Here is a 57,671-nt window from a genome sequence, read left to right as displayed (position 1 = left end):
GTCAATTTTAATTTCTACTAATCCTCTGGCAGCATTTGTCATATAAAAACGATCGTAAGTTTTCAAATCAGAAATTGCAATATCTTTATAAACTAGAGTATGTTTTTTTGCAAATAAGTCTAAAAAAGTTCCCTTTAGGGCATATTGGGCTGGTGTTTCATAGTGTTCACCTTTTTTTGCCACAAAATTTCCGATTGATAATTCACTGACCAAACCATCTGTATGAAATAGAATATCTTGAAACCCTTCTTTTTTCGCTTCCAAGACTTCCTGACGAAAGACCTTTTGAAAATCTGGACCTGAAAGTTTAAAGTTAGACAAAGGGCTAGGTTTGTCACTAATAGGCGCCAGCTTAACTCGATAAGACTCATTTGAATGCGTCAACTGACGAGTCTCAGGAGTCAAGGAATCTCCATCAGTGCTGACACGTAAAACCCCGTCAGTAACTTTTTGAGCAATTATTCTCAATTTTTCTTCCAAATCTGGATGATGGTATTGTTTTTTCAAGCGATTGATATGACCCTCTAAATTTAACAATTCACCATTTTTGACAAGACCTGTTGTAAATAAAATACTTGGAACATCTTTCACACCAAAAATATCTAAAAAGGGTTTTGCTTTTAGTAAAATCTCAGCAAACTCTACTTCTGCTTCACTCTCAAAAGTGATTCCGCCGCCTACACCAAGCTGATAACGCTCACCATAATGAACTAATGTCCGAATCACGATGTTCATATCCAAATCCATTTCTCGGCTTAACCAACCTTGCATCCCTGTATAGATTCCTCTGGATTGTTTTTCAACTTCCTTAATAATTTCCATTGCTCGCTTTTTAGGTGTACCTGTGATTGAACCACCTGGAAACAAAGCCGTCATAAATTCGGAAAAAGTCAAATCTTCTTTAATTCTACTTTTTATTGAAGTCACCAATTGATGAACATGAGAAAAAGTTTCAATTTCTGCAAATTTAGGGACTGACAAAGAAAAAGGTTGACTAATTCGGGCAATATCATTGCGCAATAAATCCGTCACCATCAGTAACTCAGAGCGCTCTTTGCTACTGTCAGAAAGTGTTTTCTTTTGTAATCTATCAGCTACTGAATTTTCTCCTCTAGCAATTGTTCCTTTGATTGGTTTTGAAATTAATTCCCCATCATGAATGGACACAAAACGTTCTACTGAACTTGAAATCTGCGTCATTTTCCATTCAGGATATTGTAAAAATGATGAAAAAGGTGCAGGAATCTGTTTGGTTGTTTTCTTAAAAACATCAATAGGTTTTTGATCAGACCAAATTTCAAATTGTTGCGTCAAATTGGCAACATAAATATCGCCAGCCTTCAGATAATCTTGTAATTTCTTAATTGAAGCCATATATTCTTGCCTTGTTTGGTCAACAAAAACAGCCCCTATGCCCTTCGGAAAATCAGACTCAATCTCAATATCAACTTTAATTTCTTCAGATTCAGTCAGCCAATACTCGCCATCAGTTTGTTCAAATTGCACGACCCGTAACAGTTTGGTTTCATGGTCAAAAAGTAAAACTTCATCATAGGTTGCAAAACAAGCAGGCTCTTGCTCATAGCTTACAAAACCCATCAATTCTGGATAAAATGGCCAATTTTTAGGTCGTTCAACTAAGTCGTCTTTCAGCAAATCTACTGCTTCGGAAAAAGAAAGATTCCTTTTTTCACCATTTACAAGTAGTTCATTATGATATTTTGAAACCTTTTTATAAGGTTTATGAGCTAAAATACTGTAATGCTCATTTTCAGTCACTTGACTAGTATGTAAAAAAACAATTTCTTCATTTGGACGATAATATTTTAGAAAAATTTTCCAAATATCTACATTTTTTCTTATAAATTCTCTCAAAAAACTATACCTGCTTCAAAAAATTGTTTAACATTTCATGACCATAATCTGCCGCCAAACTTTCCGGATGAAATTGTAAAGCCCACAGTTTTAAATTTGGCTGATGAATGGCCTGAATAACCCCATCCTCGCTCAAAGCATCAATTACAAAATCATCAGGTAAATGATTAACAATTAATGAATGATAACGTGCAATTTTCAGGTCTTGAGGTAGCCCTTCAAAAATTCCTTGACCATTATGAGTAATTTTAGAAATTTTACCATGCATTGGCTTTTCACCAAGAACAACTGTTCCTCCAAAACACTCAGCAATAACTTGTTGTCCCAAGCAGATTCCCAAGATAGGAAGTTTTCCTGCATAAAGATTAACAACTTCCTGACTGAATACTGCTTCTTTTGGTGTTTTAGGGCCTGGAGAAATGATAATTGCATTATAAGACTCCTCAACGAAATCTGGGGAAAATTTGACTTTCTGGCTCAGTTCATTCTCCTCACTAACGACTGTTACCCTACAATCTAATTCCTCAAAATACTGTACCAGTAGATAAGTGAAGGAGTCATAATTATCAATCAAAAGTAATCTCATTTTAACCTCTCCTATTTGATTATATTAAAACGCTCACCCAAATTATAAGAGTGAGAAAATATATTTGAACGAAATATATTTCAAGACCGAGATTTTAATCTATAACTCAAATTTCCTATGTGACATCATTTGAAAAAAGGAGCTAAACATACCTAGATATGGTCCTAAAAATCCTTCGTGCGTATGTTCAAGAGGTAAAATACCAAAATATTATACACATAATTTCTAACTTTTCCTGTTCATATTGAGTTTTTTCTCTTCCTCTATTTTATCATAAATTTTACCAAAATCTCCTACAACATTGTCTTCAAATTTGGTAGAGAAAGTGGCTTTTTGAATCAATTCTGACACCGACTTTTAGGCGGGTACATTAGTATTTGTTAGCGCAAGTCTTTTTTATTTTTATGTCTAATCAAATGAAGAATCTGATACTCTTGGTTGAAATTCAACTCTATACTTCAGCTGGTGACAAACTATTACTGAAAAACCAGAATTATTTTTTTCAAACTGTATATTCCTTCAATACAATGCACTATCGAAGTAGCTCTTTTCTCCTTTTTTACATCTGTACCTATTTTTTTAGGGTCTGTTTTTTTATATTTATATCTTTTCATAACTATTTTAAAAAAACAAAAACCGCTCAACAGAGCGGTTTGTTAGTTTATAAAATTCTATATAAACTGATTTATGGAGGCGGCGGGAGTCGAACCCGCGTCCAAACACCTTGCTACATCAACGTCTACAACCATAGGACTTTCTCAAATCTAACTAAATACCAAAGCCAGTCTCAAACAGCAATATTTAGCGGGGCTTTAAATCTCTTTTGCTGCATCAAGCCACCACAGCAACGTATCTGACTAAAGGTTTAGGCCGTCAAATTGCCATCAGTGAGCAAATATCAGGCACGCATGGTGCTGTTTAGGCTGCCATTGCGTAAGTTTGTGTATTATTTTTAGCAGTTATATTTATCTGCGGATGATTATCCTGATCCCTCAGCAGTTGCAGTTCATGCGCGACAGTGCCTGTCGAATCCGTAACGCCCCCAAGTTTTGAGGTTGCTTTTTGGCACTCTTTCGAAAGTTAATTATAGCATATTTTCAGATTTCTGTCAGTTTTTGGGCTGGAGTAGTGGAGAATTTGCTGACGAATTTCAATTTTGCATGGTTTAAGTTAGAGAATTTACTGACGGAAAGCTTTTATCAAAATTCTTCTTCGTCAATTTGTTGGATTTCTTGTAATTTGCTGACCAATTGTTCGTCAGCGGCGTAAGTTTTCATCAAACTCTCAAGCATTTGATTACGGACAACATAATTGCTAAAAAGGTGCAATTTTTCTTCGTAACTTTCCAGAACTTTTTCGGTGCGCTTGATATTGTCGTAAACGGCTTGACGGCTGACATCAAACTCCTCGGCGATTTCAGCGAGACTGTAGTTATCGGCGTAATAAAGTTCAATATAATTCATCTGTTTGTCGGTCAGAAGGGTGGCATAAAATTCAAAAAGTGTATTCATGCGGTTGGTTTTTTCAATTTGCATAGTTTAATTATAGCATAAGTTTAACTTATTTTGAGGGGGGCTTACGGTAGAGATTTTGCTGACGGAAATTGGTTTGTCATGAAAATTTAGCATTTTTACTGACGGATGTCCCAATTTTGAGAATTTTCTTGATTCTAGCTTAAAAATTGTTTAGAAATCTAGCCAAAGCGGCTCGCATTTTGTTATAATAGGTGGTATGAAAAAAATTTTAATTGCTGATGATGATCGGTCTATTTTGACCCTTCTGTCTTACCATTTTCGGCAAAATGATTTTGAAGTGACGATTGTAGATGATGGTAAAAAAGCTTATGATAAAGCACGCAAAAATCCTTTTGATTTGATTTTGCTGGATTTGATGATGCCTGAATTTTCTGGTATTGAGGTCACGCAGATGCTCCGAAAAATGGGAAATTTCACACCGATTTTGATTTTGACGGCGCGTGATGATGATGAAATGAAACTGGTTGGTCTTGAGGCTGGTTCAGATGAATATTTAGATAAAACAACGCCGATGAAGGAAATTTTGGCGCGCTGTTCTGGATTGATTCGTCGCAGTCAGCTGTATAATCAACCGCTAAGCGATTCGGCCCTCCAAGAAGAGGTAATCGAGCGACCTGAGCCGCTCATCACTGAACATTTGGTGCTTGATTTTGACAAAAAAGAAATTTATTTTGATGGAAAAATCTTGGACTTAACCAAACGTGAATTTGAGATATTGGAGTTTTTGGCTCAACGTAAAGGCAATGTTGTCAGTCGTGAGCGTTTGCTGCAACATTTCTGGGGAATTTCTGATGTTGCCGAAACGCGTACAATTGATGTTCTCATTTCCAAAATAAGAAAAAAATTAGATAACCGCTATATCAAAACAAAACGAGGATTTGGCTACTATTTTGAAGAAAATGAAACTTAAAAATATCGTCCTGTTGACGATTCTTTATTGCATTGCAACGCTTGTTTTGGTGATTTTAGTCACCCAAAATATCCTGAGCAACGACACGAAGCGCGTTTTGGAAACCGCAGATAAGGTGCAACTTTTTTTGGAAAAACACCCGAATGGCGAACTTCCTACCAATTTTGAGCATCTGGCGGCTAGTACAAATAATGAGGAGACACGCAAAATTGGGCAGGGTGCGGCTTATGCGCGCAGTTTAACGTCTGAACGCATCACGATTACCAGTCCCCTTTTTGATGAGGGGCAGATTCGCGGTTATTTGCGAGTGAGTGAAGAGCGTACGCCTTCTTTCTTTGTGAATTTTTCCATTATCGCTTTTGCCCTTTTGTTTTATTTGGGAGTGGCGGTGCAGGTGGTGCGTGCGGCCCAGCGGAGCTATCTTTTCCGCGAGAATACCGTGGCTAAAATCAAAAATATTGAGCGCAGTCCCTTGACCCAAAGCTATCTAATCAATGAAGATGACGACAAAATCACAACGGAATTGAACAAATTGGGCGAAAGTATTCAGATGCAAGCCTTGTCGCACACCGAGAAAAAAGAAAATCTCTATGAATTTATTGAATTTTTCCAATTTCCGATTTTCATTTATAATTCCAAAGGGAAGATTCGGCGGACAAATGCTTCTTTCAAAAATGAATTTGCGGATACCGCAAACCTTGATGTTTTCAGTCCTTTTGCTGATTTCTTGAGTTTTTTGGTGGACAAAATGCTGAATCCTGATATTCAGGAAAAATTGTTTTATTTTGAAAAAATTGCCGCTTATTACCAAGTGCGCATCACGCCGTTGCCAGATTTAGACAGTCGATTTTTGGTGACGATGATGGATGTGACCAGCTATCGTCGAACTTTAGATGCCCACAATGCCTTTATTGCCAACATTTCTCACGAATTGAAGACCCCATTGACGTCAATCAGAGGATTTGCCGAGTTGCTGGAGGCTCAGCCTGTTTCTCCTGAAGAAACGAAGAATTTTGCGACAATCATTCACAAAGAAAGCAAACGTTTGATGAATTTGGTGCAAGATACCCTTCTTTTGACTAAGCAAAATCGGCAAATTGAGAAGAAAAATCTTGATCTCTCCGTGATGATTGAAAATATTCTCACAAGTTCAATGCCACAAATTTCTGAGAAAAATCTTGTCCTCACTCAGCAGGTTGAGAAAGTCAGTATGCGGACAAATGAGCGCATGATGCACAGTATTTTTGAAAATCTTATCGAAAATGCAATCAAATATACACCTGAAAAGGGACAGATTTTTGTCAGCTTGCAGGCTTGCCGTTCGCAAATTATTTTCAGCGTCTCAGATAATGGCCCTGGTTTGAGCGAAATCGAAAAAGAACGGATTTTTGATCGTTTTTATCGAGTGGACGAAAGTCGCAGCGAGACAGGAACTGGCTTGGGACTTGCGATTGTGGAGAAAAATGTCCAAGAATTGCAAGGAACCATTGACGTTGTGTCCATTTTGGGTAAAGGAACGACTTTTACTGTTACTTTTTAATGATTATTTTAGAGAAATCGCTGACGAAACCTAAGTCAGCGGTTTTTTTGTTGTAAAATGCTTTTTTTAATTACGTCAGTAATTTCTCTGCGCTTTCAGTGGTGCTTTGTCAAAATTCAGCTTGGTCATTAAAAATTTTTAAGTCCAAAGCATCGAAGTTGCGTTAAAATCAACTTATCAAAATTTGATTTGGAGAAAATTATGACTAAAAAAATTAGAACTTCTGGTGTTCCTCGTCCTCTCGTGCGCACCAATCAGGTCGTTATTTTGCTAAGTATCCTTCTTGCTGTATTCAGCCAGAACTTTTGGATTCTTCTTCTGCCCATTTTGGCGGGCATTGGCGGAATTTTCTTTGAACGCAATTTTGTCATTCTCCTTGCCAAAAAATTCCTTCGAAAAAAGCCGTCTGAGTACCTTCTTGAAGATCGGTCTGATCTGCGTTTTAACCAAATCATCGCCAGTAGCCTCTTAACTGCTAGTTTAGTGGCCGGTCTGAGCGGACATTTTATCTTGGCAATTGTCTTTGCTGCTTTCGTTTTTCTCGCAGCTGCTGTCGCTCTCAGTGGCTTCTGCGTGGGCTGTTGGCTACACTTTCAACTCAAACAATTTCAATATCGCCACAAAACAAAAAAAGGACTCAATTGAGCCCTTTTTCATTTTCGTCAGCATTTTTTCTATTTTTAAACACCAAATTTCACTTACGTCAGCATTTTCTCTGGCGGAAATCAACGTTCCAAGTAGAATTCGAACCGCTCACCGACATATTGTGAAAGCACGTATTCAAAAGCTCGTCCGTCTGCCAAATAAGACACCTGTGTCAGACCCAAAATAGCTGAGCCGACCCGTATTGCCAAATAATCCGCTACTTCAGTACTGACGCGTTTCGCCGATACGATTTGCTCACTTCGGGCAATTTCATACCCATGGTTTTCCAAGGTTTTAAAGAAATTGCTCGTAATTTCCTTTTTATTAAAATTTTTGACCAAATCATAAGGAATACTCGCGACCTCAAAACAAATCGGCAACTTGTCCGCATAACGAATCCGCTCCATCCGAATGATTGAATCTTTCTTACTGATGTTCAAGCGTTCGCACTCCACCTCGTTAGGTGCTGTCTTGATATAACTCAAAACCTCTGTGGACGGCACTTTACCTTGTGAAGTGATAATTTCAGTGAAAGACGTCGTTCCGCGCATTTTTTCTCGTACACGGCGGCTAGCGACATAAGTCCCCGACCCCACACGACGATCTAAAATACCTTCATCAACCAAAGCAGTAACTGCCTGTCTAGCTGTCATCCGGCTCACATTAAAACGCTCCGCCAAATCTCGCTCGCTCGGCAAGCGTTGCCCAATCTTCCAGACCTCTTTTTCAACCTCATCTTTGAGTGCATCATGAATAATAATATAATTTGGAACTGATTTTCTGACCATAACTTCTCCGCACTTTTCTCACAATCTATACCATTTCATTAATTATAGCACATTCTCCCCTATTTTCAGCAGAAAATAGGGGAGAAAATATTTCATCTTAAAATTACAAAAAAACTAGCATTTCTGCTAGTTAAAAGACAATTATTTTGAAGGAACAGTGATTTTTCCAGAGATGATGTCAGCTTTTGCAGTAGCGACAGCTGTTTTGATTTCTGGAGTAACGTTGTCAAGACCAAGGTCAACCCCACCGTTTTTGAGGTTGTAAGTAACAGTAGTTCCGCCAGGGAATTTACCATCTTTAGTCTTATCAGCGATATCTTGAACGACTTTACCAACTTCTTTGATTGTTGAAACAAGCACGAAGTTAGATTTTTTACCATCTTTAGAAGTGTAACCACCAAGGTATTTTTGGTCTTGGTCAACACCAATGAGCCAAACTTTGTCAGCTTCATTTTTAGTTGAGTTCAAGGCTTTTGCTTCAGAGAATGCACCTACACCTACACCACCAGCACATTGGTAAACGACATCATCACCAGCACCGTACATTGCAGAAGCAATTGTTTTACCTTTCGCAGCATCTGTAAATGATCCTGCATATTGCACATCAACTTTGATGTTTGGATTTACAGATTTAGCTCCAGCTTCGTAACCTTTTTCAAAACGTGTGATAACGTCTGATTGCATTCCGCCGATGAAACCAATTTTGTTGGTTTTAGTTGCTTTAGCCGCAGCAACCCCAGCAAGATAAGCACCTTCGTTATCAGCAAATGTTGCTGAAGCAACGTTCTTTTGATTTTCGATGATAGAGTCAATAATCACAAAGTTAGATTTTGGATTATTTTTAGCTGCTGAAGCTGTTGCATCTTGAAGTGAGAAACCAATACCAAACAAAAGTTTGTAGCCTTGTTGCTCAGCAGAGTTGAAATTTGTTGTGTAGTCTGATGCTGAGTTTGATTGGAAATAAGTGAAACCAGCACCTTTCTTGAGGTTATTTTCTTTACCCCATTTTTGAAGACCTTCCCAAGCCGATTGGTTGAATGAGCGGTCGTTAATCCCACCAGTATCAGTGATGATTGCTGCTTTGAGATCTGTTTTAGCTTTACCAGTTGATCCTCCAGCTGCGTCATGTGAGCGACATCCTGCAAGGACTGCGACTGATGCAAGTGCGATAGCACCAACTGCGAATACACGTTTTTTCATGGAAAGGGTTTCCTCCGAATATTTTTGTGGCTAAACTTTTTAGCTTAAGACCATTTTAAGATATATTGTTTCTTTTTGCAAGCGTTGTACCTAAAGGAAGGTATTTATTTTCCAAACGTTCGGAAATAGCTCCATTTTATAAAATTCTTAATTTTTTCAATCGGAATACAGGTCGTTTCCTCTTCTTTTCAGTAACTCTAGTTCCAATTTTTAGAAGGCTTCCATCTGTAAAAAAATAAATAAGCTCAATTACTGTAGCGCTTACTTTTTCACTATTTTATATACTGACCGAAGTCAGCACATAAAATTTTTAACCTAATTCAATTCCGTAAATGAATACGGCAAAAGCTCGCCTACAGAAGTTTCCATGACCTCATCATCTTTTGAAATCAAGAAAACAGGCATTTCAGCAGGACAAAACTCCGCAAGTACTTGTCGGCAAGCTCCACAAGGGCTAATCGGAGCCTTCGTTTCGCCAAAGATATAAAGCGCATCAAAATCCCTTATTCCCTCTGACACTGCCTTAAAAATCGCCGTGCGTTCCGCACAGTTCGTCAGACCAAAACTCGCATTTTCAATATTACAACCTTGGATAATCTGACCTGAAGTCGTATGAAAAGCAGCCCCCACTGGGAAATGAGAATAAGGCACATAAGCTCGACTTGCTGCTTGACGTGCTGCTGCAATCATTTCTTTAGTAGCTGGCATCCGAAGTAAGTCCTTCCATGATAGCCACACCAGCAGACACCCCTAAACGTGTTGCGCCAGCATCAATCATCGCTTGTGCTTCTGCCAAATTATGAACGCCACCAGAAGCTTTAACTCCCATATCAGGCCCTACTGTTTGACGCATCAATTTGACATCAGCCACTGTTGCACCACCTGTTGAAAAACCAGTTGATGTTTTAACAAAATCAACACCAACACGGACACAAGCTTCACAGGCTTTGACTTTTTCTTCATCAGTCAAAAGACTTGTTTCGATGATGACTTTGAGCAATTTATCAGCCTTGACTGCGTTAACAGCGGCAATGTCAGCTTCAACAAGATCCCAATCTCCAGCTTTAGCAGCACCAATGTTGATAACCATGTCAATCTCATCTGCTCCATTTTCAAGCGCATTTTTCGCTTCAAACGCTTTGACTTCTGAAGTATTTGCACCAAGAGGGAAACCAATGACTGTGCAGACTTTAACGTCTGTGTCTTTCAATTCTTCAGCCGCATAGCTCACCCAAGTTGGGTTGATACAAACACTCATGAAGTCATATTTTTTAGCTTCATCAATGATTTGTTGTACTTTTGACTTTGGTGCGTCAGCTTTAAGGATAGTGTGATCGATGTATTTGTTAATTTGCATTTTAAAATTCTTTCTATTTTTTTATTTTTAAATAAATCATCCCGACAAGTGCATAAACAATGGAGAAGATGACAATGAACGCAAGGAGTTGAATAAACCAAGCTTGGTTTTGCAAATATAATTTGCTAATTGCCCCAGATAAAGCAGCCAAAATCACTTGTAAGGCAATGATTGGCGTTGGAAGTTTTAAGTCTTCTTTCATTTTTATCTAACGATTTCTAAGATTTCTTTTTGATGAACTTGCTCGTCACTAATGACCAAATTATCCGTAAATTCACGAACCAGCTCTTCAGTAATGGCTTGATTGGAATAAAGCGTAGCGATTAAATCACCGACAGCAACAGCATCGCCAACCTTTTTAGCTAAGGTTACACCCGCTTCAAAGTCAATTTTATCTGCTTTTGTTGCGCGTCCAGCGCCAAGTTTCATGGCAACAATCCCAATACCTAATGCTTTTTCACAAGAAATGAAACCTGCTTTGTCAGCTCGAATTTCTAATGTATTTTTAACTTTCAAAGGAGCTGTCAAATTTTCAAAAGCGCTTGGGTCTCCGCCTTGAGCTTTGACCATTGCGACAAATTTTGCATAGGCTGCCCCATTATGTAGATGTTCAAGAATCTCAGGGATTGTCTTTTCAACCCCTGCCAATTGTAGCATAATTTGAGCTAATTCAGCAATAAATTCTTGAAAAGCCTGTGGTGCTTGTCCTTTCAAGGTCTGAACAGCTTCTGTGATTTCATTTCGATTACCAATCGCAAAACCAAGTGGTTGACTCATATTGGTGATGACTGCAACGGTTTCGCGACCAACAGAGCGTCCCAAATCAACCATTGTGCGAGCAAGGACGCGCGCATCTTCTACTGATTTCATGAAAGCTCCATCACCGACGGTCACATCAAGCAAGATGGCGTCTGAGCCCGCAGCAATTTTTTTGGACATGACTGAACTTGCAATCAGCGGGATGATATCAACAGTCGCCGTCACATCACGCAGGGCATAGAGGAGTTTATCCGCCTTGACGAGTTCATCAGATTGGCCAATAACCGCGATTCCTGTTTCCTTCACTTGCTCAATGAAACCTGCTTCTGTTTTTTCAATATTAAAGCCGGGGATGGATTCTAATTTATCCAGAGTCCCGCCGGTATGCCCGAGACCCCGCCCAGACATTTTAGCCACTGGAACGCCAAATGAAGCAACGAGTGGGGCTAAAATCAAGGTCACTTTATCCCCCACGCCGCCAGTAGAATGTTTATCCACTTTAACGCCAGCAATACTGCTCAGATCAAACTCTTTACCTGAGTGCACCATCGCCATGGTGAGCGCTGCTGTTTCTTCTGTCGTCATTCCTTTAAAATAAATCGCCATAGCCAGTGCTGACATTTGATAATCAGGTACTGCACCACTGACATAATTTTCAATAATCCAATTGATTTCAGGCTTGCTAAAAGCGCCGCCTTCTCGTTTTTTTTGGATGAGGTCAACCATACGATAGCTCATTTATAAAGCCTTTCTAAAAACAAAACTTGTTTTTGTTAATTTCATTTTTTTCTCATAAAATTGATGTGCTGCTGCTTTTTCTAAACCAGATGTCAAGACAAGCTGTTCACAGCCTTGTTTTTTTCCTTCGTTGGCCACCTCGTCTAAGAGTATTTTTCCAAGCCCTCGATGGCGTTTCGTAGCATCAACAACGAGTTCATAAACAAAAAGATGATGTCCTTCATAAAGATTGAGTTGTTCACTAAAGCCAGCATAAGCAAGAATTGTGCCATTTTCTTGGAAAACAAATGCTCGATAAGCTGGCATTTTTGTAGCGGTTTCACAAAATTTTTCCAAAGTTAACTGACTACGGAGTTGCTTGACGACCGGCCAAGCCTTTACTAATTCTTCGAGTTCAAGTTCTTCAATGGAACTTGTAGCTGAAACTGATTTTATTCTCCTCATTTTTTCCTCACTTTTTGTAGCTCCGTAAAATGAAGTAGCCCTTATCTTTGGCAATGATTTCACAATTTCCAAAAACTTCTTCCATTTTCTTTTGGGCCGAGGGAGCACCTTGTTTTTTCTGAATAACAATGGTCAAATGCCCTCCTGTATTCAGGTGGTCAAAAGCGCCTGTCAAAATGCCATGCACAACTTCTTTTCCTGCTCGAATAGGCGGGTTGGAAATGATGGCATCGTAGCTTTCGCTGATGTTTTCATAGCGGTCAGAACGTTTGATTTCAACAGGGCTTACCGCATTATTTTGAGCATTTTGCTGGCACAATTCTAAGGCCCGACCGTTGACATCAACCATGGTCACTGCTAAATCAAATTTTTTGGCCAGAGTCAGTCCCAAGGTTCCGTAGCCGCAGCCGACATCAAGTAAAGTTTTTGCCATTTCTGGCTCATAATTTTCTAATAAGACACGCGACCCGTAGTCAATTGCATTTTTAGAAAAAACACCGCGGTCGGTCAGGAAATGCATCGGCAAGTCCAAGAGTTCGACAGTCAATTTTTGCAAATCGTGTGCTAAATCACGATTGTCTTCATAATACATATTTGTTTTTACCATTAGGTTTATTTTAACACAAAACCCTTCTTTTCGCCCCGAAAAATTTTTCTGAATGTCTTTTTTCGAATGTAAACACTTACGTATTTCTCGCTAGGTCTGCTATCAATAGATTAAGCCGCTTACAAAAAGACGACTTCTTTTGCCTGCTTCGAGCAAAAATGTGGTAAAATATTTCTCATGAATGAATTCATCAATTTTGACGAAATTAGCCGTGAAACTTGGCAAAACCTTTATAAAACATCAATTGCGCCTTTGACGCATGATGAGCTTGAATCCATCCGCTCGCTCAACGACGAAATTAGCTTACAGGATGTTCAAGATGTCTATTTGCCGCTGGTTCACCTGCTGCGCCTCTACAAGAAGAACTTGGAAGATATGAGCTTTTCTAAGGGACTTTTCTTGCAAAAAATCGTGAAAACACCGCCTTTAATTATTGGAATTTCGGGTTCTGTGGCTGTTGGGAAATCAACGACGGCACGGCTCGTTCAGGTGCTTCTTTCACGTGCTTTTCCAAAGTTGACGGTTGATTTGGTCACGACGGATGGCTTTCTTTTTACAACAAAAGAACTGAAAGACCGCGGTATTCTTGATCGCAAAGGTTTTCCTGAAAGCTACGATATGGAGCGCTTGACCGATTTTCTCTACCATGTCAAGGAGGGCGAAAAATGTCAAGTTCCGATTTATTCGCACGAAACTTATGATATTTTGCCTGATCAAAATCAACTCATCGACAGCCCAGACATCCTCATCGTCGAAGGGATCAATGTGTTGCAAAATCCGCAAAATCAAATGCTTTACATCAGCGATTTTTACGATTTTTCAATCTACGTTGATGCTGACGAAAAATTGATTGAGAAATGGTATTTAGAACGATTTGACAGTCTCTTAAAGTTGGCAAAATCTGACGAAACAAATTTTTATCATCAATTTACAAAAATGCCTGCGGACAAAGTCGTTAATTTGGCCCGTGAAACTTGGGCGCGCGTCAATCGTGTCAATTTACGCGAATACATTGAGCCGACCCGCAACCGTGCCGAAGTTATTCTTCATAAATCAGAAAAACATTATATTGATAAAATTTATCTTAAAAAATTCTAAGAAAAAATGCTGACGAAAATTCCGTCAGCATTTTTTCTTGTTTCGTCAGTAGAATTTTTACTGACGCAAACGGTTAGAGATGCTCATCAGTGTCATCATTTGGAAAAATAAATTTTTTCAAAATCACCACACTTATAATCAGCAGCAGGATGGCGCTGGAAATCAACATGACGCCCATCAGATGCTCGTGATAAGTGAGTAAAAGTCGAATCAGTGATGTAATCCCCAAAGATAATAAAAAGATGAGAGAAACGTGTCCACGATTTCGTAAGGAGGTGATGATTAATGTTAAAAATTCAAAGAAGATAAAGAAGGATAAAATTCCTTTCAAACTATCATAGTAATTCCCACCCGTTTCAGGCTGCATCGCTAAAATAATCAACGAATAAATTTCGCGAAATAGAAGATAGACGATGACTAAACCGACAATAATCAAGGATAAAAAGCTGATTTTGGTTAAGAATTTTATCATTTTTTCTTCAATACAATTAAAGTAATCTTTCAAAAATAGTCCTCCTTTTATTTTTTTCTCATTTTTACTGATGAAACTTTTAATCCGATTCCGTCAGTAAATTATCTTTGATAGTGCTCGTCAAATTCATCAATTTCGATATAAATGTAACATTTTTTATCTGGTAAACTCCGCCGGATTTCTGCTTCAATCTGGTTGACAATCTCATAATCTTCTAAGACAAGTTCATTCACCAAATCAATTTTAGCAGCAATCAAAATCTCCGTAGGCCCCAGATGAACGGTTCTCACATTGATGACCCGCTCAATTTCTGAACGCTCAAAAGGCCGCAGAATCTTCACCAAATCACTATCTGTCACGCGCTCACCAACAATCAAACTGTAAAATTCACGTGTTAAGAAAATCGCAGCCGCCATCAACAAAAGACCAATCATAAGTCCACTGATGGCGTCAAACATTGGATTTCCAGTAATCATCGTCAGAGCCGTGCCCAAAAGTGCCAAAATTAAACCAATGATTGCACATAAATCCTCAGCGAAAATCACTAGAATTTCGCTATGTCGACTCTCATGCAAAAATTTAAAAATCGGCAATTTCTCTGTGTTCAACTCAGCAATTTCCTTGAACGCAACCCGTAAAGATGACCCTTCAATCAGCATCCCAATCAGCAAAATTCCAATCACAATCCACGGATTTTCCACCGAGTGCGCAGGATGCACCAACTTGTCGTAGGCCTCCATGACCCCGATCACACCACCCCCAAAAAAGAGAAAAGTCGCCACAATCATACTAAAAAAGTATTTCGCTCGTGCCTCGCCAAATTGGTGTAAATTGGAACTTGCTTGACGCGAGCGCCGATCACCAAACAATAGCAAAATCTGGTTCCCACAATCGACCACCGAGTGAATACTCTCATTAAGCATCGCAGCTGAGCCTGACAAACCAAAACCAATAAATTTACTGATTGCCACCAAAACATTCGCACCCAAAGCCGCAAGAACCGCAAACATTCCCGAGCTTTTCTTTTCTTCTGCCATAAATTAACTCATTTCCATTAAGATTTATCCCTATTATAGCAAAATTCTCCGCACTTTAAGCCTTACCACTATCCATTTTTTCAAGCAAAAATTCCGCCACGCTGACGGAATCTTTTTATTTCACTAAAAGCCAGAGAATTTACTGACGGAATTTATTTTTTACCGTAAACGTCAGAGAATTTGCTGACGAAAATAAATTCTCTCACTTCTTTTACAAATTTTTGCCATTTGACGCAATGACTTCCTTGTACCAATCAAATGATTTTTTCTTAGAACGCTTGCCAGTACCGACACCCTCATCGTCCAAATCAACATAGATGAAACCATAACGCTTACTCATCTCACCCGTTGAGGCCGAAACCAAGTCAATACAACCCCATGGCGTATAGCCCATGACATCCACACCATCAGCAATCGCTTCTTCCATTGCCTTAATATGTTTTCTCAGGTAATCAATCCGATAATCATCTTCGATTGTGCCATCTTCATTGACCTGATCAATGGCTCCCAAGCCATTTTCTACGATAAATAAAGGCACTTGATAGCGACCATACAAGTCGTTCAGAGCATAGCGCAGTCCATCAGGGTCAACAGCCCAACCCCATTCACTCTCTTGCAAGAAAGGATTTTTAACCCCGCCAAGCACCATATTACCACTAGCTTCGACCCCTTCACCTGTCTGAGATTCGACAGAAGACATATAGTAACTAAAGCCAATATAGTCCACCGTTCCCTCTTTCAAAAGTGCCAAATCCTCAGCCGTAATATCCAAATCCTCAGCTTTAACTCCATATTTTTCGTACAAACGATGAGTAAATGCTGGATAAGCCCCTCGAACCTGCACATCATTACAGAAATAATTAAATTCTTGAATACTTTGTTGAGTTGCAATTTGATTGACTGGATTTGCATCAAAAGAATAAGTCGTTGAATAAATACTCATGCAACCAATCTTCAAATCCTTATTCAAAGCATGACCAAATTTGACCGCTTGCGCGCTCGCCACAAATTGATTATGCCAAGCTTGGAAAATATTTTTACGCTCTTTACTGCCATTCAAAGGCGCCAAACCTTGACTAAGCCCTGGAATAAAAGTCGCTGAATTGATTTCATTAAAAGTCATCCAATATTTGACTTTATCTTGATAGCGTTTCAATAAAACCTGAGCAAAACGGCCATAAAACTCAATCAGAGCGCGATTCTTCCAGCCACCATACGCTGTGACCAAATGCAGAGGCATTTCATAGTGTGAAATCGTAATGACCGGTTCAATCTGATACTTCAAACACTCCTCGATCACCTGATCATAAAACTTCAGTCCCGCTTCATTAGGGGTCATTTCATCCCCATTTGGAAAAATCCGCGTCCAAGCCACTGAGAAACGATAAGCCTTAAAGCCCATTTCAGCAAACAAAGCAATATCTTCTTTGAAATGATGATAATGGTCAATCCCTTGATGATTAGGATAAGTATGGTGCTCCTTATCAATTGTCCAATCAAATGACTCTGAATCAAGGATTCCCAAGCGTTCTTTCCCACCAGGCATTACATCAGTGACCGAAAGCCCTTTTCCATCCACATCATAAGCACCTTCCAATTGATTTGCCGCTGTTGCTCCGCCCCACAAAAAATCTGTTTTAAATGTCATTTTTACACTCTCTTCTCTCTTAATTTTTTAATCATCATTTCTTTTTATACTGGATTTGCCACAAGTTCCGTCGTCTGAGCTCCAATAGCTGTCAAAAGCATTTCATCTTTTTTCACATAAGCTTTATCCGTCGCAAGCACATCCATATAATCTTGTGAATTAGTCACGATAATCGGCACCTGTGTACTATAACCTGCATTTTGGATGCTTTCAATATCAAATTTAATCAACAAATCACCTTTTTTGACCATTTGCCCTTGTTTGACAAAAGTCTCAAAGTATTGTCCCTCAAGTTGCACCGTATCAATACCGATATGCACCAATACCTCAGAACCCTGATCTGAAACCAGACCAATCGCGTGCTTCGTTGGGAATAAAATCATGACCATCCCATCAAAAGGGGCGCGTACTTCACCGATAGTAGGCTCAATTGCTACTCCTTTACCCATGATTTCCGCTGAAAAGGCAGCATCTTTCACTTCTGACAAAGGAATCACATGACCTTCAATTGGAGTGAAAATCACTTCTTTATTAGTCTTTTGTTTAGCAAAATTAACAGGTGTTGCCACTACATCTTCGCTCACTTCCACGATTTCATCTTCAAAACCTACGATGTAGGTTACGATAAATCCTGCAATAACCGCAATCCCTGCCAAAATCATCATCTTCACAGCACCAGAGACATCACCATCCAATGAGATATTTGAAGTGAAGCTGAAAATACCAAGTGCTCCCATTGTGTAAGCTTTAATTCCCATTCCCATTGCTACCGCAGCAAGAACACCACTGACCGCACAAGAAATCCAGAATGGACGTTTCTTAGGAAGGGTAATCCCGTAAATCGCAGGCTCCGTTACCCCAAACCAACCAGAGATAAAGGCTGGAATGGCCATTTCGCGAAGTTTTTTATCCTTCGTTTTCAACATCACCGCACCAACAGCACCCGTTTGAGCAAAAGAAGCTACCCCAGCTGCTGTTAAGAGTGCCGTAGGCTCTCCTTTGGCCAAAGAAATAATCGCAAAAGGAACAATTGCCCAGTGCAGTCCAAACATTACCAAGACTTGCCAAGCAAAACCAAGCACCAGTCCAAAGATAATCGGATTAAAGCCTTGTAAAGCCATCAATCCTTTACCCAACGCATCCGAAGCCACGTTCATCACTGGCCCAATCACCAAAAATCCAAGAGGAACAGAGATGATTGCTGTAAAGAATGGCACCAAGAAAAGTTTCACCACGTCAGGAATAATCTTTTTCAATTGTCGCTCTAGAAATGCTGCAAAAGCTGTAATCGCAATAATTGGCATCACAGTTGAGCCGTAACCTGCCGCAGGCACCGAAAACGGAATGCCAAACAAATCCAATCCACCACTTTTAGCAAATGTCGCAGTGATTGAACCATCTAGGAAACCAGGATAAACCAAAGCAGTCGCAATCATCATCCCTACAAAAGGTGACCCTCTAAATTTTTTCATCGCCGCAAAGCCTATGAAAATTGGTAAAAAGAGGAATAAACCATCGCCCATTGCATTAAGGACGGCATAAGTTGATGACGCCTGATAACCTTGCCCTAGTGAGAACGAAAGGATGGCATTCACCCCTTTGAGCATACCTGCTGCAGAAAGCGGTGCAAGAATCGGTTGGAAGATTCCAGAAATCATATCTACAAACTGGTCAAAGAGATTTCCTTTTTTCCCCGCATCTTCCTCTGAAGTCTCAAGGACGCCCAAAACGGCATCCACGTCTGCACGCACGTCAGGAACATGATTTCCAATCACGACTTGATACTGTCCGCCAGATTTCATGACCGTTACTACGCCATCCATCTTTTTCAACGCTTCCGTATTTGCCTTCTTCTCATCTCTGAGTTTAAAACGCAAGCGCGTGATACAGTTAATAACGGAAATGACATTTTCTTTGCCACCCACGTTTGCTACAATGTCTTTTGCAAGAGCTTCATATTTGCCCATTACAAACCTCCAAAATATAATATTTTTTAGAGGTCTCGCCAACCTAATGTCACGATCCAATTGTTACCAAAGTTAATTGACGCTGAGCGTCTGTTTTTAAAATCCAACTTAGATTTTAAGTTAAGTTTTTTGGATTTTCTCCAAAATTCGTGCTAAATGCACCGTCATATAAATCTGCTCACTTTGTGAAACTTGATAATTTTTCGTTTGTTTCAAAAAGTCGCTCACTTTCGACGTTCCAAGATAAGCCCTAGGATATTTACGAATAATCAAGGTAAATAAATCTTCATCAGCCACCTCATCTGTCACAGTCTGCGAAAACACTCGTTCTGTAAAAAATTTCAAATGAGTGATGAAGCGCTGGAAATAAGCATCCTGCTCATTAAAATTGACCTGCAAGGTGTACTTTAAAGTGGTCAAAATTTCTTCCATCAGTTTGGTCAACTCTGTGGCATATTCATGTCCGCTTCCCAAGGTTCCATTGACGATGTGCATCGCCAAAAATCCCGCCTCATCTTCTGGTAATGAGATAGAAAATTGTTGATTAACTTTCTCTAAAGTTGTCAGACAGATCTTAAATTCTTCAGGGAAGAAGCGCTTGATATCCCAAAGCAAGAAATTTTTAACCGCAATCTTTTTTTCTGCCCGCTTAATCGCAGCGTCCAAGTGATCGGCAAAAGCCACGAGGATTGTATCGGATATTTCCTTATTGAATGTCGTTTTCGCTTCAGCCAGCGTCACCATTGAAAGCTCAATAATACTTCCTGGAATCTCCGAGAGTAGCTCTGAAAAATTTTGCTGAGCAGAGGTAACTTTCAAGGCAAAGATTTTTTCAATCTTTTTGTCTTCGACACACTCGCCAGCTCTTTTCCCAAAACCCAAGCCCAAACCCATTAGAATGGTTTCTTCCTCATTATTATTTTTTGCAATGACGACGTTGTTGTTCAGAACTTTTTTGATCTTCACGCTTTACTCCATTTTTTCCAAAAAAATAGACCTTATCTCCCTATACAGACGTATATAGGGCACGATAAGGTCTAGCTTAACTTAATAATCACCATCCGTATTTGTGTAACCGTTTTATTTAATTTGATTATAGCATTTATGGAAAACGCTGTCAAGTCTTTTTTCTTTCTTTTTTTTATTTTTGTGAAGCGGCTTTGATAAAGGAGATAACCTCTGCTTTTTTACCCTCATGCAAATCACGAACAATCTTAGAGCCAACGATAACACCCGAAGAAACTTTATTGAAACGCTCAACATCCGCCAAATTAGACACCCCAAAACCAACACATACAGGGACTGTGCTCAGTCCTGACAGAACTTTCAAATGTTCATCAAGTGTATCTGAATAAGCATTCTCCTTACCGGTCACGCCATTGACTGCCACCGCATAAACAAAACCTTCGGCATTCTTAATCAACGCTTTTTGTCGTTCTAAACCTGTGGTCAAACTAACCAATTGAATCAAAGCCAAATCTTTTTCTGCCAAATAATCGGTGATGAAGTTTTGGGCTTCCATTGGCAAATCGGGTACAATCAACCCTTTAACTGCGGTGTCTGCCAAATCGGCTAAGAATTTTTCTGTCCCATATTGATAAACAGGATTCATATAGGTCATGATAATCAGCGGCACGGTCGCTTTCAATGTTTGCAAGCTTTTAACAATTCCTGTCAAGCTGACTTGATTTGCCAAAGCACGTAATCCTGCTTGTTCGATGACTGGGCCATCAGCGACAGGGTCAGAAAAGGGAACGCCGATTTCAATAGCTGAAGCGCCTGCATTTGCTAACAAATCAACAGTTTCTTGCAAACCCTCAAGTCCTCGTTCATGATCTCCAGCCATAATGTAAGGAATGAAGATTTTATCCAATTTTTTCAAATGTTTTTCTAATGTTTTCATATTTTTTCCTTTTTTAAATAGAAAAGAGCAAGCTCAGTCTTGTTCCAAGGCATCGAGGCGTTGTTGGTTTTTAATGTAATGTTCTAAGCTCGTTTCTCCTGATTCTAGTCGTTCTTTGATTTGGTTTACATCTTTATCGCCACGCCCTGATAAGCAGACAATCATTGTTTTGTCTTTGCCAAGTTCTTTGGCTAATTTGATAGCATAGGCAATCGCGTGTGAACTTTCTAGTGCTGGAATAATGCCTTCAAGTTTACAAAGGAGTTGAAAGGCTTCAACGGCTTCATCATCGGTGATATCAACGTATTTTGCTCGTCCAATGGCATTGAAATAACTGTGTTCTGGGCCAATTCCCGGATAATCAAGACCTGCCGAGATACTGAAAGCTTCTAGGATTTGACCATTTTCATCTTGTAAAACATCCATAAGTTGACCATGCAAAATTCCGGGGCGTCCACTAGTAATTGTTGCTGCGTTATATGGAGTGTCAACGCCTAAGCCTGCAGCTTCTACACCGTACATTTCTACTTTTTCATCATTAACAAAGGGATAGAAAAGCCCCATAGAATTTGAGCCTCCGCCCACACAAGCGACAAGTGCATCGGGGAGTTTTCCTTCTTTGTCCAAAAATTGCGCGCGCGCCTCCCGCCCAATAACGGCTTGATAATCTCGGACAATTTGGGGATAGGGATGTGGGCCAAGAACGGAACCCATCACATAATGAGTGTCTTCAACATTGGCCACCCAAGCGCGCAAAGCGGCATTAACGGCATCTTTGAGCACGCGCGAACCGTCTACAACACTGTGGACTTTGGCACCCAATAATTCCATCCGAAAAACATTCAGTGCTTGACGTTTTACGTCTTCTTCTCCCATATAAATCGTACATTCCATGCCAAAAAGAGCGGCTGCTGTGGCTGTGGCAACACCGTGTTGTCCCGCACCTGTTTCGGCAATGACTTTGTTTTTACCCATTTTTTTAGCAAGGAGAACTTGTCCCAAAGCATTGTTAATTTTGTGGGCGCCAGTGTGATTTAAATCTTCACGTTTAAGGTAAATTTTGGCTCCGCCGGCATAGTCCGTCAATCGTTGCGCCAAATAAAGCGGACTTTCTCGTCCTACATAATCTTTAAGGAGATTTTCAAACTCTGCTTGAAAAGCGGGGTCGTTTTTACTTTCTTCATAGGCAACTTCAAGTTCCTTGACAGCTGTCATCAAGGTTTCTGGGACGAATTGTCCGCCAAATTTGCCGTAAAATCCTTTTTCGTTGGGTTGGTTATAGGTCATGTTTTCTCCTTTTATTCTTTTGATTTTCTTACTTTGAGTGGCTGCCTTGACTCTCCCACTTTTTTCAGCTTTGGGATGCGACGAAGTTTGCATTTTTTATGAAAGCTTCTATCTTTGATAAATCTTTCACGCCTTTTGTTTCCACACCGCTTGATACGTCGACACCGTAGGCGTTTGGGTAGTGGTGAAGGGCAGTGGCTACATTTTCAGGTGTCAAACCGCCGGCAATAAAATAGGGAGTTTCGACGGCTGATAAATCGGTCTTCCAATCAAATGTTTCACCGCTTCCGCCTTTTGGGCTATCAAACAGAAGGGTTACGCCTTCGTATTTTTTGCTTTGTTGAAGGCTAGAAATTGCTTTAATCACGGGAAGGTCGAGCGCGGAAATGTAGGTCATGTCTTCACTGCCATGCAGTTGCACGATGTCAAGTTTGCCAAGTTTGACCGCATTTTTGACGAAGACAAGAGGCTCGTTGACAAAGACACCGACTTTTTGGATGTTTTGAGGAACGTCGCACGTGATTTCTGCAATTTTTTCTGGGGAAATTTGCCGTCGAGATTTTGATAAAATAAATCCTAAATGAGTGGCGCCAGCTTGGCAGGCTGTGTCAACGGCTGCTTTTGTGGAGAGACCACAGATTTTAATTTTCATTTTTTTGAGTTCCATTTTTCTTCGAGTAAAGTTTGAACATCATAAGCGGACTATTTTCAAATCCGTCAGTATTTTCTCTGGCACTGATGCCTAAGTTTCAGTTGCGTCAGCATTTTTTCTGGCACTGACGCCTAAGTTTCAGTTGCGTCAGCATTTTTTCTCGCACTGACGCTTCGTTTTCAGTTGCGTCAGCATTTTCTCTACGTTTTTGGCTTGCATCAGTGCTGTCCCTACCAAAATTGCATTGAAATATGGGGCGACGCGCTCAGCTTCTTGTGTTCCAAAGATGCCACTTTCTGAAATATAGACATTTTCCGCTTGAAAATCTTTTACTAAATCCAGTGAATTTTGCAGACTGACCTCAAAGGTTTTGAGGTTACGATTGTTGACACCGATGATTTTTGCGCCAAGTGCGTGAGCAAGGTCAAGTTCTGCCTTATTGTGCGTTTCAACCAGTACCTCTAATCCTTGCTGTATGGCATAAGTATACAGTTTTTTCAAGCCGGCAAAATCATTTTCAAAGCAAGCAACAATCAGTAAAATCACCGTGGCTCCTGCGTTAATCGCTCGATCAATTTGCTTTTGGTCAATGATAAAATCTTTGTTTAAAGTCGGAATTTTCACTTTTTCGGAAATTTCACGCAGATAGGCAATGTCACCTTTGAAAAACACGGGGTCGGTCAGCACCGAAATCATGGCTGCGCCTGCTTTTTCGTAAGTTTTCGCCTGCACCGTGATGTCCACGTCAAGATTGATGTCACCCAGACTAGGACTGGCTTTTTTGACTTCGGCGATGATTTGCAACTGATTTTCATGCTGTTTCAAAAAATCATAAAGTTTGTAAGTTTGGCGCACTTTTTGGGGCTTTTCTGCCGGCATCTGCGCGACTTCTTGGCGTTTTTGGGCAAGAATAGTTTCTAAAAATTTGGCTTTGGGAATTTTCATGGGTTGCTCTTTTCTTTAAGGACGAATGGGATTTGCGTCAGCATTTTTTCTAGCGCTGACGCCTAGTTTGCAGTTGCGTCAGCATTTTTTCTGCTTTTATTTTAGCATAAGATTCGGTGTAAATGTTGAGTTTTTTCTGAACTATATCTTTTGTTGCGATTAGGTTATTTTAGAGTTATAATAAACGTATCAACTTGAACGAAAAGGAGAATGCGATGAACGATAAAGAGAAGAAATATTGGAGCAACCAGGGTTATTCTGAAGAAAATCTACATCAAATTGAGCAGATTCGGCTCCAAGAACGTCGATGGCTATTTATTTTTTCCTTGCTTAATTTTTCCATGATATTGTTGCAAAAATACTGGATGCCCAACTGGCTTTTTGTCCTTTGGATCCTTGGGGCGCTATCATTTTTCGTACAACTTTTCCGCTGGGATTATCAAAAATCACATCTTAAAAAATAAATTTTGTTAAAACTAATTTTCTAACTTTCGCCAACTTTTTGGCGATTTTTTTATGTAAAAATAGTTGCGTCAGCATTTTTTCTAGCGTTGACGCCTAGTTTGCAGTTGCGTCAGCATTTTCTCTGGCACTGATGCCTAGTTTGCAGTTGCGTCAGCATTTTCTCTGGCACTGACGCCTAGTTTGCAGTTGCGTCAGCATTTTTTCTGGCGCTGACGCCAAGTTTTCAGTTGCGTCAGCATTTTCTCTACTTTGCGTCAGTAATTTCTCCTCAGCCGACTTGTTCTGCTTGCAATTCGTGCAATTTGGCAAGGGCTTGTCCAGAAGAGATGATGTAGCGAGCCAGCTCAATTCCGGCTTGGATGGATTCCACTTTGCCGTTAGCATAAAAGCCGAGGCCAGCATTCAGCACAGTGGTCTCCAAAAATGCTGACGGTTCATTTTCAAGGACTTTGACCAAAATGTCAGCATTTTCGGGCGCTTCGCCACCACGGATTTCATTGAGTTGAACTTCTTTCATGCCCACATCAGCTGCTGTAAACTGATGCAAACTCACTTCGCCATTTTCCAAAAGGGCATAATGGTTCGTTCCGAAAAGCGCTGCCTCGTCCATTCCTCCCTCTCCTGTAATAACCAGCGCTCTTTCGCGACCCAATCCTTTCAGGACATTGGCGGTCAATTCAAGCAAATCAGGACGTGATGTTCCTAAAAGCTGTGTTTTGAGAGCGATGGGATTAATCAAAGGCCCTGTCAAATTCATAATGGTTGGAATTTCCAGTTGTCTGCGCACCGGCGTGAAATATTTCATGGCTGGATGCAAATTTTGAGCAAAAAGGAAAACCAAGCCCACCTTGTCAAACACCTCAGCCAAGCGCTCTGCCGGCAAATACAAATTGATTCCCAGCGCCTCGAGGACATCTGCCGAACCAGATTTTGATGTAATCGAACGATTCCCATGTTTGGCCATATGAACACCACCAGCCGCCAAAACAAAAGCCGCCGTCGTTGAAATATTGAAACTAAAAGAACGATCGCCTCCAGTGCCACAATTGTCCATGGCATCCACAATTCCCGTTGGAATCCTTACTGCCGCTGTTTGCAAAGCGCGAGCAAGTCCAGTCAATTCGCTGGCCGCCTCCCCCTTCATATGCAAAGCAATCAAGAAAGCAGCAATTTGCACCTCGCTCAACTCCCCTTGAATAATCGAGTTCGCAAGCATATTCATTTCATTGTCCGTCATATCACGACCTGACATCACTTTTTCAAGTTCATTTTTCATTTATTTCACCCCATTCGCTTTCACGTGTTTCACAAAATTCTCAATCATCACCATCCCATCCAACGTCCCAATGGACTCTGGATGAAATTGCAGACCATAAATCTGCTCACGTTCATTTTCAATGGCCATAATTTCACCATCATCATTGGCCACAGCCGTAATTGCAAAATCAGGCAAAGCAACATTTTCATCCATAACAATCGAATGATAACGCATGACCAAAAATTTTGAAGGCAACTGTCCGAAAAGGAGATTGCCTGAGGTCTGGCGCACCTGCGAATTTTTACCATGCATAACCTGATGTGCCAATCGCAATTTTCCACCAAAAACTTCCACAATCGCTTGAAAACCAAGACAAATCCCTAAGATTGGTTTTTGACCAGCAAATTCCCGAATCAGCGCCTCCATTTTCCCCGCATCTGCTGGCCAACCAGGCCCAGGAGAAAAAATCAAAGCCTCCGCTTTTTGCGCCATCTCATACAACTGCTCATCATCATTACGAACAACCGCAACCTCACTCAAAGCCCCGACATACTGCACCAAATTGTATGTAAAACTATCGTAGTTATCAATTATTAAAATCATTTTTTCTCCTTCAAGTGTTGAAACCATTGGGCAAAATAGAATCATCCGCCCCTAGCAGCAACCTCGGCCTCTTATTTGCCGATTTCCAGTAAGCCACGTGCCTTATTTAACGTTTCTTGATACTCCTGCTCAGGCACCGAATCAAAAACAATTCCCGCTCCCGCTTGAACATGAGCCTTTTGATTTTTCAGCACCATTGTTCGAATCGCAATCGCAAAATCGCAATTTCCGTTTTTAGTCAGATAACCGATAGCTCCACCATAAATGCCACGTTTTTCATTTTCAAACTCGTAAATCCGCTGATAAGCCCTATGTTTTGGCGCTCCAGACAAAGTCCCTGCTGGCAAAGTCGCGACAAGTGCATCCATTGCGCTAAATTCAGGTCGTAGCTCGCCTGTCACCTCACTTGTGATGTGCATGACGTAACGATATTTTTCGACTTTCATAAAGACAGGTACTTCAATTGATCCGTATTTTGAAATTTTCCCAAGATCATTGCGACCTAAATCCACCAGCATTTTATGTTCGGCTAATTCTTTTTGATCATTTTCCAGCTCTTCAATCAAGGCTTGATCTTCAAATTCATTTGCGCCACGTTTTCTTGTTCCAGCAATCGGATTTGTCGAAACCTGATTGCCATGAACAGCCACCAAGCGCTCCGGCGAGCTTCCAATGACATGAAAATCATCAAACTCGAGAAAATACATATAAGATGATGGATTTTCCACTCGTAATTGACGGTAATAAGCAAAAGGATCTTGATTAAAATCAGCCGTCAAGCGTTGTGACAGAACGATTTGAAACATATCGCCATTTTTAATCAATTCTTGCGCCCGAGCAACTTTTTCCTCAAAATCAATTTGGCTCATGTTACTCTTAAAAGTCAATTTTTCAAGCGGAGGAACACTTTTTTCAGCTTCCGTCAGCACGGACAAAGTTGCGATTTTCTCAGACAAAGCCGTCAGCAATTCCTCTTCGCTACGTTTGCTGTAAACATTATCCTCAATCAAAATCAATTTCTCACGCTTATGATCAAAAATCACCGCATTTTCATAAAGCATAAAATAAATATCTGGCGTACCAATGCTGTCCACAAGTTCTGGCTGAATCTTCTCTACGATTCCGTAAGTATCAAATCCCGCATAACCAATCGCTCCACTAACAAAAGGTAAATCCAGTTCAGTTTCGTCAGCATTTTCTCCTGCCTCAACCACTAAATCTTCCAACACTTTGAGCGGTTCGTCAGTAGCAATGACTTGATCATCAACGCTCAAAATTCCGTCAGCAAATTTGACCGTTTTGACCGGATTGACAGCAAGAATCGAAAAACGCGATTGGTCATTTTCACGTGGAATAGACTCCAAAATCACTTTATTTTGACCTGACAATCGCAGATAAACCGAAATAGGCGTCAAGGTATCCGCAGAAATTTCTTTTATTTTTCTCATTTTTTATCTCTATACTTTCTTTTTTGGGGAAAATTCCCCTGCAATTTCCAACTTTAAAAAAATAAAATTATCGCCATCGTTTCATCATGTCTAAGGATTCCTTTTCTCAAAATACAAAAAAGCCCGCAGAGTATCAACTACTCTACGGACGTATTCCACGCGGTGCCACCGTAATTTAAAACTTTCCAAGGAGCAAAAAAAATGTCCCAAAAAGCCTTATCTTATCCTCGTCTAACAACGAGTCGCTTGGTATCGGAAGCAGCCGTGATTTTTATCATTTCAAATCAATTTTTGCGAAAAACCATAGTTCTCGCCTTTCAAATCAGCCCATTCACCCTTTCGAACTTATCTGCTCGCACAACCGCAGACTTCCTGAAAAATCCTAATAAAGAGTTACTTTTCTGATGTTGATGATAATTTTAAAACTTTTCACGCGACTTGTCAAGAGCTATTACACAAAAAAAGTAAAATTTCTTTAAAAAACTTTACTTTTCAACACTATTTTTCTTTTTTATTTAAAAGTTGTAATCTTTTCAGGAGCTAAACGAACAGACTCATAGCCTTTCTCAACCGCCTTACCAATTGCCAAAATCAAAACAGGGACATAGCGTTCCTTGTCCAAACCAAAAGCTTCAGCCAACTGATCATGCTCGAACCCACCAATTGGATTCGTTTCATAACCATGCGCACGCGCGATCAACATCAATTGCATGGCCGCCAAACCACCATCAATCTTGACAATATCACTTCTTTCAGCCCGATCCATCTTACCATAACTTGACACAATCGCACCTACGTGTTGCTCTTTGACTTCTTGGGGCATCTTGCCTTCATGAACAGCTTGGCTGTAAATTTCCTCAGTGTATTCATAAGACTCCAAATCACCAAAAATCAAAACCATCGCTGACGAACTGTCATTTTGTCGGGTATTAAAACGAATCAAAGGTTTCAATTTAGCTTTCTCAGCCTCTGTTTCCACGACCACAAAACGCCAAGGCTGCAAATTCACTGATGAAGGAGCCGTCGTTGCTTCTTGAATCATTTCTAGCATTTCTTCATGAGAGATTTTATAAGTTTCATCATAAAGTCGAACTGATTTTCGTCCAAACACAAGTTCTGAAAAGTCATTATTTATAAATTTATTCGCCATTTTTTCCTCTATTATTAGTTAATTTTGTAAGCAGACTCAAAAGCTGTTCTTCTTCATCCTCAGTCAATCCGATATCCAAGCCATCTTGCTCCGAATGCCGTGCATGAGCACAACGCTCTAGCTCCTCTTGAGCTTTTGTAGTGACTTCCACAAAAACTTCTCGATTATTTTTCTCATTACGTTTGCGCACAACATAATTTTTTTCCTCGAGCTGTTTTAAATGTCTCGTCACCGCTGCACTATCAATCCGCAAGGCCACTTGCAATTGAGTTTGAGAGCATTTACCCTTACAAACCAAAATCCGCATCAACTCATAACGCGTCAAACTAAAACCCGTCGCTTTCTCAAAAATTGATGTCATTTCTTGATTCGCAAGTTTTAACTGATAAAGTAATTGACTGATTTCCTTAAGCTCCATACCGCTCTGCTCCTTTCTCCAACAATTGATAGCTCAATCATTGACTTATCAAGTATAACATTTTAGAGAAATATTGCAACCATAAAAACTCAAAAAAACTTTTAAACGCTCATGACTTCCCTTTTTCCCAATAAAGCAATTCAAAAACAATCCTTCTTGAGCTGCTGATTTCCTCTTTCCCCTCAAAAAAAGTCTGTAACAAGTCTGCCAGCTTTTCTTTAGAAAAATCCATTGAAAAATACTCCGAAAAAAAATCCGCAGAAATGATCTCTGCTTGATTAAAACTGAACCTTTCAACACTAAATGGATAAGCCAACTCTTTTAGCCACTTTTTGTACTCCCTTAACGGCTGATCCTCCTCAGTCACAGTCAATTCCATTTTTTCCACTTGAGCGAACAAATCCGTATCTGATTTCAGACGTAAAATTCCAACAGTGCCCTTGCTTATTCGATTTAGTTCAACCAAATCAGCTTTTCTAAAAAGCGCCGGATTCATCGCTGAAAAAACAAAATCATACGTATCACTTGCAGTACTTTGCAAAAACTGGGCTTGATTTTGATGAATAAATCTGACATTTTCCAGCACATCTTTTTTTCGTGCATAATTCAGCATTTTTTGTGAAATATCCACCAAATCATAGGCACGACTAAACGCCGAAAAAGCGGGTAAATACTTCCCGCTTCCTCCAGCCAGATCAAGCAAATACTCACAAGGGAAAATTTTTTTCGAAAGTAAAAATTTAGCTACATCCTCTGCAATATTCAGCACACTTTCGCTTTGAATCTCCTCATATTCACCAGAAAACTCATCCCAAAATTTTTCAATTTCTTGATTTTCACTTTGCATTTTCATCCCTTTTCCAGAAATTTCCAATTCCCATTATATCAAAAAAATTGCCAGTTAATGACTGACAATTTTTTGATTATTTACTCATTTTAGAAATCCATTGATACACTTTTTGCTGATTATTTAATAGAATCATTGCGAATGCTGTAATTCCCATAGTAATAAGGATTTTAATAATTCGATGTCCTATAAACGGAGGATCAATCGGATAAAACTCTGGATAGTAAAGATAAGACAAATTTCCAAAAATTGCCAAGGGTACAAATAAAGTCGCAAAAACAATTAAAGGGATCCGCAATTTTGGAAAAAGAAGATAATTATTACGTTCTTCCAAACTCAGATGTTGGTAAGCTTTCTGAGCTGCAAAGTATAAAATTATACCAATAATGAGTAAGATTATACTTATTACTAGCCACCCTGCGTAAGAATCAAAAATCCCATACAAATTATCAGCAGTACCCTGCTTCTGCCCCGACAAATATCCAGCCAAATTTAAAATATTTTCTAATATAAGCGTAAGTCCAAAATAAAATCCACACAATGACAAGAGTCCTGTCAACACTTGTCCAACAATCAACCCAACAAATAAACCAATGAAATAATTCACAGTTGCAATCACTAACACACACAAATGCAAAGCAAGCAGTTTTTCAAATGGATAATTGATATACTGGTGTGGAATTCGAGCATATAAAATCGCAAGATTTACACCCATAGCCACGACTGAAAAAGCAAGCAATGGGAATAAAGAAGTCTTAATCTTGCTCTTGAGCAAATCTTTCCGACAATAACCCGAAGAAAAAAGTAAAAGAGTAAAATTTGATTTATAATCCCAAAAACAAAGCGCAAAGCCAGCAATAATAAAGAAAATGGTAAAGAGATTAAAAGTAAACGCTTGACCCAAACTAGCTTTCAGAGCAAAGATAAAGCCTGAATGCTCTACTGTCGTCACTGTGATTTTCTGAGGATTGCGCACTGTGTGATTTCCATCTAGAGAATATTGAGTAAATAGATATTGGGAACCATCGCCAGTAAATGACTTATATGAGTCTGCTTTTACATTGAAATGATTTGTTTTTTGGTCGAAAGTGACTTGACTGCTATCACTAATCGATGAGATATATTTCCAAATATCTGCTTGATTTTGACTTTCTTTATATTTTTGATTAATCTTCTTTTCCGTGCTTTTTTGAGCTTGGAGATAATTTTGATAGGATTGTTTTGCCACTTTAGATTTAGCATAGTTTTGATTTCTTATCCAAGCATTTGTTTGTTGAGTGCTGTATACCACACTAAAAAAGACTAAGAGAAAACCTAAAATCAGGACGATTGCCTTGGAGCGCTGCCAAGTGATTTTGATAAGATGACTTGTGTTCATATTTTTGTTTTTCCTTATACTACAATACTTTATTTGAAAATTTACTCAAAAATAAATCTTCGAGAGTGATGGGAAGTTCTTCCATGAGAAGCGGTTGATGTTGAAGGAGCATTTCTTTTAGAGACGCATCATACTGCTCAAAAAGCGCTGTGACGACTCTCCCTTGAATATTGAGAATTTTACCAGCCGTCATGACTTCTGCTGGAATTTTTTCATTCTGAAATACTAACTGTAATTTTCTCGCATTTTCTTTTTCATCTTCTAACGAAAAAGTGGAAACAATCGTTTGATCTCTGATAAAGGCAATTTGATCAACCAATTTTTCTAACTCATTAAGATTGTGCGACGCCAAAATAATTGTCCGTTCTTGTCCATCAATCATGTCAAACATCAAATCTCTAACTTGTTTGCGAACAATCACATCCAAACCATCAAGCGGTTCATCCAAAATAACATAGCTACAATTAGAACACAAGGCCAAAATAATGACCATCAAAGCCTGCATTCCCTTGGAGTAAGTATGAAAACGTTGATTAGGAAGTTCATATTGAGCAACGAGACGCTCAAAAGTACCATTATCAAACAAAGGATAGATAAGGCCCAAATATTTTGAGATTTGTTTAGGATTGAGCGGATCTAGATACCGAAATTGAGTGTCAAGGTAGAAAATATCATTTTTCAAGTAAGTTTCTTGATTAATATCTTGTTGATCAATTAAAATTTTCCCCTCATCCATAAGATAATGGCTAGCAATTGTTCTAAACAATGTTGTTTTTCCAGAACCAATACGCCCGACAATACCATAGATGATTCCTTTTGGAATATCAAGGTTGATATTTTTTAAAATTTGTTTTTGATTGATTGTTTTTCCTAAATTTCTAATTTCCATGTAAATTCTCCTGCGCTTCCTCATCAATCCATTGATAAATGGTTTTCAGAGGGACTTGCAAATAATGTGCTTCAACAAGCCATTCCCTCAGTTGCTGCTTTAATTTTTTTTCATCTTGGACAGATCTTGTATTTTCAGGCTCTATGTTTCTAACAAAAGAACCTTTTCCTTTCACACTAATAATAACTTCCTGATTTTCTAACTCTTTGTAAGCTTTACTAATAGTATTTGGATTGATACTTAAATCTTTTGCCAACGTTCTAACCGATGGCAGCTTCTCTCCAGGCAATAATATGCCTTGAAGAACCTCTTTTTTGATATTCAGAATAATCTGCTCATAGATTGGTTTCGGGTGATTAGGGTCTAAATGCATAATAACCTTTCTCTTTTTCAATTTCGTGTACCACGTGTACTATTATACACAGTACAGTCGTGGATGTCAACTTTTTTTGGATTCATTTCGTATTTTTTATAATTTCTACGAATATATCAAAAGGAATCAAACAGTTCAATGTAACGAATTCTAACACGAACTAGCTTTTATATTATAAAAAATTTAAAATTGGATATAAAATTCCAATTTTTTTATTGACAAATTTCTTTTAAAAGTATATCATGTAATAAAAAGTGACACAGATGTGTTTATTTTTAAGAATACATTTCCGCAGATTTCTATAAAATGATATTTATTTGAAAGGAAACCTAATGAAAAAAATTTTTATAACAACTATAGCTTTCTTGATTCTGGCGGCACTTATCATCGCCTATCAGGTTAGAAAACCAAAAAAACAGCTCAATTTAATTATTTGGTCCTCCTATATGCCACAGTCGGTATTAGATAATTACGAGAAGAAAACTGGTACTCATATTAATATGACTACTTTTTCCTCACCAGATGAAATGATTGCTAAAGTACGGGCTGTTTCTCCTGGAACCTACGACCTCGTGGTCGCTCCAGGAAATGATGTCGAAATTTTAAAGAAAGTAGGATTGCTAGATAAATTAGATAAACAAGAAATTCCAAATATAAAAAATTATGCAAAGTCTTGGTTGAAACTTTCTTATGATAAAACAAATAGTTACTCTTTGCCCTACCTAGGTTCTTATCTAGCTTTGGCTTACAATAAAGCTAAGGTCGCTCCTATTAGTAATTATTCTGACTTGCTCAATCCAAAATTCAAGGATTCAATCGTTATCGTTTCTGACCAGAGGGCTATAATTGATTCTTCATTAATCAATTCCAACATGAACATCAATCAGCTTACACCAAAAAGTCTAGGATTTTCTAAGAATTTTCTATCAAATCTACGTCCAAATATTAAAGCAATTGATTCTGATGCTCCGCATGCTTTGCTTGCGAATGGTGAAGCTAATATTGGTCTTGTCTACAACGCTGAAATAACAATGGCACAAGCAAGTAACAAGGACATTGTAGGTGTTTATCCAAGTTCAGGCGTTGATTTACAGCTTGATAATTTTATGAAGTTTAAACACGCAAAAGGTGGAAAAAATGTTGAAAAATTTATCAACTATATAGAAGACCCAAAAGTTTTTGCTAGCATCGTGAAAAAGTATCCCTATCTCAATCCAAATAAAGCATCCTGGGCTTACTTGCCAAGCGAATGGAAAAAAGATTCGATGCGCAATTTAACATCTGATCAGATAAAAAAAGCACAAATGCCACTTGATGTCGGTACGAAAACACGAGATATTGATAGAATATGGAACAATTTCGTCAATCAATAATCAACAAATAAAATAAGCATAAAAAAGAGGTGAAGATGATATGAAAAAAAGAAAAAGGCAGAAAATTCCATGATGTAGCTTTCCAAATGCAATATAAAAATAAGAAATGAGGATTACTAATGAAAAAATTGGAAATTACAATACGTCCAAAATCTCTTGAAAAGTTAAACGATATTCTTGCAAAAAATGGCGTCCATGGGATGACTGTTTATTCCGCAATGGGTGCAGGAAACCAAAATAGCGACATATCAAAAGTAACGGAACTTAATAGCGGACAATTTCACGTCAATCTTCTCCCCAAAATTGCTGTTGTCACTTATATTGAAGATGAACAGAGCGAAAAACTCCTCTCTGAAATTGTCAAGGAAATTTCAACAGGAAACGTTGGAGATGGTAAAATTGCAGTCGTACCACTTGAAACTGTCGTCCGCATTCGAACGGGAGAGAGTGGTTCAAAAGCTTTATAGCGTTCAGCAAATGCTTGGAGGACTCTTATGGTCGATATCATAAAAATCCGTAATCTTGACAAATATTACGGAAAAAACTATATTTTAAAAAATTTAGATTTGGATATTAAGGAAGGAGAGTTTATTTCTATTCTTGGACCGTCAGGTTCTGGAAAAACAACCCTACTCCGAATGATTGCAGGGTTTGAGCAGCCAACCTCAGGTCAAATTTTCCTTGATGGAAAAAATATCGCAGGCGTTCCTGCTTATGAGCGGGCAGTTAATACTGTGTTCCAGCAGTATGCGCTTTTCCCAAATCTAACAATAGCTGAAAATGTTGCCTTTGGTTTGACTTTAAAAAAATTCCCTCAAAAAGAGAAATCAGAAAGAGTTTCCCAGATGCTTCATCTGGTGCAACTTTCTGGTTTTGAAAATAGAATGCCTCACCAGCTTTCTGGGGGACAAAAACAGCGAGTGGCAATTGCGCGAGCACTAATCAATCAACCTAAAGTTCTTATTTTAGACGAACCTTTATCTGCGTTAGATAGGAAATTACGTAAATCCATGCAACTTGAATTACGCAAAATCCAAAAAAGGCTTGGTTTAACTTTCATTTTTGTCACACATGACCAAGAGGAAGCTATGACAATTTCCGACCGAATTGCTGTTATAAATAATGGAAAGATTGATCAAATTGACTATCCTTATAAAATTTACGAAAAACCTGCAACTGAATTTGTGTCAGACTTCATTGGTGAAAGTAATGTTTGGAATGGTCAGGTCAAAAAACTTGGGAAAGATACTGTCCATGTAGCTGTCGAAGCAGGTGAATTTATTATCCCAAGACCTACTCATATCCGTGTGGGTGATTTAATTTCATTTGCTGTAAGACCTGAATACATTGAACTTTCTCGTGATCATGGAATTCCGGGGATTATCTCTGATCAAATTTTTGTCGGCGGGAGCACTCAACTGATAATTTCCATTGCCAATGGTTCTGTTCAAAAAACAACAACCGGTCATATCGCAGAATTTAAAAATGGAGAGATGGTTTTTATCAGCTTCAAACCTGAAAAAGTTGTACTCCTCCAAAACGAGGGCAATGAAATTTACAATGCCATCTCCCACCCTAACTTCAGTTTTTTAGGAGGTGATGTATTTGATAGCTAACTTTAAGCTAAGAACCTCTGTTGACTGGTTTAAATATATTTTGCTTTTACCACTCATTGTTTGGTTGGGACTCTTTGTTGCCTTCCCATTGTTGGACGTCACTCTGATGTCTTTTATGAAATCAGGGACTTATGGCGGGGTCGAACTTGGTTTTTCTTTAAATAATTATGGTAGCCTCTTTTCAGCACTTTATGGCAGAATCATCATTCTTTCTTTTGTCTTAGCACTGGTTGTTACCTTAATTTGTATTGTGATGGCCTATCCATTCGCAATGTTTGTTGCCAACAAATCAAAGGCGATATTATCTGTCATAACCGCTTTGATTACGACTCCTTTCATGATTTCATCCGTTCTACGCCTTTATGCATGGATTACCATCTTGAGAACCAATGGGATTCTCAATTCTTCTTTGATGAAAATCCACATTATAGGAAAACCTTTAGATCTAGTTTATAATAATTTTGCTGTTGTGCTCGGTATGGTTTATACCCTTATCCCCTTCATGCTCCTCCCCTTGATTTCTGGCTTTCGTAATGTTGATATCAGTTTAGTTGAGGCAACCCAAGATTTAGGTGGTAAAAAATGGGAGATTTTCAAGTATGTCTACTTACCAACAACACTACCAGCCATATTTTCGGGTTCGATTATGGTTTTCATTCCGACTTTAGGCTACTTTTTCGTATCTGATATTATGGGCGGTTCAAAGTCGATTTTTATTGGTAATCTGGTACGAGACCAGTTTATCTCAGCTCATAATTGGCCCCTTGGTTCTGCTTTGTCGGTAGCCATTATCGCCTTTACTTTTCTAATTCTTTGGATTTACAAAAAAATGGGCGGTAGACTTGAAGATTTAGGAGGGAATTGATATGGAAGAGAAAAGATGGTATAAATCACTCTATATTATTGCCTTATTTGTTTTCCTATACCTCCCAATTCTTGTTATGATTATATTTTCATTTAATCAGTCTCGCCAAAATATCATTTTTACAGGATTCACAATTGATTGGTATGGAAGGCTTTGGAACAATCAGGCCTTGATTACTGGACTCTTAAATTCTCTTGTCGTTGGACTTTCTGCAACTTTTATTGCTACAATTATCGGAACTTTAGGTGCTGTTGGACTTACTAAATATAATTTTATAGGTAAAAATATTGTTAATCAAATCGTGTATGTTCCGATTGTTATCCCTGAGGTTGTCTTAGGAATTGCTTTATTATCCATTTTTTCATTCTTTAGTATTCCTTTGGGACTTTTGACTTTGTTTATTGCACACGTTACCTTTTCGGTTCCTTTCGTTGTTGTCTCAGTGAGAGCAGGATTTACCGAAGAAACATTGGCACTTGAAGAAGCAGCAATGGATTTAGGAGCTAACAAACGAGAAACTTTTACAAAAGTAACGCTTCCTGCGCTCTGGCCTGCAATCATATCTGGAGCTCTTTTAAGCTTTACGCTATCACTCGACGATGTCATCATTTCATTCTTCGTCGTCGGGCCAGATTCTCAAACCCTCCCTCTTGCCATCTTGAGTATGGTTAGAGTGGCCGTCACTCCCGACGTTAACGCTTTGGCAACTTTAATATTAATCGTTACGGTCGCATTAGTTTTCTCCAACGGATTACGGCAAGTAAGAAAAATACAAAAAAATGCTCAATAGCTAGAAAAGAGAAAAAATTATGACACAAGAAGATTTTAAATATGATAAAAAAGAAACGATTGCAAAATTAGATGAAGTTCTCAGCTACATTAAGAAGGATCATTTTGATTCTGAAACAATCAAAAAAATTACCAACGATACCCTTGAAGGATTCGACAACTATGTCAGTCCTGGATGGTTAAAATATCGTAAGTCAGTTTCTACTGATGTTGCTGTTCTTGAATGGCATGATGAGGGTTCTATTGACTATGGTTTAAATGGTGAAGAATTTATTGATTTTTTAGGTGGCTTTGGAATTTATACTTTTGGTCATCGTAATAAAGAGATTTTAGAAACGGTACAAGCACAATTAAAACATCAAGCCCTTCATTCTCAAGAATTACTTGACCCCCTTCGTTCTTATCTTGCAAAAGCTGTATCTGATATCACACCAGGGGATTTACAATATTCCTTTTTCACAAATGGTGGCGCTGAAGCAGTGGAAATGTCTTTAAAGCTTGCTCGAATTGCAACAGGTGGTCGTTGGTATATTTCAACTGTTGGAGCTTTTCATGGTAAATCAATGGGTGCTATCTCTGTTGGTGGCAAAGGAACTTACCGAGAGCCTTACCTTCCAATGGTTCAACAAGTTCAGCACGTTGAGTATGGTAATGCCGAAGATATGAGAAAAGCCATTGCTAATTTACAAGCTGTTGGCGAAAAAGTGGCTGCAATTATCTTAGAACCTGTGCAAGGTGAAGCTGGAATTAAACTCCCTCCTAAAGGTTATTTGCAAGAAGTCCGAAAAATTGCTGACGAATTTGGCGTAGCATTGATTTTTGATGAGATTCAGACCGGTATGGGACGAACTGGTAAAATTTGGGCTTCTGAGTGGTCTGGTGTCACCCCCGATATTATGACTTTTGGAAAAGCTTTCGGTGGTGGAATTATGCCAATTACTGGGATTGTTTTCACCAAAAAAATGTGGGTTCAACAACTCATTGATAATCCTTGGCTCCTTGGTTCTCCAACATTTGGCGGGAATCCGCTGGCTTGTTCTGCCGCTCTTGCTGCAATTCGGTATATGATTAAATATGATATTCCAAAACAAGCTTTTGAAAAAGGAGAATACCTCATTCCAAAGTTAAAAGAATATGCTAAGAAATATCCTGAATTAATTCAGGAAGTGCGTGGAATTGGTTTGATGATTGGGATAGAGTTTAACACGACAGATATTGGTTACGCTGTTTCCAAAGGGCTTTTCTCCCGCGGGGTAATGACTGCAGGGACGCTTGTTAATGCCAAAACAGTGCGGATGGAACCACCAGCAATTGTTACTTATGAACAAATCGATACTGTCCTGGAACGCTTTGGAGAAACGCTTGAAGAAGTTTCAAAAGGGTTATAATAATTCCTTATTATAAATAAAAAGTATTATCGCTAAAACAAACCCCACATTCTTCACTCTTTCGACCAATCTAGGCGTACGGTAGCCGATTCGCTTTGTTTGCTGTATTTTTACTTTTTGATTATTGCTGAGTTTCTCATTACATTTGAGAACTTATGCTATAATCACTTGATTTCCACTCGCATAGCGGGTGGTTTTTCTGTTTTGTACACCTCGCGTGTTCAACTGGCTAAAACCATAATAAAAAAGCCTGCTCAGCAAGCTTTAAGTCTCTTTTTACCATTTTTTCATTCTTTTTTGTTGTTTTTAATTTTGTTAAACCTTGAGCTGTCCTCTGTAAATAAATGCTCACTCAAGACCTTGCTCAAGATTTTACTCACATTTCGATAGGTAAGTGAGGGGGTATTAGGTAAAACATAATAATATTTTCCATCTTCTTTGTACATCGGTTCCGCCATCGTAGTAAAATGAGTACCTTCAATACTATTTCCTGCATCTGCAGCAACGTCAATAATTAAGGTTCCATCTTTCAGTTGCTTTTGTTCGGAAAGAGTTAAGATGGGATCATCATCCTTAGCAATTTCGATGCCATTGATAATAATATCATAATCTAAATAATGCTTTTTAAAAATTGGTATGGTTTTACGATAATACATTCTCACATTTGTAGAAAATTTAGAAATACTACTAAATGCTCCTTGGGCGACGTTTCCTGAGCCTAGAATTGCGATTTTTGTCTTCTCATTTGGAATCAAGCCATAATGCAAAAGGGCATCAAGCACACCTGAAAATCCTGCGTAAAAACTATTTCGATATAATAAGCCTTTAGGAATTCCCGATTCCACCACTTCATTTTTGTAATAGATAGAAGGTGAGTTACTATCTAAGTCAACAACAACCAAATCTTTCGGAAGTGCCTGCTCTTTCATAAAAGTTTTCCCTGAACCATATGGGTGAGTCCAACCGATAATCATTTGACCTTTTTTGATGTTGGAATAGTCGCTGGGCTGTATGAGTTTTAGGGAGAAAATGGCTTCTGCTTGTTCAAAAATTTCTGCTCTTGGCAGAATCTTGCAGCCTTTATCAATGTATTCTTGATCAGTAATATCTAAAAACTCACCAAATCCAGATTCTACGAGTAGTTCATTGTTAAAGTTATTGATATCTTCCGGAAGCAAAGGAACTCGTCTTTCCCCTGGGAAGTTCGCCTTAATTAAACCTATAATCATTAAATTCTCCTTTATTCTAAATGTTAAATTCTATTTGTGGCTCTTAGCTCCAAATGACTTCGAGTAAGAAAATAGAGAGTTTTTCTGAAACACTAAAGTTAAAACGCATTGTTTAATAAAAGACCTCATAAAGAGGTCTAATACAATGGCCTAACTGTTAAAATCAGTGAACTCGTGGTTCTTGAGAAGTGCTATCATCAACCTTCTCTTTGACTTTATCTACTTGGTTAGAGGTAAATTTTCCTGTAGTTTGAGCAGCATTGACCACTCGATCTTGCAAGCTCACTTCATCTTCTTTTTGCTGTTCCTTAGTCTTGATGTCCGTTACTGTGACATTGACTTCCACAACTTCCAGCTCAGTCATTGTACTTACTTCTTTGCTGATAACTTCTTTAATTTTTTCATAAATGTCTGGTACATTTTTACGGTACTCAGTCACGACTTTTAAGTCCACAGCAACTTGTGTTTTACCTACTTCTACATCAACTCCAGATGTGACGTCATCAGTGTTGATCAATTTTCCTGTCAAATTAGAGAAGAATCCACCTTCAATCGAAAGAAGACCATCCACAGACTCCAAAGCAAGGCCGACAATTTTTTGGACGACTTTGTCCTCATAAGTCAGCATCCCTTTAATTTCGTGATTTTCGTCTTTTGGGCCGGGATGATGAGGTACTGGTTTCTCTTGTTCTGCCATTGTGCCAAACGGTTTCATGTTTTCTTCTACCATAATTTTCTCCTTTTATTTTTTAATGACGTTTTTTAAATTGTTCAATGATTCCTGTACTTTTTAAGAATAGTCCTACAAAGATACCTAAAGCTACTAATATTAAAAGTAAAATCATTTTCCAAAATCCAATTGTGAAGATACAAATTGCAACGAGCGCACCCACAAGACCTCCTACAATTGGGTATCTATACTTTTCAAAATAATCCATTGATACCTCCTTATACAACACGTAAACGTTTTGTATTATCTTTTGTATTGATTGTGGTTACTTCGACATTTAGTTTAACTTTTTGTTCTAAACCAAAGAAATTTTTTAAGCCTTGGCTGATTTCCGCTTCTAAAAATTGCGCTTTTTCAGAAATTTGAACTCGAGGAATAATTTCTCCTCTGACTTCAATATCAATGCTATTTTTATGCAAGATAACATTGATTGTTGGCGCTTTGAGATACTGAGTTTCACTAATTTTTTCTCTTACAAATCCTTCAATAGCAGAGCGTTTTACGGTTAACTCACCACCCTGAGCAGCTAATGAAATATCGATGTAGTTCTTTGGATAAAACGCTATAAATAGCAAACCCAGTAAGAGAAGAACTGCTAAGGAAGTATAAGCAGCAAAGAGATAAGTGGGAAGATACTCTCCAACTAAAGGAAGTTGGCTAGAATCGTTAATCATCCAACCATAATTCATCATACTGTAGTAGTCCCAAGCGGTTGGAATAACAAGGGTTAGAAAAAATAAATCAATGATAATCCAAATTATTTTTTTTCCTGTTGACATAATCCCTCCTTTCCTAAATTTTAGAACTAGTGGTTCATTCTAGATAGTATAAAGGAAGCGACAATGACTACAATAACAGCCCCAATAATTGATGGGATGATCGCCATACCAGCAAGTGCTGGTCCCCAACTTCCAAACAAGGCTTGACCTACGACAGACCCAATGAGACCTGCAACAATATTTGCAATCCACCCCATTGAGCCTCCTTTATTGGTTATTGCTCCTGCAATTAAACCAATCAACGCTCCGACAATTAATGACCAAATCATCTGCCACCTCTTTCTAGTATTTTTTAAAATACGTCTTAATATCTTTAGCTTAACATAGAAAGAAACCGTATTCAACAGATATGACTTAGAATTTTTACTATCTCAGCTAAAGATAAGCCTTTTCAATCCTATTGGTTTTCGGGGTTCTCAAGCATTTTTTCAAAAAAATAGAGGATGATCAACGAAAGTCTTTACAAGAAATATAGAAAAAAACAACATCTTTGGGATGCTGTTTTTTCTATTCTACTTCTATTGCCATTCAACAGTTGCAGGTGGTTTGCTCGTGATATCGTAGACGATACGGTTGACGTGGTCCACCTCATTAACGATACGTTTTGAGATTTTTTGGAGGATATCCCATGGAAGTTGGGCAAAGTCTGCGGTCATGCCATCAATTGAGGTGATAGCGCGGATAGCAATGGTATAATCGTAAGTCCGTTGGTCACCCATGACTCCGACTGATTTCACGTCTGTGTTGACGGTGAAATATTGCCAAACGTCACGCTCAAGACCTGCTGCTGCGATTTCTTCACGCAAAATAGCGTCTGATTCGCGGACAGTTTCTAATTTTTCTTCGCTCAAATCGCCAAGTACTCGAATGGCAAGTCCTGGACCTGGGAAGGGTTGGCGCCAAACGATTTCATCTGGCATTCCAAGTTCTGTACCAAGCGCGCGAACTTCGTCTTTGAAGAGTGTGTTGAGTGGCTCAATCAATTGGAACTGCATATCTTCTGGCAAACCGCCAACGTTGTGGTGTGATTTGATGGTTTGGGCTGTATCTGTTCCTGATTCAATGACGTCAGTGTAAAGAGTTCCTTGAGCAAGGAAGTCAACACCTTCTAATTTGTTTGCTTCATCGTCAAAAACATAAACAAATTCGTTACCGATAATTTTACGTTTTGTTTCTGGGTCTGAAAGACCAACAAGTTTGTCCATGAAACGTTTTTGAGCGTCCACTTTGATGATATTAAGACCAAATTTTCCGCCCAATGTTTCCATAACTTGGTCAGCTTCTCCTTTACGCAGGAAGCCGTGGTCAACAAAGATTGATGTCAATTGGTCACCGATGGCGCGTTGTAAAAGCACACCGACAACTGATGAATCCACACCGCCTGAAAGTCCAAGGAGGACTTTTTTGTCGCCAACTTTTTCACGAATTTCTTTGATTTGCATCTCAATGAAGTTTTCCATTGACCAGTTGCCTTTAGCTCCACAGATGTTAAGGGCGAAGTTTCTGAGCAAATCCGTACCATGCACTGAATGGCGCACTTCTGGGTGGAATTGGATACCGTAGAAACGGCGTTGAGTATTTTCAACGGCCGCAAATGGGCTGTTTGGTGAGGTTGCTACAACGTGGAAGCCTTCTGGAATGGCAGTTACGCGGTCACCATGACTCATCAATACGTCTTGAACTTCTGGTGTGTTAGCAAACAAGGCTGAATCGGCTTTGAGCTCAAGAGGAGCAACGCCATATTCACGTTCTTCTGCTGCTTCAACCATGCCACCAAGTTTGTAGCTCATCAGTTGCATTCCGTAGCAAATTCCCAAAATAGGTAAGCCAAGTTCAAAGATTTCAGGATCAATGTCAAACGAACCTTCGTCATAAACGGAATTTGGACCACCCGAGAGAATGATACCGATTGGATTAATCTCACGGATTTGGTTGGCTGTAACTTTGTGACTCATAAGTTCTGAGAAAACACCGATTTCGCGGATACGGCGCGCGATAAGTTGATTATATTGTGAACCGTAGTCGAGCACGATGATTTTTTCAAGTGTATTGTCTGACAAGGGACCCTCCTCTAATAAGATGCAAAAGCTGTGACTTGCTTTTGTTCAATTAAATTTTATTAGACTTATTCTAACATAAATTATTTATTTTTGCAGAGATATTTTTGTGTTTTTTCTTCGTAAACGGTCTCATTATTCGGAAATGAAAATGACGTAAATTTACTCTGAAAAATTCCTTGAAATAGTCAGAGAATTTGCTGACGTAAATTTTTTAATAAGAAAAAACACTGACGAAAAATGCGTCAGTATTTTCTCTTGAGTAAATTTGCCGCGAGCGCAAAATTTCCCAATGTTGCCGAACCATTTTCCAAAACTGCTGGTCTGACCAAATAGTCTTGAAGGTCGCAAGAAAGTTGTACATAGCCTGCCAGAAGTTGACTAAATTGCTTACGAACTCGCTCCATCATGTGTTCTTGCGCCATCACTCCGCCGCCAAAAACAATCTTTTCTGGCGCAAAAGCAAGGGTGCTATTGACCGCGAGCTGAGCAATGTAAAAGGCTTGGATGTCCCAGATTTCACTGTCTGCTGGCAAATTTTCGCCCCGAATTCCTGTGCGTGCTTCGAGTGACGGCCCAGCCGCCAAACCTTCTATGCAGTCGCCGTGATAGGGGCAAACGCCCGCAAAATCAAGGTCTTTGGGATGATGTTTGACATACTGATGTCCCATTTCTGCATGAGAAAAGCCACCGATAAATTGCCCATTTTGAACAGCGCCACCACCAATTCCCGTGCCAATCGTGAAATAAATCAGTGATTTTTGCCCCGTTTTCACCATTTCACCATAGGCCGAGGCGTTGACATCTGTAGTAAAAGCCATTGGAATGGACAATTCTTTCTTTAGAATTTCTAAAAGATTGATATTTCCCCAACCGGCTTTTGGTGTTGTTGTGATTGAGCCGTAAGTCGGGCTTTCAGGATTGATATCAATCGGCCCAAACGAGCCAATAGACAAGGCCGTCACCGGATTTTCTTGGAAAAAACTAAGCGTTGCCGCCAGCGTTTTTTCAGGTGTTTCGGTGGGAATTTGAATTCTTTTTAAAACATTCAACTGTTCATCGCCGACAGCCAACACAAATTTTGTGCCACCTGCCTCGATTGAGCCGTAAAGTTCTGTCATTTTGTTTCCTTTGAAAATTTTCTTAAAAAATACGTTTTCGTCAGCATTTTCTCTGAGAGAATTTACTGACGAAAATTATTTTGCATCATTTTGCATAAGTTTGAGCAAAATCAGCCGCCGCACCAATCAAATTGGCATCATTTTTGAATGCACAGACAGTAATTTGAGGTAACATTTCAGCATCTTTGTTGAGTTCAACCAGACGCACAAGTTCCTTTTGCAAGGTCGGAATCAGCCAGTCTGCTTGCGACACACCACCACCAATGATGATTAACTCCGGATCAAAACTGTATTGCAAGTTGAAAATCCCTTTGGCCACATTGAACACAAAAACATCCCTTTCTTCCTGCGCGATTTCATCTCCCGCAAAAGCTTTTTCAAAAATGGCAATCGCATCAAGATTTTCGCCAGTCCGCTTGTTGTAGCGCTCCGCCATGCGAATCGTCGTCCCCAGCTCTGAAAATGAATGCCGGTCATCCATGAGCATAAAGCCAAATTCTCCACCAAAAAGGTGTTTTCCATGGTGAACTTTTCCATCCACAACTACCGCTCCGCCAACTCCAGTCCCTAGCACCAAAAACAGCACATCCGAAAGTCCTTTTGCGACGCCGAAGTTCACCTCAGCAAGGGCAGCACAATTCGCATCATTTTCGATAGAAACAGGCAAACCAAAACGTTTCTCAAGCTCTGCTTGAATATTAAAGTTGTGAATATAAGGCAAAGCACTCGCTCCTTCAATCACTCCCGAACGCTTATTTACCGCACCAGGCGCGCTGATTGCCACACCACAAATATCTGTATTTTCCCTAAATTGCTCAACAATGGCCGTCAGATGCTGATAAAAATCCTCCAAATTATCCGGCGTTGCAAAAGCTCCCTGATCTCCGAGTCTACCCTCTGTAAAACGTGCATATTTAATGCTTGTGCCGCCAATATCAATTGTAAGTAATGCCATAATATTCCTCCCGAGAAACATTTGATTTTCGAAGTTAAAACTTATTTTTTTCTCATTATTCTATTATAACACTTTCAAATAAAAATGATAGGGTTTTCATCGTTTTTTATTAGAGATTTTACTGACGAAAATTTACGTCAGCATTTTTTCTCTCTGAAAAAGAATTCATCAGCGTTTTCTCTGACTTTTTTACTGACGCATTTGCAAATAAAAACACACACCTCCTTTTAGAGAGATGTATGCATTTTTAACCCTATTCAAAACTATTTTTTCAAATCAGACCAAGTCCAATCAGTGAACTCCGGAATATCTACTCCTTCATTACGTGTCACTTCAAAGTGTTTGTCAAGAATGCGTTTCATCTTATCGATGAATGCTTTGGCCAAAGCTTGGTTAACCTTACGATCAACGTAAAGCACTTGCATCGCATCAATCGCTTGGTGGAAACGGTCGAGCTCAGAATAAACACGCATATCGTAGGTCGTGGTAATATCGCCATCTTCACGATAACCATGAACAATCAAGCCTTGATGTCCTCTTTGATAGAAGATAGATTCGATCAAATCTTCATAACCGTGGAATCCAAAGATTACTGGTGTTCCTGAAGGACCAAAATATTTTTCAAACTCAGCATCCGAAAGTTCTCGTTCTTGGTTTAAAGCCCCTTTTTTCTTTTGCAAACGACCAAGTTCAACCACGTTGACATAGCGGAATTTCGCTTGAGGGAAGACTTCGTTAACGAGATGCAAAGCAGCGAGTGTTTCGATTGTAGGTTCAGCCCCTGCCGAAGCAAAAATCAAATCAACCTCTTCACCTTCCTTGACAGTAGAAGCCCAATCAATCGTTGCAATTCCTTCAGTCGCCAATTTTTCAGCTTCTTCTTTAGTAAACCATTGTTGACGAGGTTGCTTAGAAGCCACGATGTGGTTAATCTTGCTCCGATCTTGGAAAGCACGGTCAAAGACAGCAAGCAAAGTATTCGCATCTGCTGGCAGATATTGACGGATAAAATCAGATTTCTTTTCAGCCAAATGAGTCAACATCCCAGGGTCTTGGTGAGTATAACCATTGTGGTCTTGTTGGAAAACAGTTGAAGTTGAAACCACATTGAGCGAAGGATAATCATGGCGCCATTTTTGATCAGCTGCTTGACGAATCCATTTGAAATGTTGTGTCAACATTGAATCTACCACGCGCAAGAATGATTCATAACTTGCAAAAACACCCGTACGTCCTGTCAACGTATAACCTTCAAGCCAACCTTCAGCTTGGTGTTCAGAAAGTTGTGAATCAATAATCCGACCTTCTGGTGCGATAAATTCATCATTTGGATTTTTGATGACTTGCATCCATTGACGATTAGTCACCTTAAACATTTCCCAGAAACGGTTGGACATGGTTTCATCTGGCCCAAAAAGACGGAAACGTGTTGGATTGAGTTTGACGATTTCTGCAAAATATTTTGACAGCACGTTCATGTCCATATTATCATTTGTTTCAGGAAGCAATTTTCCACGGTTTTCCGCTGTGATTGGATTAGCAAAGTTTTTCCAATCTGGCAAAATCAAGTTTGAACGGTCAACCCCTCCATTTGTTACAGGATTTGATGCCATGCGCATTTCGCCCTTCGGAGCAAAGTCACGCAGTTCTTCTTTCAAGCTTCCATCAGCATTGAAAAGCGTTTCAGGTTGATAAGAAGCCATCCATTTTTCAAATTCGGGGAGTGTTTCCATATTTTTAGAAGATAATGGCAATGGCACTTGGTGAGCGCGGAAACTATGTTCAATCGGCATTCCCTTGCCATCAAATTTAGGGCCAGACCAGTCATTATAGCGTGGCCCACCCCAACCCTTAGGCAAACGAGCGATGATAACAGGCCAAGCCGGAATTTCTCCATTTTGATAACGACCATGTTCACGCGCATCCTCTTGGATTTGATGAATATCTTCAATTGCTTTATCAAAAACTTCAGCTGCTAATTTATGATAAGCCATATAATCATGGATATCATCATTTTCAATATAACGAGGTGAGTAACCTAGCCCTTCAAAGAATTTGCGAATATCCACATCCGATGTCCGAGCAAATAAGGTTGGATTTGAAATTTTAAACCCATTCAAATCAAGGATTGGCAAAACAGCACCATCATTTTTAGGGTTGATAAATTTAATTGAATGCCAACTTGCCATCAACGGCCCAGTCTCTGCTTCTCCGTCTCCAACGACAGCAAAAGCAATTTGCTCAGGTTGGTCAAGAATCGCCCCAGTCGCATGAGAAAGCGTGTAACCCAATTCTCCACCTTCATGAAGTGAACCCGGCGTTTGAGCCGTCATGTGTGACCCAATTCCTCCAGGAAATGAGAAACGCTTGAACAAACGAGACATTCCTTCCAAATCTTGAGTAATCTCTGGATAAGCTTCAGTATAACTTCCATCAAGATATGAAGGAACAACCATCGCTTGTCCCCCATGACCCGGACCACCAAGATAAAACATCTTTTGGTTATACTTGTTAATCAAACGATTGGCATGAGCATAAAGGAAAGTTTGCCCTGAAACAGTTCCCCAGTGTCCAATTGGATTCGCTTTCAAATCTTCAGCCTTGATTGGCGTTCCAGTTACAGCAGATAAAGGATTTGCTTTTAAGAAAATCATTCCTGCTCCAAGATAAGTCGCTGCACGCCACCATTTATCAAGCTTTTCTAAATAAGCTTCTGAATTATAATTTGTCATTTTTTCCTCCTGATTTTCCTATATTATAAGTCAATTGCATTTGATATTCTAATCATTTGTTTATATATTCACTAGGAAACGTTGCTATCGTATTTTTATTTCGCCGCAACCCTCTCTATTTCCAGAAGGCACTAGATTCCTCATCAATAAATAGTATCGAAAAATAATTTTAATTCTTGTAAATTCTTAATACGAAACAAATTCATGATATCTTTTAGATACGTTAATTCTATTTTTCTATTCCAATCGCTAACACTTAGTGACATTAAAAGAGGAGGAAACCTCCTCAAATATTTTACCCAAGATTTACATAAGTCAAACCAAACAAATCACACAAGTCACCAATCTGTTCCGCATCCACAACAAACGACAAAACGGTATGGTGTCCACCACCAGCTCTTAACCACTCCTCAGCACCAGCTTTCAATCCTAATTTAGGCGTCCAAAGCTGTTTAGCTACTGGTAAAAATGGTGTTTCTGCTTCTGGTTTGTTTCCTTGTACATCATAAGAAATCAATTTGAACTCATCACCATAATCAGCCATGGTAATATCCACTCCTTCGCCTACCATACCAGTAAACACAAGACGAGCTGGATCAGCTTCCCCCCCAATATCCAAAGGATGAACTTCGACACGTGGCTTATCTGATGCAATAGAAGGATCAACTTCCAACATATGCGACCCAAGAATTGCCTCATGTCCTTTACGCAAATCCAGTGTGTAATCTTCCATAAAAACAGTTTGTTGATTATGTGACATAATCTTGAACAAGCGAACTAAAGCAGCTGTTTTCCAGTCTCCTTCACCAGCAAATCCATAACCATCAGCCAAAAGCAGTTGTGCAGCAAGTCCTGGCAATTGTTCCAAGCCCACTAAGTCTTCAAAATTGGTAGTAAAAGCACTATAACCTTTTTCATCCATGAATTTCTTGATGGCAATATATTCACGCAACTGATATTTGACGTGCTTTTCAAATTTTTCGGCACTATTGTCGCCATGAACATAGTCATATTTGCTTTGAAGTTCTTCATAAACTTTATCAATATCAACTTCTGATACAGCATTGACATACTCTACCAAATCTCCAACACCCCAGTAATCAACTGTCCAACCAAATTTGATTTGTGCTTCAATTTTATCCCCATCAGTCACAGCAACATTCCGCATTTTATCTGCAAAAGTGACCACCTTAATCTTATAAGATTCATTATATGCCACCGCCACATTCATCCATTTTGCAACTTGCTTTTGAATCTCAGGATCGTTCCAATAGCCAAATATAACTTTATTGTTCTTCTTTAAACGTGCATTAATAAAAGCATATTCACGATCACCATGAGCAGATTGATTCACATTCATATAGTCAAAATCAATAGTTTGATAAGGGATATGATCCAAAAATTGTGTCGCTAAATGAAGCAACGGCTTTGTCAAAAGCTGTGTCCCACGAATCCAGTTTTTAGCTGGCGAAAACGTGTGCATCCAAGTAATGACTCCCGCCACCTCATCATGATAATTCACTTCTTTCATGATTTCAGTAATGTTTTCAGCCGTTGTAGCTACCAATTTAAAAACAATCGGATAAGGCAAACTCTTCGAATCATTCATTTTGTCTACAATTTCACGCGCATCTGCCTCCACTTTACTTAAAGCTTCTGGACCATACAAAAACTGTGACCCTGTAACGAACCAAAATTCTTTTTGTGTATTTTCTAACATTTTTCTACCAACTTTCTTTCAATTAATTATTTATTTTTTGTCCATAATAAGCATCTTTACCATGCTTACGTAAATAGTGTTTATCCAGTATACGTTGTGGCAAATCTGGCGCATAGCTATTAATTTGTCGGGCGAAAATATTCATTTTACATACATTTTCCAGAACAACAGCATTATAGACAGCGGCATCAACATCTTTCCCCCAAGTAAACGGACCATGTCCATGTAAAAGAACCGCTGGAACATCTAAAATTCCTAAACCACGCTCTTTAAAGGTTTCAATGATAACCTTCCCTGTTTCGTACTCATAACCTTTGTCAATTTCTTCTTGAGTCAAATATCTCGTACAAGGCACTGCACCATAAAATGTATCTGCATGAGTTGTTCCCATAGCAGAAACATCCACTCCCGACTGTGCCCATGCTGTCGCCCAGTTAGAATGCGTGTGAACAATTCCGCCAAGCTCAGGATATTGTTTATAAAGAACTGCATGAGTTGGCGTATCAGATGATGGGTTTAATTTTCCTTCCACAACATTTCCATTCAAATCAACCACCACCATATCAGAAGCTTTCAAACTATCGTAACTCACCCCACTAGGCTTAATTACAAAATAGCCCGTTTCTTTATCAAAAGCACTAGCATTTCCCCAAGTGAACTCTACCAAGCCATGCTTAGGCAGTTCAAGATTGGCTTTAAGTACTTTTTCTTTTAATTCTTCTAACATTCCCTCTCCTTTATCTCATTTCATTTTTTCTGCTGCTTTGCGTTCGATATCCAGTCCGCTAACATACCGTTTAATAAATAAGTTGTAACTTTCCTCATCTTCTAGACTAGGATAAACGGTCACACTTTCAGAATTAACAAAAACTTCCTCCTTTAAAAAGACAGTCAATTCTTGCGCTTTATTAGTTCTAAAAGCCGCTAGCACAGCCATTCCCCAAGCACCACCTTCGCCAGCAGTCTCCATAACCGTAACAGGTTTTTGGACTGCCGAAGCTAAAATTCTTTGTCCCACTTGAGGGGTTTTGAAAATTCCACCATGTCCTACTAAGCCATCAATCTCTATTTTTTCCTGATGCAAAATGTCCATGCCAACACGAATTGCTCCAAAAGCACTAGAAATATTGGTTCTCATGAAGTTAGCCAGATTGAAATTACTATCAGGTTGTCGAACAAATAGAGGACGCCCTTCACTCACTCCTGTGATATTCTCGCCTGAGAAATAGCCGTAACTCAGTAAGCCTCCTAAATCCTTATCAGCTTCTAACGCTTTATTAAAGAGGATTGAAAAGATTTTTTCACGGCTAACTTCGATGCCCAGACTTTCTGTATATTCCTCAAATAATTTTATCCAAGCATTGATATCCGAAGAACAATTATTGGCGTGTACCATTCCTACAAGATTTCCCTCTGGTGTCGTCACAATATCAATTTCAGGATAGACTTTTGAAAGTTTCTTTTCGAGAACAATCATCGCAAAAGCTGAAGTTCCCACAGAAACATTTCCAGTTCGTACTTCTATACTATTAGTAGCTACCATGCCAGTCCCCGCATCCCCTTCAGGTGGACAAAATGGAATTCCGGCTTTGAGATTTCCAGTAGGGTCAATCAGGAAAGCTCCTTGTTCCGTTAAAACACCAGCGCCATCTCCAGCTAATAATACTTTGGGAAGAAGATTTTTCAGTTGAAATGACAAATCATTTTCTTCTAATTTTTCTTCAAAAATTTTTATCAACTTTTCGTCATAATTTTTCGTTGTATTGTCAATCGGAAACATCCCTGAAGCATCACCAATCCCCAAGACTTTTTCACCTGTTAACTGCCAATGAACATAGCCAGCCAAAGTCGTTAAATAGTCAATATGAGGAACGTGTTCTTCATGATTTAAGATTGCTTGATAAAAGTGAGCAATACTCCAACGTTCAGGAATGTTGTAATCAAAAAGTTTTGTTAATTTTTGTGCTGCTTGAGATGTAGTCGAATTTCGCCAAGTTCTGAAAGGAACTAGTAATTTCTCAGAATCATCAAAGGCCATATACCCATGCATCATCGCACTAAAGCCTATCGCCCCTACTTTTTCAAGAACCACACCATACTTTTCATAAACTTCTGTCGCCAACTCTCGGTAACTTCTACGCAAGCCTTTCCATATCTCTTCTGTTGAATAAGTCCAAAAACCATTAACTAATTGGTTTTCCCATTCATAACTTCCAGAAGCAATTGTATGAAATCTCGAGTCAATCAACACCGCTTTTATCCGAGTTGATCCGAATTCAATCCCAAGATATGTACGGACATCAACAATATCCAGCATCTCTTCTGCTTTTATTTCTGTCATTTTTTCTCCTGTTTCTTTAAATTCGCCAAAAACGTAACGCTTACACACTAGATGTTACCACTTATGTACGGACAGGTCAAGCAATAAGTTAAAAAATATTTTCACGCCCCTTGATTATGTCCGTACATAATGCTATAATGAAATCGCTTAGAACAAACGCTTACAATTACATTTCATAAAACGATTACTATATAGAGGAGATTTTTATTCGTATGAAAAATAAAAAAATTTCAGCTTCTTTCATTTATTTTTTCGGGGCTTTTGGCGGAATTTTGTTCGGTTATGATATTGGTGTTATGACCGGTGCATTACCATTCTTGCAGACAAGTTGGGGGCTGACTAACAATGCAACTGTTATCGGTTGGATCACTTCTTCAGTTATGTTCGGAGCTATTTTTGGAGGTGCAGCCGCTGGCCTTTTATCTGACCACTTAGGACGGAGAAGGATGATTTTAATCTCTTCCCTTATCTTTATGGCCGGCTCTTTGCTTTCCTCTGTTTCACCCCATAACGGACAATATTACTTAATAGTTGTCCGTATCATTCTTGGACTAGCAGTCGGTGCAGCTTCTGCTCTTGTTCCCTCTTATATGTCTGAGATGTCACCTGCTCATATTCGAGGACGTTTGTCTGGCATCAATCAGGTCATGATCGTGTCCGGTATGCTTTTATCTTATATCGCAGACTTTTTCCTGAAAAATCTCGGCACGGATATTGCGTGGAGAATTATGCTAGGAGCTGCCGCTATTCCAGCTTTAATCCTATTCTTCGGGGTATTAGCGCTCCCTGAATCCCCACGTTTCTTAATTAAACAAGGTAAAATAGAAGAAGCCAAACAAATTCTTGGTTTTATTCGTAAACCTAATGAAGTAGAAACAGAAATACAGTCCATTCAAGATACAGCAAAACAAGAATCCTCAGCACTTTCCTCTACTTCTTGGGGAACACTTTTCACAAGTCGTTATCGGTACTTAGTTGTTGCTGGACTTGGCGTTGCCGCTTTCCAACAATTCCAAGGAGCTAATGCCATCTTTTATTACATCCCATTGATTGTCGAAAAGGCAACTGGCCACTCTGCCAGCGAAGCACTGATGTGGCCGATTATTCAAGGTGTTATTTTGGTCGTCGGAGCGCTCTTCTTCCTGGTTATCGCTGACCGATTCAATCGTCGTACTTTACTTCGTATTGGTGGATTAATTATGGGACTTTCTTTTATACTCCCTGCTATCATCAACCTCATCATGCCAAATACTAGTCCAATGATGATTGTCTTCTTCTTGTGTATTTATGTTGCACTGTATTCATGTACTTGGGCCCCTTTGACTTGGGTTATTGTCGGAGAAGTTTTCCCTCTGGCTATTCGTGGTCGTGCTTCCGGTTTGGCTTCGTCATTTAACTGGATTGGCTCTTTCTTAGTTGGTCTCTTATTCCCAATTATGACTGCTTCAATGAGCCAAGAGGCCGTCTTTGCTATCTTTGGCGTCATCTGCTTATTGGGCGTGTTATTTATCCAATTTTTCGTCCCCGAAACAAGAGGGCACACTTTGGAAGAAATCGAAATGTACGCTAAAAAATAATTTCAGATACTATTCATGAAAAAAGAAAGAGCAAATTTAGTATTAAAGAATACTAAATTTGCTCTTTTACTTTATCCGTTTAAGGGTTAGCAACAGCCTTATGCTATAATAATATATAATGAGTTAAATAATATTTTATCAAGAAAGAGGTTGTGCCTACGAAACCTAAATATCAATATATAGCAGATGATATTCATGAAAAAATTATTGCCCAGAATTTTCCAGTAGGAAAGGCAATCCCGACCGAACTACAACTTCAAGAAGAATATCAGGCTAGCCGTTATACTGTAAGACAGGCAATTTCTATTTTAGTCAATGAAGGCTATTTACGAAGAGAAAAAGGTTCTGGTACCTACGTTAATGAACTTCCTAAACCTAAAAATGAAACTACAAAAAAAACAATTGGTGTCATTACAACCTATATCTCTGATTACATTTTTCCAACTATTATTCGAGGTATCGAAAAAGGACTAAAAGCTGACGGCTATTCCTTACTTTTGACAAGCACCAATAACGATTATACTCAAGAAAAAGAATGTTTAGAGAGAATGATTGATTTTGGTGTAGACGGCTTAATTGTCGAACCTACAAAAAGCAATCAATATAACCCTAATCTCGCAACTTATGTCACTTTACGTGAGCATAACATCCCTATCGTCATGATAAATGCGACTTACGAGGAATTAAACACGCCCTCTATTCGTGTAGATGATGTAGAAACAGGATACTTAGCAACCAAAGAACTCATTGATCACCATCATAAAAATCTTTTATTCATCACAAAAATTGATGATTTACAAGGAAAGTACCGTATGAAAGGTTTTATTAAAGCCTGTGAAAGTTCTGATATCACTATTTCGTCAAATTCAATTCTTACTTACACTACAAAAACCAAAGACTCTATCTATGATGAGGTAATTGAACATCTAAAAAAATTCACTGATATCACCGGCATCGTTTGTTATAATGACGAGATTGCAAAAACTTTAATCGCAAGATTGTCTCAACTTGGTTATAAAGTCCCTGACGATTATTCTATCGTTGGAAATGATGACTCTACTTTAAGTCAAATGGGCGAAATTAGTCTGACAACTACTGAACATCCTAAAGAAACAATGGGATTAGATGCTGCTAAATGGATTGTTAATACAATAAAAAATGGGACTTTTGAACAAAATATCCTCTATCCTCCTAAACTTATCCGTAGAAATTCCGTTAAAGACATTGATAATCCGGATTAAACACAATATCTCAAATACCCGAACACTTTTATTTTAACCGATATATCAATAAAAAAGCTCCTGATTAAAAGACTGAGATTCCTCTCGATCTATTAGTCAGGAGCTTTTATATAAGAAATTAACATTCATATTTAACTTCATACATTTTTTATTTATATTATTATCAAGACTCTAAATGATGTACCCGATGATGCAATTCGGCTTCAATTTGTTCAAGTGTTTTCCCTTTCGTTTCAATAACTTTTTTACTCGTAAACCAGATAGAGAGGAAACAACACGCAGCATAGATGAGAAAGATCTTACCTGTCCCAAAAAATGAAAGTAAAGGCAAGAATGTTAATGAAACAATCCAATTCGCTGCCCAGTTGACTGCTGCCCCAAAGGAATTCCCCAAACCACGGATTCTGAGCGGGAAGCTTTCCCCAATCATGACCCACATGACAGGCCCCCAAGTTGCGGAGAAAAAGGCAATATAAACGGTCAAAGCAATCACCGCCAGATACTTAGCAAAACCAAAGTGAGTATCAAGCATCATGCCCGCTGACATCAAGACAAGTGAAATGCCCATACCCCAAGCACCAAAGTTTAACATCCAGCGACGATTAACTTTATCCATATTCTTCATGGCAATGTAGGTGACGATCACATTGAAAATCCCAATCCCGATGTGAGCAAGAAGTGCTGCGCTGGCACCAAAACCAACAGAAACAAAAATTGAAGGCGCAAAGTACAAAACAGTATTACAACCCATCACCTGTTGGAAAATCGCAAGACCAATCGCCATAATCAGAACAGGACGTGACATCTTTCCAAAAAGTTCTTGTAAGCCACCATGCGCTTCTTCATTTGCCATCAGATTGATATCGGAAATCTCTGCATCAATAGAGTCAGAGTCATCATTTATCATGGCTAAAACTTGACGTGCACCTTGTTCATCATTGTGACGAACAAGGAAACGCGGACTTTCCGGTAAGAACATCCCGCCGACAAAGAGCAACGCTGCTGGGACGGTTGCCAGACCAAGCATCCAGTGCCAATTTCCCGAAACACCTTTTAAAGCATAGTTTGAGATATAGGCAAGCAAAATCCCGGTCATAATCATCAATTGAAACATGGTAGAAACTCCACCACGAATCTTAGCCGGCGACAATTCTGATAGATAAGTTGGAACAAGCGCTGATGCCGAACCCACGGCAATCCCCAAAATAATCCGCGAAACAATCAGCATTTCTGCACTACCTGAAAGCCCTGAACCAAGCGCCCCAATGAAGAAAATAACAGCTGATAAAAGCAAAAGCCGTTTTCGACCAAAACGGTCACTCATTGGCCCGATGACTACTGCACCGATAACGGCACCCATCAGAACCGCAGCGGTAATCCAGCCCTCCATCCAAGCCCAACTACTAACCTGCCAACTCTCTTTTTCAATAAAGAGTAAAGCACCAGATATGACACCTGTATCATATCCAAACAATAATCCACCTAAAGCTCCAAAGAAATAGATGAAAGTAGGAGAAAGTTTTCTCATAATAATTTGCTAATAACTACAACGACCAGATAAACTAAGCAGCTTACCACTCGTCATAATTACCATCATACTTAGGTTGTATGATCCCCTTTCTTTTTTATTTAGTGATCAATCACTAACTCTTACACCTATTATGATATCGCTTTCTTAATTTTTTAACTTGCATCTATTAGTATTTTAAAGTGTAAAAGTTGCGTTAATCTTCAAATTTCTTTATAATCCGAGCTGGATTTCCAGCGATTACGACATTATCAGGAACATCTTTTGTGACAACACTCCCTGCACCAATAACGACATTATTACCAACCGTTATGCCCGGTAAAAGAATAACTGAACCCCCTAGCCAACAATCATTCCCAATGGTGATGGGTCCATCATATTGCCAACCTGCCCGTCGCAACATTTTATCTGTCACATGATGATTAGGTGTAAAAAACTGGCAGTTTGGACCAATAAAGCAATGTGCACCAATCTTTACACGACCTGCGCTAAGGATTTGCAATCCTGCATTGATAAAACTTCCCTCCCCTAGTTCAAAACGTTCTGGATACTCGATTGCTGTTATTGGAAAATAAATTTCTGCTGACTCGGAGATAAGAGGAGCAAACTCTCGTAATTTTTTATCAGCTTTTTCAAAATCAGTTTTCGCCTCGTTGTTAATTCCTTGGATGAGTTGACTGCTTTTTTTAACAATCTTCTGAAGCTCTACTTCTTTACTGTATTGGTACCAGTCCCCATTTTCTATTTTTTCAAAGATTCCTATTTGGCTTAAGCGGTCAATTTCTTTTGAGTCTAATTCATTTGGCAT

General features: G+C 39.1%; 57 protein-coding genes and 1 other RNA gene (1 of these 58 only partly in view). 14 read left to right on the top strand and 44 right to left on the bottom strand.

Features of this window, described 5'->3' with window-relative positions; all coding sequences use genetic code 11:
* The 4 genes from pabB to EQJ87_RS00635 form a co-directional block, all read right to left on the bottom strand.
* A protein-coding gene (gene pabB / locus EQJ87_RS00650; protein ID WP_130122867.1) for an aminodeoxychorismate synthase component I crosses the window boundary here: on the bottom strand, window positions 1-1,875 show its 5' portion. 12 nt of this gene lie to the left of the window's left edge; only the first 1,875 of its 1,887 coding nucleotides appear in the window; the start codon lies at window positions 1,873-1,875; the stop codon falls past the left edge of the window.
* A 4-nt stretch (window positions 1,876-1,879) separates the two neighbouring features.
* Window positions 1,880-2,461 (bottom strand): anthranilate synthase component II, encoded by a 582-nt coding sequence (locus EQJ87_RS00645; protein ID WP_130122865.1) that lies wholly within the window; start codon window positions 2,459-2,461, stop codon window positions 1,880-1,882.
* Between the two features lie 685 nt (window positions 2,462-3,146).
* Window positions 3,147-3,505, bottom strand: a transfer-messenger RNA (tmRNA) gene (gene ssrA, locus EQJ87_RS00640).
* Window positions 3,506-3,660: 155 nt separating this feature from the next.
* On the bottom strand, window positions 3,661-3,996 hold the full coding sequence (locus EQJ87_RS00635) for a putative DNA-binding protein (protein ID WP_130122863.1): 336 nt from the start codon (window positions 3,994-3,996) through the stop codon (window positions 3,661-3,663).
* A 196-nt stretch (window positions 3,997-4,192) separates the two neighbouring features.
* On the opposite strand from EQJ87_RS00635, the gene EQJ87_RS00630 reads away from it, so the two are divergent.
* The 3 genes from EQJ87_RS00630 (at window position 4,193) to EQJ87_RS00620 (ending at window position 7,091) form a co-directional block, all read left to right on the top strand.
* Complete coding sequence (locus EQJ87_RS00630; RefSeq protein WP_130122862.1) at window positions 4,193-4,906, top strand: response regulator transcription factor; 714 nt, start codon at window positions 4,193-4,195, stop codon at window positions 4,904-4,906.
* A complete protein-coding gene (locus tag EQJ87_RS00625) occupies window positions 4,896-6,446 on the top strand; it encodes a sensor histidine kinase (RefSeq protein ID WP_130122860.1) in 1,551 nt (516 codons plus the stop codon). Before EQJ87_RS00630 ends, EQJ87_RS00625 begins: the two co-directional genes overlap by 11 nt.
* A 201-nt stretch (window positions 6,447-6,647) precedes the next feature.
* A complete protein-coding gene (locus tag EQJ87_RS00620) occupies window positions 6,648-7,091 on the top strand; it encodes a DUF4395 domain-containing protein (RefSeq protein WP_130122858.1) in 444 nt (147 codons plus the stop codon).
* 80 nt (window positions 7,092-7,171) lie between these two features.
* On the opposite strand, the gene EQJ87_RS00615 is transcribed toward EQJ87_RS00620, so the two are convergent.
* The 8 genes from EQJ87_RS00615 to EQJ87_RS00580 form a co-directional block, all read right to left on the bottom strand.
* Window positions 7,172-7,879 (bottom strand): GntR family transcriptional regulator, encoded by a 708-nt coding sequence (locus EQJ87_RS00615; RefSeq protein WP_130122857.1) that lies wholly within the window; start codon window positions 7,877-7,879, stop codon window positions 7,172-7,174.
* Between the two features lie 141 nt (window positions 7,880-8,020).
* A complete protein-coding gene (locus tag EQJ87_RS00610; protein ID WP_130122855.1) occupies window positions 8,021-9,079 on the bottom strand; it encodes a BMP family lipoprotein in 1,059 nt (352 codons plus the stop codon).
* A gap of 315 nt (window positions 9,080-9,394) precedes the next feature.
* Window positions 9,395-9,787: a cytidine deaminase gene (locus EQJ87_RS00605; protein ID WP_130122854.1), complete on the bottom strand. Its 393-nt coding sequence runs from the start codon at window positions 9,785-9,787 to the stop codon at window positions 9,395-9,397.
* On the bottom strand, window positions 9,774-10,436 hold the full coding sequence (deoC, locus tag EQJ87_RS00600) for a deoxyribose-phosphate aldolase (protein WP_130122853.1): 663 nt from the start codon (window positions 10,434-10,436) through the stop codon (window positions 9,774-9,776). The genes EQJ87_RS00605 and deoC overlap by 14 nt, the downstream gene beginning before the upstream one ends.
* Before the next feature lie 13 nt (window positions 10,437-10,449).
* Complete coding sequence (locus EQJ87_RS00595; protein ID WP_130122851.1) at window positions 10,450-10,638, bottom strand: hypothetical protein; 189 nt, start codon at window positions 10,636-10,638, stop codon at window positions 10,450-10,452.
* A gap of 2 nt (window positions 10,639-10,640) precedes the next feature.
* Window positions 10,641-11,933, bottom strand: a complete 1,293-nt coding sequence (locus tag EQJ87_RS00590) for a pyrimidine-nucleoside phosphorylase (RefSeq protein ID WP_130122850.1) — start codon at window positions 11,931-11,933, stop codon at window positions 10,641-10,643.
* Window positions 11,934-12,377 (bottom strand): GNAT family N-acetyltransferase, encoded by a 444-nt coding sequence (locus EQJ87_RS00585; RefSeq protein ID WP_130122848.1) that lies wholly within the window; start codon window positions 12,375-12,377, stop codon window positions 11,934-11,936.
* Window positions 12,378-12,384: 7 nt separating this feature from the next.
* Window positions 12,385-12,984, bottom strand: a complete 600-nt coding sequence (locus EQJ87_RS00580; protein ID WP_130122846.1) for a class I SAM-dependent methyltransferase — start codon at window positions 12,982-12,984, stop codon at window positions 12,385-12,387.
* A gap of 177 nt (window positions 12,985-13,161) precedes the next feature.
* On the opposite strand from EQJ87_RS00580, the gene coaA reads away from it, so the two are divergent.
* Window positions 13,162-14,082, top strand: a complete 921-nt coding sequence (coaA, locus tag EQJ87_RS00575; RefSeq protein ID WP_130122845.1) for a type I pantothenate kinase — start codon at window positions 13,162-13,164, stop codon at window positions 14,080-14,082.
* 73 nt (window positions 14,083-14,155) lie between these two features.
* Here coaA and psiE read toward each other — a convergent pair whose 3' ends face one another.
* The 9 genes from psiE to trpC form a co-directional block, all read right to left on the bottom strand.
* A complete protein-coding gene (gene psiE, locus EQJ87_RS00570) occupies window positions 14,156-14,587 on the bottom strand; it encodes a phosphate-starvation-inducible protein PsiE (RefSeq protein WP_130122843.1) in 432 nt (143 codons plus the stop codon).
* A 68-nt stretch (window positions 14,588-14,655) separates the two neighbouring features.
* Complete coding sequence (locus EQJ87_RS00565) at window positions 14,656-15,591, bottom strand: cation diffusion facilitator family transporter (RefSeq protein ID WP_130122842.1); 936 nt, start codon at window positions 15,589-15,591, stop codon at window positions 14,656-14,658.
* Window positions 15,592-15,802: 211 nt separating this feature from the next.
* Window positions 15,803-17,239, bottom strand: a complete 1,437-nt coding sequence (locus EQJ87_RS00560; protein WP_130122841.1) for a glycoside hydrolase family 1 protein — start codon at window positions 17,237-17,239, stop codon at window positions 15,803-15,805.
* Window positions 17,240-17,283: 44 nt separating this feature from the next.
* Window positions 17,284-19,206, bottom strand: coding sequence for a beta-glucoside-specific PTS transporter subunit IIABC (locus EQJ87_RS00555; RefSeq protein ID WP_130122839.1), 1,923 nt, complete (start codon window positions 19,204-19,206; stop codon window positions 17,284-17,286).
* 120 nt (window positions 19,207-19,326) lie between these two features.
* A complete protein-coding gene (gene licT, locus EQJ87_RS00550; RefSeq protein ID WP_130122838.1) occupies window positions 19,327-20,172 on the bottom strand; it encodes a BglG family transcription antiterminator LicT in 846 nt (281 codons plus the stop codon).
* Between the two features lie 175 nt (window positions 20,173-20,347).
* Entirely contained in the window at window positions 20,348-21,109 is a 762-nt protein-coding gene (trpA, locus tag EQJ87_RS00545) for a tryptophan synthase subunit alpha (RefSeq protein ID WP_130122836.1), read from the bottom strand.
* Between the two features lie 33 nt (window positions 21,110-21,142).
* A complete protein-coding gene (gene trpB / locus EQJ87_RS00540; protein ID WP_130122834.1) occupies window positions 21,143-22,396 on the bottom strand; it encodes a tryptophan synthase subunit beta in 1,254 nt (417 codons plus the stop codon).
* Window positions 22,397-22,460: 64 nt separating this feature from the next.
* Window positions 22,461-23,063 (bottom strand): phosphoribosylanthranilate isomerase, encoded by a 603-nt coding sequence (locus EQJ87_RS00535; RefSeq protein ID WP_223804464.1) that lies wholly within the window; start codon window positions 23,061-23,063, stop codon window positions 22,461-22,463.
* 132 nt (window positions 23,064-23,195) lie between these two features.
* Entirely contained in the window at window positions 23,196-23,993 is a 798-nt protein-coding gene (gene trpC, locus EQJ87_RS00530; RefSeq protein ID WP_130122833.1) for an indole-3-glycerol phosphate synthase TrpC, read from the bottom strand.
* 215 nt (window positions 23,994-24,208) lie between these two features.
* On the opposite strand from trpC, the gene EQJ87_RS00525 reads away from it, so the two are divergent.
* A complete protein-coding gene (locus tag EQJ87_RS00525; RefSeq protein ID WP_130122832.1) occupies window positions 24,209-24,457 on the top strand; it encodes a hypothetical protein in 249 nt (82 codons plus the stop codon).
* 269 nt (window positions 24,458-24,726) lie between these two features.
* Here the strand turns inward: EQJ87_RS00525 and trpD are convergent, their stop codons facing one another.
* From trpD to trpE, 3 genes are all read right to left on the bottom strand, one after another.
* Window positions 24,727-25,734, bottom strand: coding sequence for an anthranilate phosphoribosyltransferase (trpD, locus tag EQJ87_RS00520; RefSeq protein ID WP_130122831.1), 1,008 nt, complete (start codon window positions 25,732-25,734; stop codon window positions 24,727-24,729).
* The gene (locus tag EQJ87_RS00515; RefSeq protein WP_130122829.1) at window positions 25,735-26,319 is read right to left on the bottom strand and encodes an aminodeoxychorismate/anthranilate synthase component II; all 585 of its coding nucleotides are present in this window, start codon (window positions 26,317-26,319) and stop codon (window positions 25,735-25,737) included.
* 71 nt (window positions 26,320-26,390) lie between these two features.
* Window positions 26,391-27,767, bottom strand: coding sequence for an anthranilate synthase component I (trpE, locus tag EQJ87_RS00510; protein ID WP_130122828.1), 1,377 nt, complete (start codon window positions 27,765-27,767; stop codon window positions 26,391-26,393).
* 201 nt (window positions 27,768-27,968) lie between these two features.
* Here trpE and EQJ87_RS00505 point away from each other — a divergent pair, with 201 nt between their 5' ends.
* Window positions 27,969-28,172, top strand: coding sequence for a hypothetical protein (locus tag EQJ87_RS00505; RefSeq protein WP_130122827.1), 204 nt, complete (start codon window positions 27,969-27,971; stop codon window positions 28,170-28,172).
* A gap of 106 nt (window positions 28,173-28,278) precedes the next feature.
* Here EQJ87_RS00505 and EQJ87_RS00500 read toward each other — a convergent pair whose 3' ends face one another.
* From EQJ87_RS00500 to EQJ87_RS00475, 6 genes are all read right to left on the bottom strand, one after another.
* Window positions 28,279-28,917, bottom strand: coding sequence for a nitroreductase family protein (locus tag EQJ87_RS00500; protein ID WP_130122825.1), 639 nt, complete (start codon window positions 28,915-28,917; stop codon window positions 28,279-28,281).
* The gene (locus tag EQJ87_RS00495; RefSeq protein ID WP_130122824.1) at window positions 28,907-29,335 is read right to left on the bottom strand and encodes a MarR family winged helix-turn-helix transcriptional regulator; all 429 of its coding nucleotides are present in this window, start codon (window positions 29,333-29,335) and stop codon (window positions 28,907-28,909) included. The genes EQJ87_RS00500 and EQJ87_RS00495 overlap by 11 nt, the downstream gene beginning before the upstream one ends.
* Before the next feature lie 109 nt (window positions 29,336-29,444).
* A complete protein-coding gene (locus EQJ87_RS00490) occupies window positions 29,445-30,209 on the bottom strand; it encodes a methyltransferase domain-containing protein (RefSeq protein ID WP_223804463.1) in 765 nt (254 codons plus the stop codon).
* A 49-nt stretch (window positions 30,210-30,258) separates the two neighbouring features.
* Complete coding sequence (locus EQJ87_RS00485; protein ID WP_130122823.1) at window positions 30,259-31,560, bottom strand: ABC transporter permease subunit; 1,302 nt, start codon at window positions 31,558-31,560, stop codon at window positions 30,259-30,261.
* A 19-nt stretch (window positions 31,561-31,579) separates the two neighbouring features.
* A complete protein-coding gene (locus EQJ87_RS00480; RefSeq protein WP_130122822.1) occupies window positions 31,580-32,449 on the bottom strand; it encodes an ATP-binding cassette domain-containing protein in 870 nt (289 codons plus the stop codon).
* Complete coding sequence (locus EQJ87_RS00475; RefSeq protein ID WP_223804462.1) at window positions 32,439-32,843, bottom strand: GntR family transcriptional regulator; 405 nt, start codon at window positions 32,841-32,843, stop codon at window positions 32,439-32,441. The genes EQJ87_RS00480 and EQJ87_RS00475 overlap by 11 nt, the downstream gene beginning before the upstream one ends.
* Window positions 32,844-33,154: 311 nt before the next feature.
* Between EQJ87_RS00475 and EQJ87_RS00470 the strand changes: the two genes are divergently transcribed.
* The 6 genes from EQJ87_RS00470 to EQJ87_RS00445 all read left to right on the top strand — a co-directional run bounded on the left by EQJ87_RS00470 (window position 33,155) and on the right by EQJ87_RS00445 (window position 38,853).
* Entirely contained in the window at window positions 33,155-34,195 is a 1,041-nt protein-coding gene (locus EQJ87_RS00470) for a polyamine ABC transporter substrate-binding protein (protein WP_130122821.1), read from the top strand.
* Window positions 34,196-34,314: 119 nt separating this feature from the next.
* Complete coding sequence (locus EQJ87_RS00465; protein ID WP_130122820.1) at window positions 34,315-34,662, top strand: P-II family nitrogen regulator; 348 nt, start codon at window positions 34,315-34,317, stop codon at window positions 34,660-34,662.
* Between the two features lie 27 nt (window positions 34,663-34,689).
* Window positions 34,690-35,811, top strand: coding sequence for an ABC transporter ATP-binding protein (locus EQJ87_RS00460; protein ID WP_130122819.1), 1,122 nt, complete (start codon window positions 34,690-34,692; stop codon window positions 35,809-35,811).
* Window positions 35,801-36,676, top strand: a complete 876-nt coding sequence (locus tag EQJ87_RS00455; RefSeq protein ID WP_223804461.1) for an ABC transporter permease — start codon at window positions 35,801-35,803, stop codon at window positions 36,674-36,676. The genes EQJ87_RS00460 and EQJ87_RS00455 overlap by 11 nt, the downstream gene beginning before the upstream one ends.
* Window position 36,677: 1 nt before the next feature.
* Window positions 36,678-37,466, top strand: coding sequence for an ABC transporter permease (locus EQJ87_RS00450; RefSeq protein WP_130122817.1), 789 nt, complete (start codon window positions 36,678-36,680; stop codon window positions 37,464-37,466).
* A 19-nt stretch (window positions 37,467-37,485) separates the two neighbouring features.
* A complete protein-coding gene (locus EQJ87_RS00445; RefSeq protein WP_130122816.1) occupies window positions 37,486-38,853 on the top strand; it encodes a putrescine aminotransferase in 1,368 nt (455 codons plus the stop codon).
* 287 nt (window positions 38,854-39,140) lie between these two features.
* On the opposite strand, the gene EQJ87_RS00440 is transcribed toward EQJ87_RS00445, so the two are convergent.
* From EQJ87_RS00440 to EQJ87_RS00385, 12 genes are all read right to left on the bottom strand, one after another.
* Window positions 39,141-40,082, bottom strand: a complete 942-nt coding sequence (locus EQJ87_RS00440; protein WP_130122815.1) for a Rossmann-fold NAD(P)-binding domain-containing protein — start codon at window positions 40,080-40,082, stop codon at window positions 39,141-39,143.
* Between the two features lie 163 nt (window positions 40,083-40,245).
* Window positions 40,246-40,779 (bottom strand): Asp23/Gls24 family envelope stress response protein, encoded by a 534-nt coding sequence (locus EQJ87_RS00435; protein WP_223804532.1) that lies wholly within the window; start codon window positions 40,777-40,779, stop codon window positions 40,246-40,248.
* Window positions 40,780-40,831: 52 nt separating this feature from the next.
* The gene (locus tag EQJ87_RS00430) at window positions 40,832-41,020 is read right to left on the bottom strand and encodes a DUF2273 domain-containing protein (RefSeq protein WP_130122813.1); all 189 of its coding nucleotides are present in this window, start codon (window positions 41,018-41,020) and stop codon (window positions 40,832-40,834) included.
* A gap of 10 nt (window positions 41,021-41,030) precedes the next feature.
* Window positions 41,031-41,591, bottom strand: coding sequence for an alkaline shock response membrane anchor protein AmaP (gene amaP, locus EQJ87_RS00425; RefSeq protein WP_130122812.1), 561 nt, complete (start codon window positions 41,589-41,591; stop codon window positions 41,031-41,033).
* A gap of 26 nt (window positions 41,592-41,617) precedes the next feature.
* Window positions 41,618-41,860, bottom strand: a complete 243-nt coding sequence (locus tag EQJ87_RS00420) for a GlsB/YeaQ/YmgE family stress response membrane protein (RefSeq protein WP_130122811.1) — start codon at window positions 41,858-41,860, stop codon at window positions 41,618-41,620.
* A gap of 249 nt (window positions 41,861-42,109) precedes the next feature.
* Window positions 42,110-43,651, bottom strand: coding sequence for a glutamine-hydrolyzing GMP synthase (gene guaA, locus EQJ87_RS00415; RefSeq protein ID WP_130122810.1), 1,542 nt, complete (start codon window positions 43,649-43,651; stop codon window positions 42,110-42,112).
* Between the two features lie 242 nt (window positions 43,652-43,893).
* Window positions 43,894-44,769: a fructokinase ScrK gene (gene scrK / locus EQJ87_RS00410; protein ID WP_130122809.1), complete on the bottom strand. Its 876-nt coding sequence runs from the start codon at window positions 44,767-44,769 to the stop codon at window positions 43,894-43,896.
* A gap of 85 nt (window positions 44,770-44,854) precedes the next feature.
* Window positions 44,855-45,724: an ROK family protein gene (locus tag EQJ87_RS00405; RefSeq protein ID WP_130122808.1), complete on the bottom strand. Its 870-nt coding sequence runs from the start codon at window positions 45,722-45,724 to the stop codon at window positions 44,855-44,857.
* A gap of 263 nt (window positions 45,725-45,987) precedes the next feature.
* A complete protein-coding gene (locus EQJ87_RS00400; protein WP_130122807.1) occupies window positions 45,988-48,456 on the bottom strand; it encodes a phosphoketolase family protein in 2,469 nt (822 codons plus the stop codon).
* 295 nt (window positions 48,457-48,751) lie between these two features.
* Window positions 48,752-50,176, bottom strand: coding sequence for an L-arabinose isomerase (gene araA, locus EQJ87_RS00395; protein ID WP_130122806.1), 1,425 nt, complete (start codon window positions 50,174-50,176; stop codon window positions 48,752-48,754).
* 22 nt (window positions 50,177-50,198) lie between these two features.
* The gene (locus tag EQJ87_RS00390) at window positions 50,199-50,903 is read right to left on the bottom strand and encodes an L-ribulose-5-phosphate 4-epimerase (RefSeq protein WP_130122805.1); all 705 of its coding nucleotides are present in this window, start codon (window positions 50,901-50,903) and stop codon (window positions 50,199-50,201) included.
* A gap of 15 nt (window positions 50,904-50,918) precedes the next feature.
* Entirely contained in the window at window positions 50,919-52,517 is a 1,599-nt protein-coding gene (locus EQJ87_RS00385; protein ID WP_130122804.1) for a xylulokinase, read from the bottom strand.
* Between the two features lie 212 nt (window positions 52,518-52,729).
* Between EQJ87_RS00385 and EQJ87_RS00380 the strand changes: the two genes are divergently transcribed.
* On the top strand, window positions 52,730-54,094 hold the full coding sequence (locus EQJ87_RS00380) for a sugar porter family MFS transporter (RefSeq protein ID WP_190289008.1): 1,365 nt from the start codon (window positions 52,730-52,732) through the stop codon (window positions 54,092-54,094).
* 152 nt (window positions 54,095-54,246) lie between these two features.
* Window positions 54,247-55,335, top strand: coding sequence for a GntR family transcriptional regulator (locus tag EQJ87_RS00375; RefSeq protein ID WP_130122802.1), 1,089 nt, complete (start codon window positions 54,247-54,249; stop codon window positions 55,333-55,335).
* A gap of 163 nt (window positions 55,336-55,498) precedes the next feature.
* On the opposite strand, the gene EQJ87_RS00370 is transcribed toward EQJ87_RS00375, so the two are convergent.
* Together EQJ87_RS00370 and EQJ87_RS00365 are read right to left on the bottom strand one after the other, a co-directional pair.
* Window positions 55,499-56,863, bottom strand: a complete 1,365-nt coding sequence (locus EQJ87_RS00370) for a sugar porter family MFS transporter (protein ID WP_130122801.1) — start codon at window positions 56,861-56,863, stop codon at window positions 55,499-55,501.
* Window positions 56,864-57,059: 196 nt separating this feature from the next.
* Window positions 57,060-57,671: a sugar O-acetyltransferase gene (locus EQJ87_RS00365; protein ID WP_130122800.1), complete on the bottom strand. Its 612-nt coding sequence runs from the start codon at window positions 57,669-57,671 to the stop codon at window positions 57,060-57,062.

The sequence above is a fragment of the Lactococcus sp. S-13 genome (assembly GCF_004210295.1).
In the GTDB taxonomy this organism is placed as follows: Bacteria; Bacillota; Bacilli; order Lactobacillales; family Streptococcaceae; genus Lactococcus.
Note: the sequence above shows the minus strand (reverse complement) of the source record. Positions and strands in the feature narration are given on the sequence as shown.

Bases quoted from the DNA above. Each gene is read 5' to 3' on its own strand.
- EQJ87_RS00480 (WP_130122822.1), bottom strand. From the start codon at position 32,449: ATGGAAATTAGAAATTTAGGAAAAACAATCAATCAAAAACAAATTTTA.
- araA (WP_130122806.1), bottom strand. From the start codon at position 50,176: ATGTTAGAAAATACACAAAAAGAATTTTGGTTCGTTACAGGGTCACAG.
- EQJ87_RS00440 (WP_130122815.1), bottom strand. From the start codon at position 40,082: ATGATTATAGGTTTAATTAAGGCGAACTTCCCAGGGGAAAGACGAGTT.
- EQJ87_RS00585 (WP_130122848.1), bottom strand. From the start codon at position 12,377: ATGAGGAGAATAAAATCAGTTTCAGCTACAAGTTCCATTGAAGAACTT.
- EQJ87_RS00500 (WP_130122825.1), bottom strand. From the start codon at position 28,917: ATGGCGAATAAATTTATAAATAATGACTTTTCAGAACTTGTGTTTGGA.
- EQJ87_RS00580 (WP_130122846.1), bottom strand. From the start codon at position 12,984: ATGGTAAAAACAAATATGTATTATGAAGACAATCGTGATTTAGCACAC.
- EQJ87_RS00460 (WP_130122819.1), top strand. From the start codon at position 34,690: ATGGTCGATATCATAAAAATCCGTAATCTTGACAAATATTACGGAAAA.
- trpD (WP_130122831.1), bottom strand. From the start codon at position 25,734: ATGAAAAATGAACTTGAAAAAGTGATGTCAGGTCGTGATATGACGGAC.
- EQJ87_RS00535 (WP_223804464.1), bottom strand. From the start codon at position 23,063: ATGGAACTCAAAAAAATGAAAATTAAAATCTGTGGTCTCTCCACAAAA.
- EQJ87_RS00625 (WP_130122860.1), top strand. From the start codon at position 4,896: ATGAAACTTAAAAATATCGTCCTGTTGACGATTCTTTATTGCATTGCA.
- trpB (WP_130122834.1), bottom strand. From the start codon at position 22,396: ATGACCTATAACCAACCCAACGAAAAAGGATTTTACGGCAAATTTGGC.
- EQJ87_RS00615 (WP_130122857.1), bottom strand. From the start codon at position 7,879: ATGGTCAGAAAATCAGTTCCAAATTATATTATTATTCATGATGCACTC.
- EQJ87_RS00590 (WP_130122850.1), bottom strand. From the start codon at position 11,933: ATGAGCTATCGTATGGTTGACCTCATCCAAAAAAAACGAGAAGGCGGC.
- scrK (WP_130122809.1), bottom strand. From the start codon at position 44,769: ATGACAGAACTTTACGGCTCAATCGAGGCAGGTGGCACAAAATTTGTG.
- EQJ87_RS00505 (WP_130122827.1), top strand. From the start codon at position 27,969: ATGTCCCAAAAAGCCTTATCTTATCCTCGTCTAACAACGAGTCGCTTG.
- EQJ87_RS00605 (WP_130122854.1), bottom strand. From the start codon at position 9,787: ATGCCAGCTACTAAAGAAATGATTGCAGCAGCACGTCAAGCAGCAAGT.
- EQJ87_RS00495 (WP_130122824.1), bottom strand. From the start codon at position 29,335: ATGGAGCTTAAGGAAATCAGTCAATTACTTTATCAGTTAAAACTTGCG.
- EQJ87_RS00630 (WP_130122862.1), top strand. From the start codon at position 4,193: ATGAAAAAAATTTTAATTGCTGATGATGATCGGTCTATTTTGACCCTT.
- EQJ87_RS00420 (WP_130122811.1), bottom strand. From the start codon at position 41,860: ATGATTTGGTCATTAATTGTCGGAGCGTTGATTGGTTTAATTGCAGGA.
- EQJ87_RS00485 (WP_130122823.1), bottom strand. From the start codon at position 31,560: ATGAACACAAGTCATCTTATCAAAATCACTTGGCAGCGCTCCAAGGCA.
- EQJ87_RS00400 (WP_130122807.1), bottom strand. From the start codon at position 48,456: ATGACAAATTATAATTCAGAAGCTTATTTAGAAAAGCTTGATAAATGG.
- EQJ87_RS00380 (WP_190289008.1), top strand. From the start codon at position 52,730: ATGAAAAATAAAAAAATTTCAGCTTCTTTCATTTATTTTTTCGGGGCT.
- amaP (WP_130122812.1), bottom strand. From the start codon at position 41,591: ATGTCAACAGGAAAAAAAATAATTTGGATTATCATTGATTTATTTTTT.
- EQJ87_RS00450 (WP_130122817.1), top strand. From the start codon at position 36,678: ATGGAAGAGAAAAGATGGTATAAATCACTCTATATTATTGCCTTATTT.
- EQJ87_RS00565 (WP_130122842.1), bottom strand. From the start codon at position 15,591: ATGGCAGAAGAAAAGAAAAGCTCGGGAATGTTTGCGGTTCTTGCGGCT.
- EQJ87_RS00645 (WP_130122865.1), bottom strand. From the start codon at position 2,461: ATGAGATTACTTTTGATTGATAATTATGACTCCTTCACTTATCTACTG.
- EQJ87_RS00385 (WP_130122804.1), bottom strand. From the start codon at position 52,517: ATGACAGAAATAAAAGCAGAAGAGATGCTGGATATTGTTGATGTCCGT.
- EQJ87_RS00620 (WP_130122858.1), top strand. From the start codon at position 6,648: ATGACTAAAAAAATTAGAACTTCTGGTGTTCCTCGTCCTCTCGTGCGC.
- EQJ87_RS00555 (WP_130122839.1), bottom strand. From the start codon at position 19,206: ATGGGCAAATATGAAGCTCTTGCAAAAGACATTGTAGCAAACGTGGGT.
- EQJ87_RS00595 (WP_130122851.1), bottom strand. From the start codon at position 10,638: ATGAAAGAAGACTTAAAACTTCCAACGCCAATCATTGCCTTACAAGTG.
- deoC (WP_130122853.1), bottom strand. From the start codon at position 10,436: ATGCAAATTAACAAATACATCGATCACACTATCCTTAAAGCTGACGCA.
- EQJ87_RS00515 (WP_130122829.1), bottom strand. From the start codon at position 26,319: ATGATTTTAATAATTGATAACTACGATAGTTTTACATACAATTTGGTG.
- coaA (WP_130122845.1), top strand. From the start codon at position 13,162: ATGAATGAATTCATCAATTTTGACGAAATTAGCCGTGAAACTTGGCAA.
- EQJ87_RS00445 (WP_130122816.1), top strand. From the start codon at position 37,486: ATGACACAAGAAGATTTTAAATATGATAAAAAAGAAACGATTGCAAAA.
- EQJ87_RS00610 (WP_130122855.1), bottom strand. From the start codon at position 9,079: ATGAAAAAACGTGTATTCGCAGTTGGTGCTATCGCACTTGCATCAGTC.
- EQJ87_RS00430 (WP_130122813.1), bottom strand. From the start codon at position 41,020: ATGGATTATTTTGAAAAGTATAGATACCCAATTGTAGGAGGTCTTGTG.
- EQJ87_RS00470 (WP_130122821.1), top strand. From the start codon at position 33,155: ATGAAAAAAATTTTTATAACAACTATAGCTTTCTTGATTCTGGCGGCA.
- EQJ87_RS00525 (WP_130122832.1), top strand. From the start codon at position 24,209: ATGAACGATAAAGAGAAGAAATATTGGAGCAACCAGGGTTATTCTGAA.
- EQJ87_RS00365 (WP_130122800.1), bottom strand. From the start codon at position 57,671: ATGCCAAATGAATTAGACTCAAAAGAAATTGACCGCTTAAGCCAAATA.
- EQJ87_RS00405 (WP_130122808.1), bottom strand. From the start codon at position 45,724: ATGGCATTACTTACAATTGATATTGGCGGCACAAGCATTAAATATGCA.
- EQJ87_RS00370 (WP_130122801.1), bottom strand. From the start codon at position 56,863: ATGAGAAAACTTTCTCCTACTTTCATCTATTTCTTTGGAGCTTTAGGT.
- EQJ87_RS00560 (WP_130122841.1), bottom strand. From the start codon at position 17,239: ATGACATTTAAAACAGATTTTTTGTGGGGCGGAGCAACAGCGGCAAAT.
- trpC (WP_130122833.1), bottom strand. From the start codon at position 23,993: ATGAAAATTCCCAAAGCCAAATTTTTAGAAACTATTCTTGCCCAAAAA.
- EQJ87_RS00635 (WP_130122863.1), bottom strand. From the start codon at position 3,996: ATGCAAATTGAAAAAACCAACCGCATGAATACACTTTTTGAATTTTAT.
- EQJ87_RS00465 (WP_130122820.1), top strand. From the start codon at position 34,315: ATGAAAAAATTGGAAATTACAATACGTCCAAAATCTCTTGAAAAGTTA.
- trpA (WP_130122836.1), bottom strand. From the start codon at position 21,109: ATGAAAACATTAGAAAAACATTTGAAAAAATTGGATAAAATCTTCATT.
- trpE (WP_130122828.1), bottom strand. From the start codon at position 27,767: ATGAGAAAAATAAAAGAAATTTCTGCGGATACCTTGACGCCTATTTCG.
- EQJ87_RS00435 (WP_223804532.1), bottom strand. From the start codon at position 40,779: ATGGCAGAACAAGAGAAACCAGTACCTCATCATCCCGGCCCAAAAGAC.
- EQJ87_RS00390 (WP_130122805.1), bottom strand. From the start codon at position 50,903: ATGTTAGAAGAATTAAAAGAAAAAGTACTTAAAGCCAATCTTGAACTG.